Below are 48,381 nucleotides of genomic sequence, written 5' to 3'. Positions count from 1 at the left end.
ACTGAACGAGCGCGTTTACCGCATTGGCGGGAGCCGTTCCCGACACGGCATTGGCCGCACGGTTTATATTCTGGTTATCGAAATTGTGCCCGCCCCTAACTGGCGAGAGCGTAACTCGCGATATTTCGGTGCCTCCGCTATTCAGCCATATCAAGTGCAGAACCATAGATCCGGCCGAGGCGAGGAACTGAGTGTCGGCCGAAACCGTGTAGACGGTGCCAACGTCCACCGGGACCGCAGGGCTGTTGACGAAAAAGCTGGACGCGTTTGATGTGACGGTGAGGTACTTGCCGACTGTATTGGAGAAACCGAGCGAAAGGCTTCCGCCGCTAGTCCATCCGACCGTACCGTTATCAAACCCGCCGTTTGGCATAAGGTTTTGCGATCCAGACGCAACTCGAGTCGTTAGGGTCGCTAGATTGGTATTGATCGTCGTGATTGCGGTTTGTTGGGTGGATATGGTTGAGCCTTGAGTGGATACCGTAGTGCTCAAATTAGAATATTGCGTATTGAGCGTAGAAACGGCGGTCGCAGTTGTCTCGATAGAAACCCTGTCTGTTCCGCTCGAATAGCGCTGAGGCGTTGTAGCCTCGGGCACTGTCTCTATTATCTGAGGCCGAAGGAACCAAGCCCAACTATCGGTTGTGCCGGAGTTGGTGGCCAACTTCCTCATGTAAACGCGGCCTCTAGCCGTTCCTGAAGGGGCAGATCCCGTCTTGAAGCCAACCCTTCCCCATCCAGATAGCATTTCGCCGCCGTTAATCGCAGGCTGATTTACGGCTGCTCCACCGCTACCCAAGTCAGATCCGGCCGAGTTGAGGAACAAGACGTAGTATGACGTCAGGCACCTATGGGACGCGTACCAAGTTGAGAATTCGTAGAGTTTTCCAGCCTCTGCGGGGAAGTCTTGCAGGTATTCAGCATAACCTGTTGAGAGGTTGTTGGATTGATTTATTGTTGCTGCATTCGTTCCCTGAACTTGATATGTCGCGCCAGCCCCATTAATACCAAACGTAATTATACCGGCTTGGCCAACATTTGCCTGGGTCCATCCATTAAGACTACCTGCGAATTCTGTATTAGTTAAAATATTACCACCGCCCGCTGTTACGCGGGTTTTTAGTGTCGCGATGTCTCCGGCCTGCGTGCTACTTGCGGTTTGTAGGTTGGTGATCGCAGATCCTTGCGAGGACACCGTGCTGGAAAGGCTCGATACCGTTCCCTGCAGCGTCGTGATCGCTGTGGCATTCGTACTTATCAAGCCGCCCTGCGTGGAAACCGTGGTCTGCAGGGTCGAAACCTGGCCATTAGCGGTATTGATCGCGCTGAAGGATTGGGTGACGGATGCCTCTGAGGAGTATGGAGTCCAAGTCGTCCCGCGCTCGATTTTAACCTGACGAACATCCAAGACCACCGGAGAAGTTCCGACCGTCCCGGCATTTGTGGCCACCACGATCAGTCGCACGAAAACCGCCCCAGAGGGGGCTGTCCCCGTTACCGCGTTAGCCGGCCTGTTCACTGCGTTGTTGAAGCCGTGGGTTGCTCTTAGCGACCCAAGCGATGTACCTATTTCCGCATCGCTGGCGTTTCGCCAGCTAAGATAGGTACGGAAATATCCGCCTGTCGGCGTTCCGTTTCCAGCACCGGCCCCCAAATACTGACTGTCGCAAGATGCTGTATACGGCTCTCCAACTATGATCGAAATCTTATCGGAGTAGATGGCTGTATTGGCCGCGGTGCTGTTGACGCGGAGATATGGGCCGAGGGAGGTGGATTGGGCCGTTACGGTTGCCGATCCCGTCCAGCCCGCCGTTCCGTTATCGGGCAAGCCATTGGATAGCAGGTTGCCATTGCCAGCGGTGACGCGAGTTGTGAGCGTCGATACCGTTCCCTGCAGCGTCGTGATCGCTGTGGCATTCGATGAAATCAGGCCGCCTTGCGAAGAGACGGTAGTTTGCAGCGTGGCAATCGATCCGGTGTTGGAAGTGACGGCCTGCTGCAGTGTCGTGATCGCTGAACCCTGCGACGATACCGTGTTCGATACGGTCTGGATGCTAGTGGCATTCGCGATGATATCCGCCTGCGCCGCAGTGATCGCCGCGCCCTGCTGGGTGATCGTCTGGCCCTGCGCGATGATGTCTTGTTGCGCAGCTTCGACTGAGGTCTTGGCAGCGTCTGCATCTGCCTGGGCTGCCGCCGCCGCAGCTTGTGCTGCCGCGATATTGGCCTCGGCCTGCTCAATGTCCTCGTCGAGCTGGGCAAGCGCCTCGTCCTGATCCTGAAGCTGGTTCTCGATCGTCGTGATCTTGCCGAGGCCGGTGATCACCTGCTCGAAGATCGTGGTATCGCCGTCGATCGTGCCTACCCGATAGCTGATCCGCACGTCGTAGGCGGTCTGGCTTTCCAGCGGGGCGATGACGTGGCGAACCGTGTCCACTGCCGACAGGATGGCCGAGTTCGTCCAACCGGCGTCAGGCGTCTCGCCAGCGGTATGCAGCCGGTAGTCGATCACGATGGCGTCAGCGGACGGCATCTCACTATCGCCCGCCACCAGCAGCGCAGGGAAGCCCTCGCCTGAGGTGGTGCCCGACACGGTCCATTCGGTCTGGACGGGCGCGGGCGGCTTCAGGTCCGGCGCAGTGGGCGACCAGGGGGCGGGTGGCGTGGTCGTCTCGCCCAGTGCGAAGGCGTGCTTGGCGAAGGTCTCGGTTTCGACGGTGAACGTCACCTTGCCCGTCGCCGGATTGATCCCGCGCTGCTTGATCAGCACAGGCTGATTGTCCAAACCTTCCTCTGGGACGTTGAGGTTGACCACGTCGCCCGTTTGCAGGCCGATGAACTCGGGCCCGACGGTGATTGCCCAAGGACCGGCCTCGCGGCTGTTGACGATCTCGTAGGCCGCAAGCTGGCCGGGCTGCTTCGCTTCTGCGCCGGAGAACACCTGCACCAGCGGGAAGTCGATTTCCTTGGTGCGCTGGCCCTTGTCGGCGGTGACGTAATCCGGAACCGTCACGGCGGTGCCGCTGATCACCGACCAGTCGCTGTCCTCATCGACATAGCGGGGAATGACGGTGTTGAAGCGGTCGCGGCGGCTCTTGGTGGCTGCGATGGACAGGTTGTCGTGCAGGTGCCGGCTCTCGATCGTCGCGATCGCCGTGCGCGGCATGGAGACAAGGCAGCCGATCATGGCGGCGGTCTGCGTGGGCACGGCGCCACCAGCCTGAAGGATGCGCTTCAGCGTGTCCCACTTGCTGTCCGTGGTCCACTCGACGCCGCCGACCTTCCAGGCGTTGGCATCGCAGACGTTCGCACATTCGACGAACTCGGCCACGCGGATGTTCGCGACCGGTGCGCCGATGCCGCAGGTGCGCTTGCCGTTCTGCCAGCGGCCGAGTGCCCAGGTGAGAGCATGGAGGCCGGGATTGTCCGACCATACGTAAGTCGATTCCTGAAGCGCGCGGCAAGAGCCGGAACCGCCGGGATAGGTGCTGTCGAGGCGCGGGTCGTAGACCTTGACCCACTTGCCGATCCAAGCGGGCTCGGGCGCGCCGGCGCCGTACATCTCGCCCTGCTTGTTGTAGCGCAGGCACCACATGGCATGAGTGATGCCGGACAGCTTGTGCTGCGAGGTCCAGCCCGGCGCGGTACCGCCGCCCAGCGAGAGGGCGAGGGCGCTGGCCATGGGGGCGCCGCCGAGGTGGATCTTTTGGCCCTGGTAGTCGTGATAGGTGCCGATCGCGTTCCCGCTGGCATCGAAGGTCACCACCTCGTTATCGGCGGTGAACTTCTCGATGCTGTCGATCTGGCCGCCGATGCTGAGCAAGGCCCCGAACCAGAGCAGGTCGTTGAACTTGGTGTAACCGGGCCGGGTGTTGGTGTTGGCGTAGATCCGCAGGCCGGACATGCGGGTTCGGCCCATGGCGTAAGGAAGACCGCTCTGGGGGTTCGTCTGGAAGCTGGTGGCGCTCCCCTGGTTTGAGACACCAGGTGCGACGGCGGCGGTCACCGCAGACAGGACGCCAGCGGCAAGACCGCCGTAAGCTCCTATCGCTCCCAGCGTGGCCGCAGACGCCACGCCCGCAATGCCTCCGGCTGTGACACCGGCTACTGCCGGAGCGGCGGCGCCGGCGGTTGCTGCCACCAGAGCTACAGCGGCGACGACCATTCCTGCGGTGCGGAGGGCCTTCATGACAAAACGCTCCATGCGCGTAGGATAGATTTGGGGCTCGGCTTCAAGGTCACGAGGCCGGGGTGGTCTTCGTGGAAGCAGAACACGTTGCCGTTGGTAGAGTAGATGCCGATGGCTCCGATCGGGTGCTCGGCAGCAATCTCGACAAGATCCCCGATCAGCATCCGCGCTGGAGTGATCGGAAGAAGGCCGAGCCCGTCGGCCATCTCTGCGAGGGTCGAGTACCCCATGCGCTTCAGCGCGCAGGCCGCGCCGCGCAGGGTAGTATAGCGTCCAGCCTTGCTGATCGCGATCTTGTAGCCGAGTTGCTTGAGGTGGAAGGCGGCGACACGGGCGCAGTCGACCTTGCCCCATTCGAAAGGCTGGCTACGGAACTTGGCCATGGTCGCCTCGATCGCGGCGTGCCGGCGTTCGAGCAAGGTCATGCGACGGACTTCCAGATTTTGCGTGATCGGATTTTCGTGATTACCGAGCGGCAGACGCCAAACTGTCGGGCGAGCGACGGCCCGCTTTGCTGTGAAGACCGGATGCGCCTTACATCATGGATTGTGAGTTTTGCCCCGGGGTGGTCTTCGCCGCGGCGCATGGTGCCGTGCTTGTCTCTATCGGCGGTATTCTCCGCTGGGGTAGCCCACCGGAGGTTGGACTCGTCGCAGTTAGTTCGGACGCCATCGTTATGGGCCGCCTCGTGGCCCTCCGGCGCCGGGCCATGAAAAGCCTCGCAGACAAGCCGGTGCACTTCGAAGTTCTTGCGAACCCTGTCCACGCACATATTCCCCTGGAGGTAGCCGTCCTTATTCAGGCAAACGACAAGTTCACGCCCCGCCATCCGCATGGTGAAGTCGGTGCCATTGCGGCGACGTGCCTGGCGTGTCCGAGAAATGGACCTTACACGCCCGCGAGATGATACCTCGTAGTAGCCTTCGTAGCCGAGGACAGGCCGCCATTCTTCGGGTTTGCTCATGAGTTGGACGCCTTCGCAGAACTTGCGGCGACCCAAGCTGATCCGTTGGTCTTGGCGGTGGCCGCGCTCTTTACCGGCTTCACGCCCCAGTACAGGTTGACGTCGGTGCCGGTCATGAACTCAAGGCCAAGCTCGCCGGGCCAGATGGACTGGTGCCACCCGTTGGACGCCCGCTGGCCTTCTTCCACCTCGAACAGGCGCTCGAAGACGCTGACGATCGTGAACTCGACCGTTCGGGCGCCGGACTGGTCAACCTCGATCTTCGGCACGTCGATCTCGCCCAGGAACACGGTTTCCGGCTGTCCGAGCACCATTCCCGTAATAGGATCGACGGCGCCGACCATCAGCCGGGCCACGCTGCCCTGCATCGCCGGGTTGGCGAGCGCTGCGGTCGCCGGAAGGTCGGGCGGCATCAGGGTCACGCTGATCTCGGGCGCGCTGTCGCCGATCTCTTCGTTCAGGTCGGAGATTGTGGCTATCGTCCCGAATGTCTCATCCCGTCCGACGTAGGTTTCCCCGTCGATGATCAGGCTGGCGGACCCATCGAGAAGGCGGATCGTGTAGTTGGGCAGCTCGATCCGCAGGGCGCCGAAGAGGGTGACGACGGGCTGCGATAGCGCAGTCTTGAGGGCCGGATCCATTACGCGGCCTCCATCACGGAAAAAGCGAAGGCGCGGGCGTTGTCCAAGCCGATCTGCCAGGAGAGTTCATCGCCCGGCAGCACCAGACCCTCGATCATAGGCTGGGCGATCTCGACGACGTCGTTGGTCGAAAGGGGCGTGCGGAGCATCGGGAAAATCGAGGCGGTGAGGTTGCCTCCCGCGCTGGCGGTCCCGGCGGCGGTGAACATGTAGACGTAGCGTCGGCCGGAATGGATGATGCTGAAGAACTGACCCTCCTTGGCCTGGTAGCCAGCAGTCAGGCCCTTGAGCGGGATCGACGTTCCGCTTGCGACGTTAGCGCTCACCAGCGGCGCGCCGGGCGTGCCGGGGTCGAAATCAAGCAGCGGCCAAGGCAGGATGACGGTCGAGAGGCGTCCTTGAAGCAGCCGCGACAGGTAGACCATCCCGCCGTCCTCGATGTCGAGTGGAGGCATCTCTAGCTTGAGCCCGAAGCGGGTTCCGACGCGGTTGATGCGTTGCTCAGGGCCGCCCAGGAAAGGTGTCAGCACCGTCCCGAAGTCGCGCAGCAGGACCGTGTAGTCGGTGGGCATGGGGCAGGTGGGAAGGGAGATCGGCATTGCGCCTGAAAGGGTGCGCGATTGGGTGCTTTACCGTTACCGCCGTCAGCGGCCGGGGATGCGCCTGCGGGCCTGCCGCGCTACGTCCGTGCCGGCATCGGTGCGGGCCTGGACGGCGGCGGCCATGCCGATCGGCTGCGCGACCGCTGCGGCGCCTTGCTTCACGCGCGCATCGAAGTAGTCGTTGGCCTCTACCTGGACGACGACGGTCTGCTGGATTGGCCGGGCCGCGACGCCGGCCGCGGTCACGCCCGCCATCGATGCGGCTGCCCGAGCGCTCGACATCGCTGCAAGGTTATCAACACCGATCCGCTTGACCGCGTCGGCAGGGACCACGAACTCACCCTTATGGACGATCCCCGCCGGCTGATTGACGGGACCATCGCCGGTGTAGCCTCCCGAAGCAAAGCCGAAGCCGGGAATCTTCACCGACCCGGCGGCGCTGGCGATCGATCCGTAATCGACGCCGCTGAGCGAGGGAGCGCCGCCTCCGAGGCCGAAGAGGGAAAATATCCCGCCTCCGCCCTTTCCGATCAGGGTTTGCTGAACCGCAAGCTTGATAAGATCCTGGATGATGCCATTGATCACGTCTCCGGCAACGCCGCCCAGTTTCACGTAATCTGCCGTGGCTTGGCCGAGGCCATCGCTCAGCCGATCGAGCGCGCTCAGTTCAATGTTCTCTGCTGCGTCGGCCATATTTGCGGCGGTCTCACGGACCTCTCGCCGGCGCTGCTCCAACGGTGACTCATACTCGCGATTGGCTCGCTCGACCTCGAAGCCTTTAAGGCTTGCAAGCATGTTGAGCCGAGCCTGCGCGATCTGCTTCTGTGCCTCTGTGGCCGTTTGGCTGGCGAGAACACCTTCAAGTTCCGCGCGCTCCTGATCATATGCGAGATCCAGAAGCCGCAATTCTATCGCCCGGCGTTCCTGTCTGGTGTTGGTAAGCTCAGCTTGCGCTCGCAGAAGGTCAGCATCGTTCCTAGATGAAGCTTGAGCAACATCGAGGGCGTCGCGGCGCCGGTTCTCTTGCGCGATTTGCTGGACACGCTGACGCTGGAGGTCCGCAATCTGATTGACCGCAGCGGCGCGATCGGAAAGCTCCTGGGCGCTCAGGCGGCCAAGATCATGTTGGGTCTGGTACTCCGCGATCCGCTGTGCTTTCTCGCTTTCGATCTGCTGGAGATTGAATTTCAGGACGTCGTCAGTAGCAACCGAGAGCGCGGCCTTCGCGGCATTGATGTCGTCCTGAAGGGAGGATGCGTCTCGCTGCTTGGAGGCATCGTCGCGAATCGCGCGCAAGCGCTCCTGCTCGGCTTTGCGGGCCGCGGCCTCGGCCTTCCGTTGCGCCGCCTTCTGCTCCGAAGCCGATGGACCCGGCGTGTATTTTGCAGGCGGCGTGTTCCGGATGGGGTTGCCCGAGCGATCGAAATACCGGCTGATAAGATCGTTCGCGGCCCGCTCGCCCATTTCACCGCGGAGGCGCCGATCCGCGGCGGCTTGCCCTTCGCGATACCGCCCCTCGAAATTCGTCCGGCCGCTTTCCTGCCCCCACAGACGCTTATTGATCCACTGCTCGACCCTGGATTCCCCACCGGAAAGGGCTCCGGTGACATTGTCGAGGTCCCGCAGTTCTCGGCCCGGGTCAAAGCTGACGTCCCCGATCCCCTCTTTCATGTAGGCGAAGAACCGCTGCGCCGCACTCATGACGGGATTGAAGGCGTCGGCTAGGCCCTCAATGGAGGCGCGCACGGCGACGCCCATCTCAACGGCGTCGTCCTCCAGCTGTTTGAACCCGTCGCTGCCGTCGGTGATGAAGTTGGCAAGCGCTGTAGAGAACTGCCCGCCGCGATCAAACGCGCCGAAGGTGATGATCGCAGCGTTGTATACCTGCGTCATGGCGTCATCGAAAGTGACTGGTAGCTCTCGGAACTCGGCGTCAATGCCCGCGGTGAACTTGGTGTTCGTGAGAGCATTGAGCAGCTTGTCGGAGGTCAGCTTGCCTTCCTCGCCCAGCTGTTTGATCGCGCCGATCGGGACGCCCATGCTCTCTGTGAGCAGGCGGGCGAGGCGAGGCGATGCCTCCAAGATGCTGTTCAGCTCGTCACCGCGCAAGGCGCCGGCCGCTAGTGCTTGGCCGAATTGCAGCGTGGCTGAGGCTGCCTCATTCGCGCCCGCACCGCTGATCTTCAGGGTCTTCGCGAATGTCTCTGTGGCCCTCGCCGCGTCATCCTGATCGGCCCCGAGTTCCTTCGATGCGCGCGAAAAATTCCCATAGAGGGCAGCCGTTTCTTCCAAGCCCGAGCGAGTGTTCGCAGCGATCCGCCGTACGTCCTCCTGCGCCTGGGCGAATGATCCGAACCCGGTCGTCGCCAACCGAAGCTGTGCGTCCAAGGTTTTCGCCGTATCAGCGATGTCGAGAAAGGCGCGCGCCATGGCGGCTGCCGACACGCCGGCGAATGCCCCACCCAGAACGCTCAGGCTCCGCTCAAGTGCGACCGCCCCGCGGGAGACTGTCGAAAAGCTTTGGTCGGCTGCCCTGGCGTACCGGTTAAGTTCGCTGATCGCGCGATTGTTGTCGACGAACAGGCGGAGCGTGACGGGATCGATTTCAGCCATGGCGGTAACGCTAAGGCTTGCCCGAGAGGCAGATTACCGCCTACGTCTGTCGGCTTGCGAAGGAGAGATTCGTGAAGACCTGCCCTTACTGCCGGATGCGTATCAGCCCGAAGGCGGTAAAGTGCCCGTTCTGCCAGACAGAGTTCAGCTCGGAAGAGGTCTCAGACGGCAAGCGCGAAAACCGGAAGCGCACGGAGCGTTATCTTTTCCTGATCCTGATCGCAGCGGGTGTCGGGATTTGGTGGCTGAGCCAGCCCGGCAACGTCGAGAGCTTGGCCAACTACAGCGCAAACCATGACGCCGGGGCATCGGCACACTAGGCGTCCTTCCGGTGGGCCTCGACGAAACGACGGAGCCGTTCAGGATCGCCGGGCTGCTTCGCCTCTGAGCCTGGCGCCGCATGGGCTTCATTGTGGGCCTCCAGCGCTTCCAGGTACTCGCCCAGCGAGAGGTCTTTATAATCCAGGCCGATCCCGCCGCAATTGGCTATCACTTGTCCGCGTCGGAAGGGCTCTGGCTTGCCGGTTCGCTTCGGGCCTGATCCTTTTTTTTTAGATCAATTCCCTTGATGGTTGCGTTCATCACATCCCAGGCAAGGATGGCGCAGCTTTCGAAGCTGGCCTGAACTTGTTCGTTGACGAGCCGGTTCGCAAGCTTGCCATCGACCTCGAAGCTTTCGCCATCGCGCTCACCCGAGTTCCCGGCCTTCAGCGCCTGTTCGAGGATGTTGTGGAGGTCACCGGCAAAGATCCGGGAGCCCGGCAGGCGGACGAGATTGCCTTCGCCGTCGACGCCTATGCCGGCCGATAGTTCATCGTAAATCTGGAACATCGAGACAGGATATTCCCGCACCCGCAGGTGCGGAGAAAGCGGGCCTTTCTCCACTGCGAGAACGGCCGAAAGCGGCAGGTAAAAGGTGAACCTGCCGCCCGCGAAATCCCGCTCGATTGCCGTGTCCATCAGGCGGCAGCGGTCCAGGTGAGGGCGCCTTCACCTTCCAGCGTGATTTCCGCCGTGCCCGCGCTGTCCTGCGAATAGGACTGGTTGCGCGTGGTCATGAGGGCAGTGCCGCCATAGGTGCCCATGAGGTCGCCGCCGTCGGTGCCGTCGTCGCGATAGAGTTCGATCGCGTAGGTCTTGCGGACACCGAACGCGTCGGTCATCTCGGTTTCGAGGTCGATATTGTCCGAGCCGGTGCCGCTGATCGACCAGGACGAGCCAGTGACGCGCAGCTTTCGACCGCCGGGGCGGTTGGGCTTGGCGCAGTCGCGGCGATAGGTTTCGTTGGTCTGGGCGGTGCGGTTGATGGTCACGCCTTCGATGCCGCAGAGCAGGGCGAGTACGACCGGCGGGCCGGCGGCGGTCTGAATCTTGATGAGGGCGAAATCTGCGCTATTCGGCTCGGACACGGGCAATCTCCAGCATGGTTTGCTGGAGCGTAGGGCGGCTCAATCCCCCGAATTACCGCCGTCGCCCTTGCCTTGGCGCTCTATGAAGGCCGTCCGCTCGCGCATCTGCCTGCGCCTGAAATCCGCTTCGAACTCGGAGGGGCTCATGGTGCTGGCTTCGAGCGCGAGCATGGAGAAGTTGTTCGCAGCGGAGGCGCTGACCCGCCGCAGATTCTCAACCGCTACCTGGACCTCGTCGCTCGTGATGACGCCCTTGCGGATGAGGATCTTGGCGATCTCTTTCATCACGAGATAGTCGACGTCCTTCATCGGGCCGGCATATCAGCCCGCGAAGGCTCGCGCCACCACCGATGCGATGCCGTGCCATGCATCGGCCTCGGCGCCGTCCCGCATCAGCCGCGAGGATTGCACCTGAAAGCGGTACCGGCGGCCGGCCACCTCGAAGGCGTGGTTGTGGAGCGCTTCCACGACGGCGGTGTTGATCTCCCCGGCGTGGTCGCGCGCCGTCTTGGTCATGGCCCCGGCGCCGTTGTAAATCGGCTTGGCGAAGCTGTGCAGCTGAAAGGAGACCTCGGCTCGGGCAGTGCAGCCGCGCCCTTGCGGTAGAGACTGCGTTCCTTCGAGCCGCACGAACGGCCATGTGGGAGCTTCGGCGACGGGATCGATCGATGCCTTCGCAACGATCTGGGCAAGCGGTGCATCTGCCTTCAGCGATATGATGGCCGCGCGTTCCGTGGCGCGCAGCAGGTCATTCGCCATCGGCCCTGGCCTTCCTCGGCGCCGTCTTGAGCGCGCCGGCTTTCCTGGCGGCCGTGGCGACATCGTTGGTCACCTCGATCTCGCCAGGAGGGTAGACGGCCTCGCGCAGGTCATCCAGCTTGTGGCGGTACTCGCGGGCGAAAGTGACGGTCTGCATTATGCGTCTCCTGATTTGCTGGATTTGACGGCCTTGTCGACGGCGCGGCGAACGAGCTGCTCGACCTCGCGGCGCTTCGCGTCCCGAGCGGGCTGCATGTACGGGCGCGATTCCATCCGGGAGGTGCCGAACTCCAGCGCGGCGGCGTAAGGCGCGTTGCTGCTCACTTCGACCACCAGCGGCGCCACCTGGTTCGTCTCGATCGCGCCCGCCAGCGTGCCGGTGTCGTTGTTGGGTGCCTCGCCGGGAGACGACGGCTTGTGCTGCTTGCCCGATACCGCCCCGGCGGTGATCGAAATCTGAGCCTCTACCTGGATCAGCTCGCCCGCCGCGAACAGGGCCTTGCCCACCTCACGCACCATGGCTTGACCGGTTAGCTTCTTGAGCCGGCCCGCGTGCGCCTTCGCGCCGATGATGCGAGACTTAGCCATCAGGCCTTGCGCCCCGTGCCAACCCATCCGGCCGCGACCGGATCGCGCTCCAGGGAGGAGACGGACCAGATACCGGCGAACGGTCCTTCCGTGATCTCGATCCGCGCCTCGGTGCCAAGAGAGCCGGTCAGCGTGGCGGCGAGGACGATGAAGCGGACATCCGTATCGACGTAACCCTCGGCTTCCCGCATCGCTTGGGTGGCAACATCGATCTGGACGCTGCACGCGCGGTGGGTGACGCCGCCGGGCGTGATGATCGATCCGCCGTCGTCATAGACCGGATCGGTTTGCTCGATGGTCCGCGCGGGGTGGTAAGGGCCGCCCAGCACCTGCGAGAACGCGAGGCCGATATCGGCAAAGGCCTGGTCTATCATGGCGTCCCCACGAAACCGATCAGGCGCGGGCCGCCGAACAGCCGGCGCTGGATCTCTTGAAACTGCTGACCCCACGTCGTGGCGCCGTAACCGCCCTTCGCGCGCTGGGCGACCACGCTATCCGACAGGGTCGCGCTGAAAGTGCCGCTCTTGAAACTGGTCGCGCCGGTCGCCGCAAGGGTTCCGGTTCCCGCTGGCAGGCCGATGCCATTGATCGCCAACAGATGGGCCGTCAGCAATTCGGTCGCGTCCTGCTGCTCATCGCCATAGCTCTCGCCCACCCGGCGCTCTGCCTTGGTGGCCCAGGCGTCGTAGGGTTCTTCTGTGAGGGTCGAGAAGGCGGGGAACTGTGCCTTGAACTGGTCGAGGGTGAGGCGGGTATAGCCCATGGTCAGCTCCCAGGCAGCGCGAGGACGTCGAATTGAACGCCCGCCGGTGCGACGGTGAACGGGATCAGTCCGAGGCCCAGCAGGGTCTGCGTGCGGAAGCACTTTATCGTGGCGCCGGTGGTCGTGACGGTGCCGGTCACCGGGTAGCAGGTCGGCACCTGCGTCTCGGCGGCGGTGACATAGGGCGTTACCACCAGCTTCGGGACGGCGGCCATGGCGGGCCAGGTGACCGCAGCCGTGCCGGCGCTGCCCGTCGTGCCGGTGACGGTGCGGGATATGCGAGGCTGCACTGCATCCCCACGGCGATAGGTGTTCGTCGATCCTGCTGCGCCTCCGACCATCTCCATGCCCGGCACGGACGACGCAGGGACGGGGATCGCAGCCTGCGCGGCGGCGGCAGCCGCAGCAGCACTTTCGGCGGCGGCCTGCGCGGCCTGCACCTCTGATTTCGTCGCGGTGTTGGCGGTGCTGGCCGGCGGCGCGATTACGACCTGGGCGAGCGCCGGGACGGGGGCTGCCAGCAGCGCGGCGAGAATCGCAGCCCGGATCATTGCGACACCAGCGCGAACGTAGCGCCCGCCGTCGAGGACGTGACGCTGATCTGATCGGTAAGGACAAGGCCCTGGAATGAGCCGCAGTTGAAGGCACCGCCGGGCCCGACCGGGATCGACGCGGCAGCACTGGCCGAGCCAGGCGCACCGAGGAAGACGAGCAAGGTGGCGCTGGCGCTGGTGTTGAACAAGCCGCAGCCCTTGCGCGCCGGGTTGGCAGCGAGAGCGCTCTGGAAGGTGTTCGCGGTGGTCACGCTTCCGCTGGTGGGCGTGCTGGTAGACCGGATCGGGGCGATGTTCGTGACGCCTACGCCGTCCTGAAGCTGGCCAGCGGCATTGCGGAAGCTCTCGGCGACCGGCTGCCCGAGCGCGGGCGAGGCAGCGAGCAAGGCGGCAAGGGCGATGAGCAAGCGCATAGGTGTCTCCTTTCTCAGGGCAATGGCCATCATGGCACCTCGAAGGTCTGGATCTGACCGACCTTGATCGTGAGGGAATCGCCCGCGGCGAGGGCCGGGCCGAACAGCGCGCCGATGCTCACCGCGACGGTGCTGCCGCCGGTGGCGCCCAGGACATAGGAGCTGGTTTCGACCCAGAGTTCCTGAGCAATCGAGCCGTCGAACTTCGGGGTGGCGGCCCACGCGGCCCCGGGCGCGGCAATGACGGTCGTCGGATCATCACCGGTCTGCGGGATGAGAGCGAAGGCCCGCGCCTGCGATGGGTCACCCTGGCCGGTGGCGCTGCCGAGGCCGATCACGAGGCCATAGGGCACGGCGCTGGCAGGAATCAGCACCTTGCAGCGCAGGCCTACCTTCTTCCCGGCGGGGACCGCGATGTTGGCCGTCTTGGAGAACGTCAGCTGTCCACCATTGGCGCCGGTGCCGGTCGCGGCGCTGATCGTCGCAACCTGGTACGTCTCGCCGTTGATGGTTTCGGTGGAGCCCACGACCGTCGCCGAGGCGGCAGCCTGCGTCAGATCCCAGCCATCTACTACAGTTCCGGTTGCGTTGGTCTTGGTGCCGCCGGTGCCGGACAGGGCGCCGATCAGGCTTTCGGCCGGGCGGGCCGGGTAAGGGTGCGGCTTGGTGATTTTGCGGAGCGCTGCCAGCGCCGGGCCGATTCCGCCGCGCTGCGCGCCGATCGCGCTGTAGTGGGTGCCCACGCCGCGTGCGACCCAGGCGAAGGGATTGCCATCGGCGGACGCGGGATCGGTGTAGGCGGACACGTAGTCCACGACGACGATATCCTTATTGGCCGCCTCGTAGGTCTTGAGCCAGGCGTTGTAGGCGTCCAGAGCCGTGCGGCCCGCGCCGCCCACCGCCCACACGCCGCCCTGCGATGTGTCTTTCTTCCAGAGGTTCGAAAGCAGGATGTACTTCGCGCCGCCCGCGCGCAGGAGCGCGACGTCGCGCTGGGTCCAGGCGATCAGGTCCGCAGCGGTCGCGGCATTGTTCTGGACGTCGTTGCGGCCTACCTCGTACCAGGCGACCCAGTTGGGAACGCCGGACATGCGCGCGTTCAGCGCGGCGATCTGGGCGGCGTAGCTGTCCTGCGTCGCGCCGTAGATAGCTTGGTTGTCGCCGTCGTAAAACGGGGTCGTGGTCTTCGCCATGGTGCGGAAGTCTGCGCGGCGGTCGGCCATGAGTGCCCAGACCAGCGGGCCGGACGAGAGGTTGCCGGCGCGCCAAGGGGTGGCGGTGGCGCCGTAGTTGTTCTGGGCGATCGTGCTGGGGCCGATCAGGCCGATCCGGGGGAAGTCGATCGTGTCGCGGCCCACAGGTGTCGAAGTGGTCGAACCCAGGTCGTCCTCGACGAAGAGGGAATAGGTCAGCGATCCGTCGGGCTGAACGTCAGGGGCAATGCGGTAGCCCCTTAGGATACGCCCGCTGGTGACTTGGTTTTGCGCCTGGCTCGCAAGCTCCACCTTGGTCGCGCCGGTGATCTCGATGCGGCTATCGCGATAGCCTAAGCCGACGCCGGGCTCCCACTCGCGGAGGACAATGGTCGAGAGCTGATAAGGAAGCGCTTGGTTTCGAGCGATGCCGTTGATGACGCCAAATCCGGGCGAACCGCCGTCGATCACTTCGACCTTTCCGGTGGTCAGCCCGTTGATCTTGGCGCGAAAGGGGCGGCCGACGATGCCGCTGGTGACCGAGAGGGTGAGGGCGTTCAGGGCCATCGGAAGTCCTTATGAAAAGGGCCGCCGCACCGAAGTGAAGCGGCCCGAATTCTGCCAGGTGGCAATGGTCAGGCTTGCGCCTTTTCCTCGCGCGCCAGTTCGATCGCAGACTTGATGTCTTCGTTCGTGGCGTTGTCCTCGATCGTTACGCCTTCAGCTTTGGCGATATCGAGCAGCTCGGCCTTGCTCTTGCCCGCAAGTCCCGACGGCCTCTTGCCCCCGCCGACCTGGGCCTCCAGTTCAGCGATGCGGGCGCGGAGAGCAATCACCTCGTCCGCATCCTTTTCGGCCTGATCAGACGGCTTGCCGAAGTCGGGAAGCTTGCCTTTGACTTCGAGGCCGCTGATGTCGAGCGTCTGGCCCGGTTCCACCCAGACGGTTGAGCCATCCTTGAGGTTGATACCGCGAGCACCTGCGGTGTGGTTGGTCACTTCCTTCGTCATGTCGCGGTTCCTCAGAGGTTGTCGCGGTAGCTCATCGTCTTGGGACGATAGAGCTCGAACTGGCCGACGTTCATCACGCCATCTACGCGCCAGGTCATCGACGACGTGGCGAACAGCGGCAGGAACTCGAACATGCCGGGGAGGAAGAACTCCATGTTGTCGGGGCTCTTCTCGTAGGCGATCATGCGCGCAGTGCTGCTGGCACCGGCGGTTTCGAGTTCGCGGCTCGGCGCGATGTTGAGCGGGCGCTTCGAAATGGCCGTGAAGCTGTTGTTCTGCGCGAGGTAGCTCAGCACCGACGTCTGCGTGTTGGTGATGCGAGCGTTGTTGATGAACAGGAACTTCGAGGTCGGAAGCAGCAGCGAGTCGGCAAGGGCAGTTTCCTTGCTGTTCACGTAGACGTCCTGAAGCGCCGCGTTCACGTCGGCCAGCATCTGATCCGGGGTGGCCGTGGCCCAACCGCCGGTCGGGGCATTCGCCGTCGGTACCGCCGCCTGGTTGATCATGCCGGTGAAGTTCTTCTCGGACGAACCACGGATCACGCGATCGTAGACGAACTTGTCGGCGATCATGCGCGCAGCCGACGCCTTGCGCTCTGCCAGGTTGGAGCCGCCCTCGGTGATACCAGGGTTGGCTGCAACCATGCGGGCAAAGCGCTCCACTTCACGCTGCGACAGCTCGTAGCCGACGCCTGCGAGGTGGAAGGGCGTGATGCCCTGCGAGAAGTTGATCGACGCGTTGGGGATGTCGAACGCCTTGCCGCCGAGGTATTCAGCCTTACCGGCGACGTCGCCCGAATAGACCAGCGTGCCGACGTCCCACATGTCGCCGTCGGTGTTGACGGGAACGATGCCGGCATAGTCGAAGCTGGGATACTTCTGGGGAAGCATCCGATGGGTGCGATAAAGGGCCGGCTGAGCGAAACCGACAACCTGCTGGGCGTCAGCGAGATTGACCGCCGCAGGAAGACCCATGGTCCGCGCCGCGTCGCCCAGGTGAATGATGTTCTGTGCGTACATTGAGGTTGCCCCTTACTGCTCGAAGACGCGCAGGCGAGCGATGCCGCCGCTGGCTGCGGTGGTATCGAAGCGTGCCGGAATCGAGGTGTTGCTGGTTGCGACGTTGGTGAAGGCGCCGGCGCTGGTGACGTAGGCCTGATCGCCCTGAGCCACTGCCGCTCCGACAGTGATCAGGATTACCCCCGTCTTCAGGAGACTGGCGGTGGCATACTGCGGGAACACGTCCGGGGTGCCGGTGAGACCGGGGACCACGCCGATATCGGCGATGGTAACACCCATGAACTTGTTGGCAGCCGGGGTCGCAGTGACACCATGGTCACCTGCGCCACGGAAGGCCGCCTTGCCGAACGCGATGCCAGCGGCGTCTTCGATGGTGCGGCTGATGCGGTTCTGAGTTTCACCATTCGCCAGCATGCCAGGGAAGCCCTGCGCATAATCGGTCAGATAGGTGTCTTGCACGGTGATCGCCATGATCAGTCTCCTTACGCGGCGGTGTCAGCGGGCTGGCGCCACGCATCGGAAAGGGCAGCGCGCCGCTTGGCGCGGTCGGCCTGGTATTCGGAGGCAGCGTCACCGAGGACGACCGGCGATCCGATCGGCTGAACAACCTGCTGCGCCGGCTTCGCGTCCTTGGTGAAGGCGACAAATGCGCCCTCGATCGCAGCATCGGCCATGTCCTTGGCGGCGTCGCCGAGCTTGGCGGTCACGGCTTCCTTGCGGATCTCCGCGTCGGTCTTGCCGTCGGTGACGATGTTCGGAGCGATGGCCTTGGCCTTGCCGATCACGTCGGCGCGGGCATCGGCCAGCGCCTGGAGCTTGGCGGGGGTGACCTCCGCGTCTGCGAGCTTGGCATTCAGGGCAGCGATCTCGCCGTCCTTGGCCTGGATGGAGGTGGTGGCGTTGGCGAGGTCGGCGGTCAGGGTGCCGATCTTCGCGTCCTTTGCCGAGAGTGCGGCATCGACTGCAACCTTCACGGCCTCGCCGTTGGTCGCATCGACTTCGGCGTCGCCGATCTTGATCTTCATCGTTTTCTTCTCCGGTGGTGAAGGTCGTTCGTCGCTGATCTTGAGTTCCGGGCCGCCTCTTGCGGCAGGCACGGCAGCGATGTGATTGATGCGGATATCCCGCTGCACAGCGTCGTAGGCTTCACCGCTCGGCGTCACGCCGGGGGTCCAATCGAGCGTGCAGGTGTAACCCATGGAGAGCTGCTTGTGGGTCGTGCGGACGGTCTCAACAGCGGCCGCATCGCGCACAATGACAGGGACGCGCACGAACTCGCCGTCGCGGACGATGTCGCCGTTGACTTCGCCTACGCCGTGCTGCTTCCAATTGGCGGCATCGACCATTTCGGCGGGGTGATTGATGGTGAAGACTGCCGCCGCGAAAGACGCCATGCTATCGCGGCTGAAAACTTCGTCTTCAGGCCGGTAGGCGCGAACGACCGAGCCCTTGAAGTTTTCAGGGGCTCCGGCTTCATCAGGAAGATAGGTCTGGATGCCGACGCGAGCGCCCCGGACTTCGGCAACAAGGCTGCCGTCCGCGCAAATGCGGGCGGTCGTTGCGGCGTCAAGGGTATCGCAGAGTTGCACCATGCCTCGCACGGTATTCGCGCGCGAGGCGTAGCTTTACCGCCATCGCCGGTTTACATAGCTACCAGTTAAACAGGAGGGAAAATGTCATATATTTCCACAAATACGATTCAGGTCGTCGACGTTAAGGAAGTATCCAAGCCCTCTTTCGTCAAGCTTCTCCCACGCAGTGGAGACAGCGGCCTTATCACTGGAGGTGACGACCCATTTCTGATTTGCCTGGATGGGCCGAATATGGGAACGGCTTTCTCTGTAGGGAAACTGCGGTCTGAAACTGCTCTCGCCGTTGGCGACCTTGATTTCGAAGTGGATCTTACCTCAGGCGTGAATCGCTCACAAAAGGAAGTTCGAGTAGGTTGTCTAAGGCTCACGCGGGACGGCGTGTCCATAGGATCTATTGTGAAAACCAGCTACGGTTTCGAAGAGCTTCATTACGTCAGAATCGATGACTCCGCGGCGAGTGAGGACCTGGGCCAAAAGAATGATCTCGATTTCACTCGCTGGAAGATAATATCGACGGCCGGTGGCGAGAGGTTAGAGCTTTGGAGCTATGAAGCTTTCGAATACGCACGCGACTAATCGAAGGTGACCACCGCCTGCGACCGGCACCCGCAGTAGGGCAACCTACCCGGCAAGTCCTGCGGTGCCGTCTCATCGGTGTATTCGTTCCCATCCCGCGCCTGGTGATTGAGGCGCGGGTGGGCCTTCCGGCTGTGCCGCCATATCCAGGTATCGATGCCCGCCTCCCGGCGCCGTTCCTCCGCAAGCGCGCTGGTCAATTTGTTGAGCTGGTCTGAGGCGATCCGGGTCGCCCGCTTCCGGCTCATGCCCACGCTGTTGCGGATGGTGCTGGCCACCTCGCGGGCCGGGGTCCGGTTGCGAAGCCCATCAAACACGGCGTTGCTGATCTTCTGGCGCGTCACGTCGGACACGTCCTTGACCAGGGCAACGTTCCATTCGATCGACGTCTCCAGGCTGGCACGCACGTCACCGGCGCCGATCATCGTCTCCAGGTCCACGCCGGTCGCCGATAGGACCGCGCCGCGCCACTTGCCGCGGAACAATTGCTCTGTACGCAAGGCCCAGTCTCGCACCTCTGGCGTCAGCAGCAGCACAAGCCGGTTGATCTGCTCGGCAGCGCCGTCGATCTCGGCGCGCACGTCAGCCGGGGCGTCCGTGGTGAGTTCTGAGAGGGTCGAGGTGTAGGCAGCAATGATGCGCTCGGCTGCTGCGGCCCATGCCAGCACGACCGGCAGGTATGACGAGCGGTAGAGGTTCGTTGCAAGCGTTCCCGGAGGATCGATATCGCGCAGGACGATGGCCTTGCGCCGGGTACCGGGGCGGACTCGCTTCGCCATCGCCGCTAGATCGAAGCGGGCCACTACTCGGCCTCCGCGGGCTTCCCGTCGTTGGCGGCCCGGCGAGGCGGCGCGCTTCCACTCGCGCCGCCTACGCCTTCGAGATCAGGATCACCTCCTTCGGCCTGTATGGCAGACGGGTCTGTCCCGTCGTCGTCCGGGTTCAACCCGAACCTCTCGTTTTCGGGGATGTCGGCCAAGGCCTGGTCGAGGCCGGGCACATACTCGCGCTCGGACATCAGGTTCTGCACGCCCTTCGCGAATGCCTCGTCCGGAATGGCACCGGTGGCTTGGAGCTTCGTCACCGCGTCCATGGTGGTGTTGAACGTCTCGGCCTCTTCCTTCTCGGAGGGCACGGAGAGCGGGGCGAACTTCCACGTCACCTTCGCCGGATCGGCGCCGGCCGAGCGCAGCAGGAACGGGTCCAGCAATTCGAGGCAGGGGCGCAGCTCAAGCTTCTGCCCGGCGACCACCATCTTGTTCCAGTTGTCGTCGTCGGACTTGCCGGTGGCGTTCATGCCAGCAGGTGACCGCCCGGTCAGGCGGGTGAACGGGATGTCGGACACGGCGGCAACGCGCTGGTCGAAAGCATCCATCATCGCGGGGATGCCGTTCCAGGTTATTTGGTAGTCACTCACCGTCTCGCCCGGATCATCGGAGCCACTCGACGAGCGATAGAGGGTGGCGTTGAGGCTACTTTCCCCGAGGGCGATTACCTCGACACGCTTGGCAAGGGATTCCTGGTCTCGGCTATCGAGGTCCGGAATGCCGAAGCGCAGGAGCTTGGCCTTGCGGACCAGAGCGGCGAACCATGCCTGCGTCTCGTCGGAGCGCTGGACCTCGGTGCAGACGCGCAGCAGGCGGCTATCACCCCAGAACAGTTCTTCGTCGGCGACGGCGGACCCGGCGGGGAGGCGCGCGCCACGGAAGCAGATGACCCGGCTTGGGTGGATGCGGACCTGCGAGCCCCTGTCGCCCTGCATCTCCCACATGGTGGGCTCGCCGTAGCGGGGGGAGGCGAGATCCTTGATCCAGTCCTTGCCGGTGATCTGCCAGCGCGAGACGACGTTGATCGCCACGATACCGCCCTTGCGGATTTGGTCGGGCTTCAGTTCGGTGGAGTGATCGCCTGCGGTGATGATCACCAAGGCGCCGCCTCCGATGCCTCGCAGGTTCTCCGCTTCCTGGACCTTGCCGATCAGGCCGAGACGCTTTTCCTCGGCCTCGATGTCGTCGATGGTCTTGGCTTCAGCCTGCCAGTCCCGCCACTCGCGCACGCGATCCTCGGCGGGGATGCTGATCACCTTCCGCATCATGCCGGACGACATGTAGGCGGCGATCGCAAGCTGGTGGGTGAAGATGCCGGGGAGGGCGGTAACGCCACCTCCCATGCGGCTGAACGGGTTCAGGCGGCCGACTGCCTCGAACGCGCCTCGGAGGTTGTCGGTGATCCAGGCCATGCGGGGGAGGGTATGTTCCTGGCGTAATGGATTTTACCGCCGTTGGAACAAATTGACTTTCGCCTCCTGTCGCGTTATAGAGGGTGCATTGTCCCCGTATAGCTCAGCTGGATAGAGCGCCCTTCTCATAAAGGGGTTGTCGGAGGTTCGAATCCTCCTACGGTTTCGGTGGAAACACCCGAACGGGCCTGCTGTCGTGAGGCGCAGGCCCGTTTGTATATCTACAGCAGGTTGTCCATCGAGTACCCTGCCTTACCCATCATCAGCTCAGTCATGACCCAGACCAGCGCGTCAGCCCGGTCAGGTGAACCCTCGCCAACGTAGCCGGCGGCAGTGAAATTGCACATCTGGTCTTCCAGGTCTGGGAAGCTGCCGACGTGGCTCACCTTGCCCTGCTCATAGAGCGCGGCGATCGGCTCGGCGCGGATCACCTTTCCGCGCGTGGCGGTCACTTCCTTGAACCGGGTCTTGATGCCCGCCGCGCGCAGGACTGCCCCGACCATGGCGCCGCCGAAGTTCCGCTCTGCGACGATGCAGTCCGCTCCCCAGCGCTCGGCCACCTCGGCGACACGGCGGCCCCAACCTTCCGGCGATAGGTTGCAGGTAGCATCCTCCAGCACATAGGCACGGCCATCCACGCCCTTGCCGGAAGCGATGATGCCGATGTCGTCTCCGTTGCCGTCGCCCTTGGTACCCGAGGGGTCGACCGAGACCACGATGCGCTGCATGTCGGGCAGGGCGCCCTTGTCGATGCGGTGCCGATCGATGCCCGGTATTTCGCCGCCCTCGGTCTGCCGATCCTCCAGGCTCCACAGAGCGCCGTTGACGTCGCTGGCCCATTCCCCCGCCTCGAAGCGCAGGCGCTGCGCAGCGCTCATGGAGGCAAGCACGTCGAAGTATTCCGCCGGCAGGTTGTCCGCGTTGTCCGACGGGTTCACCTTCATCTCGGCATAGTCGTCGGGGTTCGGCAGGGCTTCTTTGGTGCCCGGCTTCAGCTTGGCGCGGAACAGCTGATAGGACCAGTGGAGCTTGCTCGGCGGGTTGCAGTCGAAGTAGGCCTTGAGCGCGAGGTGCGTCTTGCCGGTGGCGGCGGCGATCTCCGGGGCCAGCTCACACTTCTGCGCCAGGCGGGACATCGCCATCTCGACCGAGCCCCACGGGATTTGCGAGGACTCGTTGAAGTAGAGCGTCACATACTCGGCGCCTAGGATCTTCTCGACGCGCTCCTTGTCGTCGAGGCCGGCGATCCAGATCTGGGAGCCGTTCGGAAGCTCGATGTAGAAGTCCGTGCGGTCGTACCGGACGCGGAGCGCCGGGAAGCACAGCTTCAGCACCTTCGGCAGGGTGTCGGCCCATACCGAGGTCTTCGCGTGGTTGAAGCGGAAGCGGAAGATCGCGTGCCGGGAGCCTGGCGCATTGAGGGCGCGCTGGATGATCGCCCGGCAGAGAATGAACGTCTTGCCAGAGCGCGAGCCGCCGCGGAGCATGATGTTGCGGGCGGCGCTGGCTAGCAGCTGGTTCGCCACTCGTTGCTTCGGGGTGAGCTTGGCAATCGGCGGGCCGCCGTTGTGACCGACACCGGGGGAGATCGAGGTGATGGCGTTCACCCCTCTCCCCCGACAGCGCTGCGGATGGCGTCTATCACAGCCTCGGAATACTGAGCGGGCGACACACTCCGCCCGTTGCCAGTGTCACCCAGTGCAAGATCGAAGATGGCTCCGTGCGCCGCTATGATCGCTTCCTCCAAAGCAGCCTTGCGGGCTTCGTGGCGATGGCGGGCGAAGGCTTTTGCAAAATCTACGCCACATTCACCAAGCCGGACATCATCCAGATACTCGGGCGTCGAGTAGAGTTCTTTCCGGCTTTCGATCAGCCGTGCCGCCGCCTCGCGATCCTCCTGCGTAACCGTGATCTCGGTCATGGGCATTCTCCGGTTTCGATAAGATATTCGCGGAGCCTCAAGCCGATCGTCGTCAGGCGAAAATGCCAGCAGGCCGACACACGCGCCGTAAGCATGGTATCGACGTCGCCCGAGAACGTGACCGGCGTATCATCTGCGAACTGGCGATCGACGATACTGTGATTGCGCAGCGCATAGAGATGGTCGAGCACTTCGCACGGAAGCCTCGGGCCGGCGTGCCACTCGCCATCCAGCAGCATCACGGCTTGCTTCTGATCGGCGCCAAGCTGCGCCGCTAAAGTCTCCACCCCGCTCATGCGCTCGGCTCCTCGGGAAGGGCGGCCTGCACGATGTTCTCGATCAGGACGAGTTCTCGGCGCCAGTCGTTGCCGGGGATGCGGGCCTGCGTGATGCTATGGCGAATTTCCCCCAACGCCTTCGCCAGTCGCGCCGCCTTCTCACGGGCGTCCCACTTGGCCTGCGTGTCGGGATGGAAGACGATCCGAACTTTCTTCGCGCCTCCATCGGGTAGGGCGGCGAGGGCTTGGCGGGCGATGTCCGCATAGGAATCATAGCTAGGCGGATCATCGCTGTGGGGCTGGAACGTTCCGGCCTTCACGATCTTCTCCAGCGCCTTTCTCATCGCGGCCACGTCGGCGGCAGGGGGAATTTGCACTGCGCCGCCGTTCATGATGGCCTTTGCCTCGTCGATGCAGCGGTCTACCTCGGATCGGAACTCAGCCTTTGCTAGGCACCGTGCTAGGTTTAGCGCTCTGACACCGATGCCCGGAACCGGCTCCCCCGCCCCGCTCGCAGCTTCGGCGGGCTTGGGGTTCATGGCTGCGATGTAGGAGGCGATAGCCAGGATGTTGCGGGACCACTTTTCGGTGACGTGGAAGGCCTTCACATTCTCAAGGCTCCAATACGTTGGAGCGCAGATTTCAAGAACCTTTTGGATCGCCCAATCCGGTGCGACAGGATCGCCGTTCGGCAAAACCACCCTCTCGACTTCCTCCCCGCTCACTTCCTCACGTGCAGGGCGGCGCAGTGCAGCCAAGATGGCCCAGACGTTCTCCATGACGTGCAGGCCGATCTCTTCGGGCGTGTGGTCGAAGATCGCACCCTGATCGGTTGGCACTGCTGCATCGAGCATGGCTATCAGTTCGGCCACGGGTTCGTTGTCACTCATCATCATTCCCCCTTGGTGTGGTGGGTGGATTGGGTCACAGCTCGGCGTCCTCAGCACTCACGGTGAGGTGAATGGCGCCGGTGTGCTGGGTCTTGTCGACAATCAGGCCGAGTACCTTGGCCTTGCCCATGGAGGCGGCGACCATCGCGCCAGCGGCCTGCACGGACTTTGCGAACTCGCGGTCCTCATCGAGTTGGCGGGCGATGTCGGCGGCGGTCAGAACGGCCACGTCAGCGGCCTTCTCCTGCAATGAGGCAATTCGGAGGGCGACCCCCTCATTTTTCTTCAGACGCGCCGCGTTCTTCTCGTTCGGCTTGTATCCGGCGGAGACGTAGGCTTGTGCCAGCGTCTCGCCTCGGACCAGCGCCTGGCAGAACCGTTCGTGCTTCTCGTTTTTGAGGGGCGCACTCATCGCGCAGCTTCCTCCTTCAGGTACCGCTTACGGATCTCGGCCATGCGCTTGGCCCCGATGGCCTTGCGCCAGGCGAGCACGGTGGACTTGCCCCAGATCTGTTCCACGCGGCGCCAGCCATGGCGCTTGAACTTCTCCATGAACTCGGGCGGGATCGGCTTCGGTGCCGAGGTGGGCAGGAGCTTAGTCTTCGACATCGGCGGCCTCGTCTTCGTCTACGATTGCGAACCCGTCGGCGGCTGCGAGCTTGAAGTGCTCGAATGCGCTCTCTCGGGCTTCGGGGGTGGCGCGGTTCCATGCTCGGACGATCAGGGTGCAAAGCGTGCTGTCCGTGTCGTCGTCGTGATAGTTCTGGCCTGTCTCGTAACGACGCTGGGTCACATGCTCCCGGAGCGCGTTGACCGGCAGGTGGTCGGTGCTGGCGCGCTTCAGGAGCGGTAGGGCTTCGTCCTGGGGGAGTGAGGCGACCGCGGCGTAGTGGTCCACCGATAGGGTTCGGTCGCGCAGCGCCGGGGGGAACGTCGTCGCTGCCTTGAGCGCGTCCTTCAGGCGCTTCGGGGCGAGGCCCAGGTTCTCGGACAGGAAGTCGAAGCCGGACTGGCTCAGGTATCCGGCTTCCTTGCCTTCAGCCATCCAGTCCGCCAGCTGCCAGTCTACGTCGCGGCGCTGGTCGGCGAGGGTGCGGCCGCGATCGATCCACTCTTCCTGGGTGGTGGCAGGGGCGCCGGCGGGGATGATGGTGGCTACGGCGTTCATGCGGGCGCATCCTTCGAAATGGTGGAGATGCCCTTGCATTGCTTGAGCCCGGCCGGATCGACACCAGCCTTCGCTGCCTCGATGCATAGCTGCGCGTCGGCGGTGTCGGCCAGGCGATCCAGCTTCGTGGTGATCGAACATTGCGAGTTGGCCATCATCAGCAGCAGGACGAACGACACGAAGCCGAGCTGGAGGTTGCGGTTTTCGCTCATGCGGACCTCGTTTCGAAAGGAGCGGTGCGCCGGCGGTCCATGGCGGCCTGCCAGTATCCCTTGGGAAGGACGGTCACGACGCGGTCGCAGTCGAGGACGATCCGCTGGCCAGTGGGGAGTCGGACGTACCGGGCTCCGAAGGCAGCGGCGCGCTCGATCGTCGGCGTGGACAGGGCCGCAACCGCTTCGTCGTAGCTCACCGGGGCGACGCGCTCACGGTAGCGAGATACCGCATGGCTGGAGACGTGGATCATGCCGCCTGCTCCGTCTCATCAATGGTCGGCGGCGGCGGGCGCAGGCGCAGCGAGTAGCCGCCGCCCGCCTCCCGTCGCAGCAGCGAGCGTGTCTCAGCGATCTCCTGCCAGCGCGGCGGCATGGCATCGATCTCGCCCTGGCTTACGTCACCGGCATCGAGTCGGGCCATCAGCTCGTCAAAGCGGGCCTCCTTCTCCCGGCGCACCGCGACTTCCGCCTGGCGCTTGGTGCGCAGGGCGTCGTCGTTGCGCTCCCAGCGGCTCAGGATCTCGTTGCACTCCGAGGTGCTGGGGAAGAACTTGCAGTTGCGCAGGGCTTCCGTGACCAGGAACTCGATCGCTTCCTTGGGGCGCTGGCCGATCGCGATCTCGTAGGCCCGGACGCGAAGCTCGCCGCCGAGCGTGTCCGTCTTCTGGCGCGGCAAGGCATCGAGCATCCGGAGGCACTTGGCGAAGAACTGGCCGTCGGCTTTCACCAGGGCGGGCAGCGGCGCGGCAGCGACAACCTCGGCGGCGGCCAGTTGGCTATCCGTGAGCCGAACCGCGAGCGATCCGCTCGTCGAGGGCGCGGGTGAAACCGTCTCGATGGTCTGGTTCAGAACGGCCGGGAGAACCGCGCCAAGCGTCCGGGCTTCCGTGGGGTCGTGTCGCATTTCGGGGTTCCTTTGGCGGGTAGAGGCCGGTCCAGTTGTGTTCGGTTGCTTCGTCGAGGATGGCGCCGGGGTCGTGGCCCTCGGCCCGCCAGCGTTCGAGCTTGCCGATCATCAGTTCGATGGCGCGGTCGGTCGGTGCCTTGCCGATGCGCTTGCGCATTTCGAGGTACCCGTTCCAGGGATCGGCAGGGATCCAGTCCGGGATGACGAGCTTGGCCTTCGAGGGTTTCTCGATTTCAGGCTCAGCAGCGGGCTCCGCGCGGAGAGGATGCGAAGCATCCGATAGGTTCAAGGATGGTTCTAGGGTGGTTTGGGTCAAATTCTCTGACCGGTGGGGTAAGGGAGATTGACCGGTGGGGTCTGCCCTCTTGACCGGTGAAATACCTTGACCGGTCAAATTCTCTGACTGGTCATCGGCATGGGATTTCACGAGGGGAAGAGAACGGAGAACCCGGACATTGATCGCATATTCGACGGTGTACCCGTTGGCGCAGCGACGCTGCCCATGCTCCCGAAGGAGGCCGTCTTCGATGAGCGCCTTGATGGTCGCGATGACGGTCTGCTTCGACGCACCGATCTCGTCTGCCATGCGCTGCTTCGAGGCCCAGATACCGGAGCCATCATCGCTGGCCTTGTCGGCCATAAGCACCATGACGGCCTTGCGGGCGATGTTGCCGATCTGGCGCTTGTAGACTTCGGAGGTGAGGTGATTGCTCACACGGTCCTCCAGTCGATCGACGGCCACATGGCGCGCGCGAATGCCAGGCGCAGGGTCGAGGCTTCCGTGTTGGTGGCGCTGCCACCCTTCACGTCCTCGCAGACCTTCTGGCCCTTCTCGACGTAGGAGAAGTCGGGGGTGTAGATGGCGCGGCGTCCATTGAGGTGCGTGACCGGCTTGCCCTCAACGGCGAAGGTGAAGACGGGCTCGACTTCCAGGCCGACGATCACCCCGGCGAGCTGAAGCAGATGCAGGTCATTGCACCGGCGCGCTTCCTTGGCGCTGGCGTGGGTGTGGCCGTGCTGGCAGGGCGACTTGCGGGCGCCAAACTTGTTGGGGCGCTTCACGGACGCACCACCCTTCGGCCGGAGCGCTCGGCAGCATCGAACACATAGGGGTGCTGGCGGTACAGGGCGATCAGGAGGCGGCGGCTTCCCGCTTCCATGCCTTCGAAGCCACTCAGCCCGAGATGTGGATTATGGAAACGGCCGCTGTATTCCGTCTCGTTTCGGTGTCGCGGCCCAGGTCGTGTGACCGCAGCCTTGCCCCGGCGCGCTTCGGCGTCGCGCGCGCAAGTGGCGCAGCGAGGGTTGAGGATGCTGCGGAGGTTCGAAAGGTCATGCGAATGACCGCAGGGGAAGACGATCGTCGGGTTCATAGGGCGCTCCAGTCGATGGCCGGCTTGTCGATCCCACGGGCGCGCATGTCGGCGCGCATCTGATCGGCGCGGTCGCGGATGATCTTGCGGGCAGCGGCCCGGCGCTTCTCGGCGCCGTGGCTGGCGAGTTTCGATGCCGCGACCGGGGTAGTGGGCGGAACGGGCGCAGCATGGCGCCGGAAGAGCCGGGACAGCATCAGTCAATGCCCAGCGCGTTCTTGTAGGTGTCGAGGATCATCTCGGCTTCGCGGCGATCGTCGGGCTTCTGCTTCCGGATGCGGACGATCTGGCGCATAGCCTTCACGTCGTATCCGACAGCCTTTGCCTCGTTGTAGACGTCCCGGATGTCGTCCGAGATACCCTTCTTCTCGTCTTCCAGGCGCTCCACGCGCTCAATCAACAGGCGAAGGCGATCGTCGGCGGCGCGGTTCTCTTTGCGCTCGGTGCCGGGGATGGAGATTTGTGCGGTGTCGGGCATGTTGGTTCTCCGTGTGGGGCGGCTCAGGCCGCGCCCTTGATCTGGTCGGCTTCGAGGCAGATGGCCGTAAGGGCGGTCATCAGCGGACGGATGGTATCGGCAAGCTGGCAGGTCTCGCGGTGGTCCCGGTGACCGTCGGCAAGAGCCTCGGCGAACTGGCCCGCGAGGTTCGACAGGCGCCCGATCGTCGCGAGGTCGTTGGCTGGCTCTGCCTTGAGCGGCTTCACGCGCAGGCCATAGAGGGCGAAAACTTCGTCCAGGGCGGTGATGTCGACGGCGAGGCTGTTGAGCGCGGTGTGCAGCTCGGGAACGCTCTCGCCAGTCAGCGCGCGATCGATCGTCTTCGTGCCAATGTCGATGGAATCGGCGAACGTTCCCTTGCCAACAGTGCGAAGGATTCGTGCCCAACCTGCTGAAATCGCTTTGGACACATCCGACTTGTCGTTCGAACGGACGAGACGGACATGATTGCTGCGCTGCGACATAAGGTCACCCATGAACAGTGCGTTGAAAGGAAAGGCCCGTCCGGTCGCGGAGGGGGGTGTGGGGTTCGAACGACCGGACGGGCAGGGTCACGCCTTCACGGGCAGGGGCCTGCGGGGCGTGGGGTGTGATGGCGGGCATGGATCAATCCTCGCCAGTCGGGAGAAGCTGCATGCGCGCAGCGACGGACGGGAACTTATCGATCAGCCATTCCACGTCCTCGGGCTCTTCGGTGATTTCGCCGACGCAGTCCCATTCGCCCCCGAGGGTTTGACGGAGGTCGTTCAGCGCGACTTCGGCGTCCCGGCAATCGGTGTGGTAGTGGCAGGACGAGAAGCTACCCTCGAACTTCCCGGAGAAGTAGAACGCGGGCGATCCGCTCGGGATAGTGCAGCCGCAGCCAGCGCAGTTGTGCTCGGAACGGGTGGACTTGACGTCCCGATGGTTGGCGAAGTCCACCATAGCTCAGGCTCCCACGACTTCTGGATTGGTCTGGACGGACCCGGCGCGGCGGCGTTCCAGTTCAGCGATGAGGTCGGCAGTGGGCACGCTGTGGAGCGGTCCAACGTCTACGATCTCGATCGCGCGCGCTCGCTCAGGGATGCGGCGGATATGTCCGCGCTCTTCGAGGCGAGCGAGAAGGCTGTGGACGCTGCCGACGCTCTTGCTTCCGATGCCAGCCACCATCTCGCGGACGGTCGGGGCTACTCCGCCAGAGCTATCGAGATAGCTGCGAAGGTAAGTGAGCAGGCGGCTCTGCTGTGCGGTGAGGCCGATCATGCGGCTGCTCGCCGAACTGCAGCCTTTTCGAGATCGCGAAGCGTTGAGACTGCGCGGTGATAGGTCGTCATGGTGAGCGACCCGCCAGCCTTGATCTCGTCGAACCGCTTGCCGTTACCGAACAGCTTACGGGACAGCGTGGAGGTGCTCGCTCCGGTGCGATGCGCCAGCGCGTCAACGCGCGCGATCAGCTTCTGAGTGTCATCCATGCAGCATGAATGTCTTTTTATACACGATTGGTCAAGTACAATTAGACATTCACGGTGGCCAGTTTCGGTATGTCAAAATGTACATGTGATAGACCACGACGAAATTCGTAATCGCTTGAAGGCGCGCATGGCCGAACTGGGCTTGCCCCTCACGGGGACGTGGCTCAAGGACCATGGTGTCGGGCAGACAACCGTTCGCAACTTCCTTGCGGGTATGAGCCAGTCTCTGACGGTGGAGACTGTGGCTAAATTGGCCGAGCCGCTCAAAACCACCGAGCGCTGGATAATCTTTGGCGGCGACGCACCTGTTAGTGAGGGGATGCTCCTGGAAATGGCTGAGACAGCCGCAGAGGAGATCCAAGCTGGTATGCGGATCGCGGAGATTCGGAATGCCGTCGCAGCAGGGATTCGTGAGCAGCTAAGGATACATCTAGCTGTCGGCGCAGCTCAGGACAGTTCGGCCGCAGCGAGCGCTCGCGGCAAATCCGCTCAACCTGGCGCTCCCACCAAAGGAGCCGCTCGGGAAGAATTGCGCAACGCATAAAGCACGTAGGGCAGCCAACTTCACATTGCGGTTCAGACAGCACCAGTGCCAACGATTCGCCTCCCGTGTTCACGCTCTGTTCTCATAGCATGGAACAGTGAAACGACTATAGGATTTTTCCTACACGAACCGATTTGGTTCATGATCGCAGCCTGAGGCGTGCGCCATGAGGATCGCTAAATCATGATAATCGCTCAGCTTTTCGTTCACGGCGGCGGAGGTCGGAAGGTTAATTGGGGACCGCACAAGTTCGTTGATCTTCCCTCGCCTGGCGATCTTGTCCAAGCGCCGGGCCTAGATGGAAAAATCCATTACGCGACCGTCAGGCATACCGAGTTCGAAGCGATACCTGGGGGCGCTGCGGGAGAGCCGCAGGCGATCGTCGTGACGGATTGGAAGTCGTCTTATGAACGGTGATGCAGTTTTAGCTCACACCGGCGCTGAGGGGTGAGGCGTTAACTTCATTTGACATACCTTCGCATGCACGAAAGAGGATGACCCGACTTGGAGGGCAATATGAATTCGAATCAACCTGGGCAAACCGCCGAGCAATTCGACACAAACAATGCGATCATGTCTCGCGGTATGCATTTTGTAATGGGGATGGATGTGCCTCGCCAATGGGCGACCGGCGCCCAAGCATTCGTTACTCCCGAAAATACAATCTTGGTGTTCCGAGAGCAAAATATGGCCGTCGGTGAAAATGGGTTAGGCGAAGTCACTTTAAAAAACGTAGCGAGCCTCGTTCTCCCAACGAGCATTGCGAGAGAGTTCCACAGAATATTGGGCGAGCAATTGGCGATGATCGATGGCAATTCCGCCGAGTAAGGGGACTTCGGGGTGGGCCATTCCGGCCGCAGCTATCTCCGCTAGTATTCCGCTAGCACCGGCTTATGTTAGCCAAGCGATGGCAAATCCTCCACAACCCATTCCGGTTTCGGCCCCGGCGACTGCCCAGCTAGACGAGAGGCTGGTGGACGCAAAGCTGGCTGCATCCGAAGCAAGGGCTGAAACGAAATTTGTTCAACTCCTTGGGAAACTGGATCTCGTCGTTGAGCGCCTCGGAGAAATCCGCAAGGATGTGAGCGATTTGGATACAAAGATCGGTGCCGTTGACGACAACACCAAAAGCGCAAAGACGCTAGTGATCACGACTATCATAGGGACAGCCATCGGAGTCGCCGGTCTTGCATACGCCGCTGTAGCCATCTTCCAAGGCGGAATGGGTCTTTCGGCAACCGCTTATCAAAGCGGGATGAGTGCCGCAGAGGCCAAAAAGAAATAGCGAGCATCCCGATCCGTCTCGCATCACACAGCCCCGCTTCGGCGGGGTTTTTTGTGCCTGAACGAAATTGGTAATTCGCGATTCGCTGACATTGAGCGGCTGAACGACATTCTTCCGAGCATGTACAAAAATACATTAGCGCTTGACGTGTAGAAAAAGACACGTCAAAACTACCTCCATCAGCCCAGCAGTGAGCCGCAAGCGCAGACCTGCCGGGATCCCCGATGGAGATCGCTATGCGCATCTTTACCCGTTTCATTGCAGAGGACCGCTTCCACGACGCGCACATTGCGTCGCTTGAAGCAGCCTGCGAAGTTCCCGGCGGCTACACCCGCCCGTTCCTGAACAGCCTTGTTGCAATCGCCCGTGGCCGCATCGAAGCCAACACCGGCGATAGCCACCTCATCAGCATCTATAAGGGCATCGTCCGCGAGGCCGAGATCCTGCTTGAGGGCGTGCCCTGCGAGTTCGACGAGGCCGCGAACGAGCTGGCGCTTTGGCTGGCCGAAGACCCCACCAACATTGAGGTTTCGGCCTACTATGCGGGGAGGAAGGCGGCATGAGCGCCGAACGCAACCACGTGCTCGGCTACATCAACGTGTGGCAGGGAACCAGCGGTCACCAGTGGACCGATAGCCAAGATGGCCTGCCTGCCGTTCTTGATCGTCGCCTTGCTGATCAGGTGGCACGCGATGTCGAAGGCGCATCCTTTGGCATCCGCCGCGTCGGCGTCCTCCACTTTCGCATGAAGGTGGCAGCATGAGCCGCGCCGACACCACCCGCTGCCAGCGCGCGATCGCAAACACGCCGGAAGCCCCGGCCTGCTTGCCGACCTTCAACCTGGACCGCTCGATCAACGCCGCCCGCGCCGACATGGGCGAGGCTCGCTGGGCACAGCTTAACCGGGAGTGGGAGGATAGTCCTTTCGCCTACGGCCTGCTGGCTGGCATGGACGAGGGGTGCGCCTGATGGTCCGGATCATCCTCGCCACGGTCGCAGTCGGCGCCGCCCTGCTGCTTGCCCTCGATGCTGGCAGCCGCATGCTGACCGACAACAACGCTGCCGCGCGCGCCTTCATCCTGTCGGATGCGTTCTGGCCCGCCGTCATCGGCTTCATCGTCGTGCTGCTGGTCGTGATGCTCGGCATCCACTCGGCTTACCGTTTCCACCCCGGCCGCCTGTCGGGTCGCAGTGGCGGGGAGGGCTGAATGTCCACCCGCCACACCCTCCGCAAGCACGGGCTCTACGCCCTGGTTCTCGTCGCTGCCGCTCTGACCGGCAGGCTGCTCGCCACCGCTGAACTCTCGTTCGGCGGATGGGTCGGGCTTTGACCGGCAACCCCACAAGGACACGCACATGAACGCGATTTCCAAGATCGAGCCGTCGCCGTTGGCAAAGCTCCGCGAACCGTTCTCGGCCGACCACATTTCGAAGCTGCCCAAGGAAACGCGGGCGCAGATCGACGCGCGCAAGGCCGACCGGAAGTTGATGGTCTGGAACTGCAAGGACTGCGGCGGCCACCACCACAAGGACGCGGTTCACCTGGATTACGTCGGTCACGCCGCGCTGACGCACCGGCTGCTCGACACCGATCCGGAATGGTTCTGGGAGCCGGTCGCATTCGGCCAGGACGGCCTTCCGGCGCTGGATCGCAATGGCGGCCTTTGGATCCGGCTTACGGTCCTTGGCGTGACCCGCCTTGGCTACGGTGACGCGGACGGAAAGACCGGCGGCAATGCCATCAAGGAGGCCATCGGTGACGCGCTCCGCAATGCGGCGATGCGCTTCGGCGCCGCGCTCGACCTCTGGCACAAGGGCGACCTGCACGGCGACGACGGCGATGATGCGGAGCCTAAGCGGGAACCTGCATCCGATCGCCCGGCCAAGCAGCGCACCACCATGAGCGACGCCAGCTTCGCCAAGATCACGCAGCTTATGGATGCGACCCGCACCCTGCCGTCCGTCGTGCTGGAGCACTTCGGGGTCAGCAGCCTTCGCGACCTGAGCAGGACGCAATTCGACGAGGCCGTGGCCAAGCTCGAAGACGACCTGGCCCGCATGGCCAAGGCCGAAACCAACCGTGCTGGCCAGACCGGCAATGGCTTCAACCTAGACGACGAGATCGGATTCTGATGACCACCGCCGGACACAACAACCCGCCCGCCGAGGAAGCTTTCGGCCTCCACATCGACGAGCTGTTCTCGCTGCTCTCTGACACCCTCGCCGGTGGGCCGGTCGAGACGGACGAGCAGGAAGCCGCGATCGACGCACTGTCGAAGGACTTCCTCAAGGCCAAGCAGGATGCCGACAAGGCCCGCGCCGCCGAGAAGAAGCCGCACGACGATGCCGCGAAGGCAGTCCAGACCAAGTGGAAGCCGATCGTCGATAAGGCCTCGCGTGGCCAGGGCGCCTGCAACGATGCCCTGACGCCCTACCGGGTCGCCAAGCAGCGCGCCAAGGAAGAGGCGGCCCGCAAGGCACGCGAGGAAGCTGAGGAACGCCAGCGCAAGGCCCAGGAAGCGCTCCGCCAGTCCGAGGACCTGGAGCAGCGCTTCGAGGCTGAGCAGGATCTGGAAGCGGCCAAGAAGCTGAACGCCGTTGCCAACAAGATCGATCGCGGCGCCACCGGCCTGCGGACCCTCTGGACGGCCGAGATCACCAACCGGGACGATGCTTTGCGGCATTACCTCCGCCAGCAGCCGGAAGCATTCATCGCGCTCATTCGGGAGCTTGCTGACCGCGACGCGCGCGGCGCGCGCCCGCAGGTGCCGGGCGTAACCTACCACGAACAGAAGAAGGCGGCCTGACCATGGCGAGCGTCAACAAAGTCATCCTGTTGGGCAATATGTGCGCCGACGCGGAAGTTAAGAGCTTCCAGAACGGAGGCCGCATCGCGAACCTGCGCATCGCCACGAACGAGAGCTGGCGGGACAAACAGAGCGGCGAACGCAAGGAGCGCGTCGAGTACCATAGCGTAGTCGTGAGCGGTGACGGCCTGATCGGCGTGATCGAGCAGTACACCCGCAAGGGTTCGAAGCTGTACCTCGAAGGCCAGTTGAGAACCAGAAAATGGACCGACCAATCTGGGAATGACCGCTACTCGACCGAGATCGCTGTCGGCGGGATCGGTGGCAAGGTCGTCCTGCTGGACAGCCAGCGCGGCGAAGATGGTCAGGGCGGCGGTCGCCAGCAGCGCGGCAACGGCCAGCGCGAGGGCAACGACCGTGGCGGTCAGCGCACCGGCGGCGACTGGGGCCGGGAGCATGGCGGGCGCGAAGTCTACAACTCCAACACTGGATGGAACGACGGCGGCTTTGACGACGACCTCGGCTCCGATTCCATTCCGTTCTGAGGTAGCGCGCCATGGCACTCCCACCCCGCAAATTCAAAGAGCCCGCGCCGAAGAAGGAAAAGCGCGAGAGCCGCTGGAAATGCCCGGCGCACCTCACGTTCGTCCGGTCCTTCCACTGCGCGTGGCCCGGTTGCCAGCGCGCGCCGATCGAGGCGGCCCACGTCCGCAACGGTAGCGGGGCTGGCATGTCCCAGAAGCCGGACGACTGGCGCGCCGTTCCGCTTTGCGGTCGCGATCTCGACTTCATCGGCCACCACCAGCAGCAGCACCAGATCGGAGAGCAATCGTTCTGGCGAGCCTACCAGAAGGCTTCAGGCCAGACGGTGGACCAGCTCATCGAAAGCCTGTGCGACGCTTCACCGCGCCGGCAGCAGATCAGGGAGCACCGCAATGGCTAAGCAAGGCGGTCAGACGATCACGCTCGCCAACCCTTCGGTGCGCGCGCTGGCTCACCGGCTGATCGACGCGGCGCCCGCCGGTGCCGTGGTCAACATCAAGGAAGCGGCGCGGACCAGCGACCAGAACGCAAAGCTCTGGGCTATGCTCTCCGACATTGCTCGCGCCAAGCCGCAGGGCCGCGTCCTGACGACTGAAGTCTGGAAGGCGCTTTTCATGAACGCCGCCGGGTTCACCTGCGCCTTCGAGCCGACGCTGGACGGGCAGGGCGTAATCCCTCTCGGTTTCAAGTCGAGCCGTCTCAACAAGGCCGAGTTCAGCGATCTCTTGGAAGCGATCCACTGCTTCGCCGCCGAGCACGGCATCCAATTCACCGATCCCATCGAACGAAAGGCCGCCTGATGACGACCGCAACCCACATCGAAGTCGAAGCCCGCGTCCGCTATTGGGAAGACGCATCGGTCAACGGTACGCCCGAGGACAACGACGCGCCGACGATCCCGCTGCGCAATGGCGACAACTGGTGCCCGCGCATCCGGCTCTCTGATGGCCTGGTCGAGGGCTGGCCCGCAGGTGTCACCGCCGACGTGCATTTCAAGGTCTGCGATGAGGGCCTGTATTGGCTCACTGGCGCATCCGGCGAGCGCCTGATGAAGTGGAGCGGGTACTATGTGCCCAACGACTTCCTGTGCCCGGCTGACGAGGGCTTCGGCGACTACATCATCATGCAGATCGGCGAAGGCGGGAAGATCGCAGACTGGTCGGTCCCTGAAATCGACGCTGATGAGTGGGAGTCTATCGCATGACCACCCCCGACATCACCACCCGCCTCCGGGAAGCCCTCAAGCCATTCGCGGATCTCGCAGACTACATCGATGCCGAGCGCCCAGCCTATGCGAAGCGCGGCATGGAAGTGCAGATCGAGGGCTGGCCTTACACGCTCTCGGTGGCCTGGCTCTACGAAGCTCGTGAAGCGATGACCTCGCCCGCATGGCAGCCCATCGAGACGGCGCCGAAGGATGGCTGGAAAATTCTAGCGACAGACCGCTTTCATCGGGAACGGACTTGGGTCGTTTGGTGGAAAGGTAGCGAATGGGTCTGCGACCATCATAACAGCAGAGTTGTTGGCCTCACCGACTGGATGCCTCTCCCCGCCACCCCCTCGCAGATCGAGGAGGGCAAGGATCATGGCTGAGCAGCTTCCGCCGTATTGGGCTTACGTAAGGTCCTGCGAGCTGTCTGGCGGCGCAGGCATAGAGGAACGCCTCTATGATCATGACTGCGCTTTCACCAAGCAGACCCTCGCCTTCGCCCGCTACATCGCCGCGCACGAGGATGAGCCGGTTGATCCCTGCGTTGAGGCTGGCCGGAGGCTGGTTGCAGAAACCCAGCACAACTTCCCGGACAGTCCTTGGCACATCACTGAAGCAGCCGAGACGATTGCCGGAAACCGTGACTGCACGCTGATCGTGATGGCTGCAATCGAGGGTGTCCGCCGCGGCATCGAAATCGGAAAGGCACAGGCATGAGCGATACCCGCACTGAGCATACGCCGGGGCCGTGGGGCTGGTTCGGTAACGCCAACAGCAATAGCCTCTATCTCGCGACCAAGCACAGCGGTCGCCGCTACGTCATGGGCTTCAAGCGTTGGGGCTTCTCGGGCGGGCAGCCCGAGTTTCAGCCTGCCGGTCGCGGCATGGTCGACGCCAGCGAGCTTCTGCAGTTCGAGGTGGGCGACCGCGATGTCGTGGGCGTCAAGGTCGCGCGTGAAAACACGAGCGTCTATCGCATGGACATTCGCGGGATCGATTGTGCGGATGCGCGCCTGATCGCCGCCGCGCCCGATTTCATTGAGGCTGCTCCCGACGCCGCCGATCTGCTGGAGCAGTACGCCGCATTCATCCTCACGGTGAAGCCGGACGATCTGGAGCTTCACCCTTATCAGCCCGCAGTCGAACAGGCCGCAAGCGCTCTCCGCGCGGCCATCGCCAAAGCCCGAGGAGAGAGCCTGTGACCGAGCATATGCCGGGGAATGACACCCGCCTGTGGTGCCTGCATCACATCGGCCCCGATGATGTCCACGCCGCTCCTGACTTTGCCACCGCGCAGACCTGGGCGAACCAAGCGAACGAGTTCTCTCAGGAGTACGCAGGCATCAGCCGGTTTGTCGTGGCCGTGTGGCCTTGGACGGCTGACGACCATGCTGAGAACCTGCCGCGCTCGATCGCCGAATGGACGGTCCCTGCCGCCTCTCTGCCCGCCGCGAGCGAGGGGGAGCCTGCTGCATGGCTGGTGGTCAGTTCATCGTCATATCCGACGAACTATTACTACACCGCTGGCGACCCGCGTGGGCCATTCCCGGAAGATTGGACGGAAATTCCTCTCTACAAGCACCCCGCCCCCTCCGATCAATCGAAGATGCTGATCAGCGAACTTGCTGATGCGCTGGACGACGCGCGCAACAACGGCTTCGGGGAAGAATTCTTCCGAGTTCATGTGGCTGAACTCATCACCCGCGCCCGCCAGATCGGGGGTGAGGGGTGAGCCAGAACACCAGCACCGCAGTAATGCAGCGCCGGGTCGAGGCGCATGATTCCCTCGACGACTTCCCGACCCCGCCATGGGCGACGCGCGCGCTGTGCGAGTGGCTTAGCGAAAATAGCTTGATCCGACCCGGCATGACCTGCCGTGAACCAGCGGCCAATCGCGGTCACATGGTTGCGCCACTCTGGGAGTGGTTCGATGAGATATATGCCAGTGATGTCCACGATTATGGGGCCGGTTTCCCGATCGAGGATTACCTGTTCGGCCCGCTGCCTGATCGGGTCAACTGGACGATCACAAACCCACCGTTCCGTCTGGCCGAACAGTTCATCGAGCGGGCGCTGGCGTCGAGCGATTGCGTGGCGGTGATCGTCCGCGCCGCGTTCCTGGAAGGGCAGGGCCGGTTCGAGCGCCTGTTCGCCAAGACCCCGCCGAGCCATGTGCTCCAGTTCACCGAAAGGGTCGTGATGCATAAGGGCAAGCTTTCGCCCGACGGATCGACCGCGACGGCCTACGCCTGGCTCGTCTGGGCAGACCGGGCGGCAGACACGAAACTGCGCTGGATCGCGCCCTGCCGGAAAAGGCTGGAGAAGCCGGAGGACTACCTATGACCCCCCATAGCATCGCCCGCTGGCCTGCAAGGAAAGGAGAGGGGCTGTGAACGCGCCCGCACGTCTTCCCGCGATCCTGGAAGAGGGCCGGTCCCCTTCCGATTGGGTCTCAACCCTGGCCGAGCGCGGCCTTGACGTCTCGGAGCGCACGCTCCGGGAGAAGGCCAACCGCCTCGGCGCCTGCCACAAACTGGGCAGGGCCATGATCATCACCCCCGACCAGCTCGACACCATCCTGAGGGACAAGAACGAATGCCGCTCCAGCCTTACCTCCGAGGAACCCAATGGTGGGTCAAAGGCAGGGTTGAATACCTCCAAACGCCAATCACCGACTACTACCGCCGCAGCACTGGAGCATCTTCGGAAGCGGGCGCGCGGGAGTGGTGCCGAAACGAAGAAGCGCTCCGGATCCGTCGTCACCTTCTCGGCGAGGAAAAGCCCAAGCTAACCTTCGCCGATGCCGTGGTGCTGTACGAGGCTGACATGAAGACCGCCGAGTATCTGGAACCGATCACGATCAAGCTGGCCGAGATGTTCATCGACGACATCACGCCGAAGTTCGTCCGCGACCTGGGCGCCGAGATGATGCCCACGGCAGCCGCCGACACGTGGGTGCGCCAGATCATCACGCCGATTCGCGCGGTGATCAACAACGCCCACGACCTCGGCAAATGCCCGCCGATCCGGGTGAAAGGTTTCGACAAGGCCGAACGCGTCGAACAGGACAGGAAGCGTGGGAAGCGCAGCCGCGTGAAGAAGCAGCCGGGTTCGTGGGAATGGCTACTTCGGTTTCGCGAGCATGCGCCCCAACGCCACGCCGCACTCGCGCTGTTCATGTTCTCGACCGGCGCGCGGATCAGTCAGGCGATCGAGATGCACCCCGGCAAGCACCTGCGCCTCCAGCAGGGCAAGGCATGCATCCCGGCTGCCAAGGGCCATGACGATCGCTGGGTGGACATCCCGCCCGAGCTGGTCGCGGAACTGGCGAACCTGCCCGAGCTGTTCCCGCGAGGCTGGGACCGCAAGAAGAAGGAGAACATGCGCGTGTTCGGCTTCGCGGATCGCTCAAGCCCGCGCAAGGGCTGGGACGCGGCATGCGCAGCGGCAGGCATCGATCGCATTCCGTTCCACGCAGCGGGCCGTCACGGGTTCGGGCAGGAGATGAACGTGCGTCAGCCCGTCGATGAGAAGGCGGCCGGGGAGTTCGGCGGATGGTCGGACACGGGCCTGATGCGCCGCGTCTACACCCATGCTGAGGACACGAAGGACAAGATCCACAACGCCTGGCGCGCCGGGCTTGAGCAGGCCGAATCGGAAACGGGCCTGCGACTCGCGAAGGGAGGAAAATAATGCTGTACGGGATTTGTACGGGCGCCCGGAGGGAATCACGGTATGTTCCTGCACGGAACTGCAACTCAAATCTGGGAGATTTCCGATCGATCCATAAAAACCTCAATAATCAGAGGCAGTTATGGTGGGCGCGGCAGGGATTGAACCTGCGACCCCACCCGTGTGAAGGGTGTGCTCTACCACTGAGCTACGCGCCCGCATCTCGCTGCGGAAGCGCGCCTCTAGATGAGTCGGATCGAATTGACAAGCGGCCATCTGGAATTAAATCGCGAGGCATGACCGAAGAGACCAACACCGGCGCGGACGTGCCGCCCGACCACCTTGCCATCAACCCGAAGAGCCCGTTCTTCGATGAGGAAAAGCTGCAGCGCGGCGTCGGCATCCGCTTCAAGGGCACCGTGCGCAACAACGTCGAGGAATATTGCATTTCCGAAGGCTGGGTGCGCGTTCAGGCCGGCAAGACGCTGGATCGCAAGGGCAATCCGCTGACCGTCAAGCTCGCCGGGCCGGTCGAGGCCTGGTATGAGGATCTTGGCGAAGACGCGCCCGTCGCGAAGGCCTGATATCCTGAGCGTCGTTGCCCTGTTCCATGGGCGATGACGCGAGATCTGCATTCAACCACATCGTCACCCTGAACTTGTTTCAGGGTCCATCTATGAACCTCAACCGTAGGTCTGAGCGGCGAGATGGACCCTGAAACAAGTTCAGGGTGACGAAGTTTTTGGCGGATCGCTCAGTATTCTCCGGCGATGATATCGCCGATAGGGTCGCTTCGGCGGCCCTTTTTTCTGGCTTTCGGGGTTTCGGATTTGGCTATGCCGCCATCCTTGCTGTTGTAGATGAAGCCCGAAACCGGCCAGTGCGTATTGCCGAGGTTGTGGATCGGTGCGTACCAGACGCGCACTTCGCTCCAGTCATTGGCGGGCGAGACGTCGAGCACGGTGACGTTCTTTTCGATCCGCCCGCGCTGGCCCTCGATCGGGGACCAGTTGGCATGGCTCACCAGGATCGTGCGCGAATCCACGACTTTGCTGACGGTGGCGACGTGCCCGAGTTGCGATCCCGCATAAGCGTCCATCGCCATGACCGCGCCCACCTTCGGGGCATGCCCGGTGGCGTAGCGCCCCTTGGCCTGGCCCCACCAGGTATGGGCATCGCCGTAGATCTGGATGCCGGAAAGCTGGCGTGCGTAGGGCACGCATTCAAGGTAGTCGGGGCCTCGTGCAGCGGCGGGACGATCGTCGTCCATGCCGGCGAGCGCGTCGTCGATGGCCGAACGGGCGTTGGCGTAATGGGAGGCGGCGGGCGAGATCGTCGCTCCGGCCAGTCCCAGCATGATTGCGATCCGGTAACCTTTCATGCCCCTCAATTCGGCCCTGTTTGCTTGTGAGAATCCTTCGGGGGATGGTTAATCGCGAAGTAGGATTTTGTTCCCGTAACGATCCTGCCGTCGCGCAAAAACTGCGCGAAAAATGCGGACATTCCCATTTGCGCCAAATTCGTTTAGGGGCCGGAATCCTTTATCGAGTTACATCATGTTACCCCAGGTCATCATCATCGGCCGACCGAACGTCGGCAAGTCTACGCTATTCAACCGGCTCGTCGGCAAGAAGCTCGCGCTCGTCGACGATCAGCCGGGGGTCACGCGTGACCGCCGCTTCGGAGACGCCGAACTGCTCGGCCTGAAATTCCAGATCGTCGACACGGCGGGCTGGGAAGACGACGAGGACGAAACGCTGCCCGGCCGCATGCGCAAGCAGACCGAAGCGGCGCTGGAAACCGCCGATGTGGCGCTCTTCGTGGTCGACGCGCGTGCCGGTCTCACCCCGTTGGACGAGGAAATCGGCCAGTGGCTGCGCGCGTCGCAAGTGCCGGTGGTGGTGCTGGCCAACAAGGCCGAGGGCCGCGCCGGAGAGAGCGGCGTGCTCGAAGCCTATTCGCTGGGACTGGGCGAGCCGATCACTTTCTCGGCCGAGCATGGCGTGGGCGTTGCGGATCTGTTCGAATCGCTCTTGCCGCATCTCGAACCGCTTCAGCCCGAAGAGCCGGAGTTCCCGGAGGAAGAGGACGAGGAAGCGCTGCTGCGCCGTCCGCTCAAGCTGGCGATCGTGGGCCGCCCGAACGCGGGCAAGTCTACCCTCATCAACCGCATCCTCGGTGAAGACCGCCTGCTCACGGGGCCGGAAGCGGGCATTACCCGCGATTCGATCACCGTGGATTGGGAATGGACCGACCCCAAGACGCAGGAAGTTCGCCAGGTCAGCCTGATCGACACAGCGGGCATGCGCAAGCGCGCCAACGTGACCGAGAAGCTGGAACGCATGGCGGTGGCCGATGCGCGCCACGCGATCGACTTCGCGGAAGTGGTGGTTCTGCTGCTGGACGCCACGCGCGGGCTGGAACACCAGGATCTCACCATCGCTTCCAAGGTGCTGGAAGAAGGCCGCGCGCTGATCATCGCGATCAACAAGTGGGACGTCGCTGAGGGTGCTTCCGCGCTGTTCAACGGCATTCGCGGCGCGCTGGACGATGGCTTGGCGCAAGTTCGCGGCGTGCCGCTGCTGGCCGTCTCTGCGCGGACCGGCAAGGGCCTCGACGAATTGATCGCCGCCGGGTTCTCGATTCGCGAAGCCTGGAGCAAGCGCGTGCCCACCGCCGCGCTCAACCGCTGGTTCGACGATGCGCTGGCCGCCAATCCGCCGCCGGCACCGGGCGGCAAGCGGATCAAGCTGCGCTACATCACCCAGGCCAAGACCCGCCCGCCGGGCTTCGTCCTGTTCGGCACCCGCCTCGACATGCTGCCCGAAAGCTACCGTCGCTATCTGATCAACGGCATTCGCCGGGAACTCGGGTTCGATGCGGTACCCATCCGGCTCAATTTGCGGATGCCGAAGAACCCCTTCGCGAAGTGACGAAAAGGGCCGCTGGAGATCGTCTCCAGCGGCCCTTTTCAGGTTCAGGACGGATGTGCCGCCGTTTCCGCATCCGATAGCGGCGGTGCGGCGCGTTGTTCCTCGACTTCGATGGCATCGGGCTCAAGCATGCCGTCGCTGTTCTTGATCTCGCGCATCAGCGTCCATACCGCGATGAACAGCGCGGCGATCACCGGGCCGACGATGAAGCCGTTGAGCCCGAAGATCTGCAGCCCCGCCAGCGTTGCGATCAGCACCACGAAGTCCGGCATCCGGGTGTCGCGGCCCACCAGGATCGGGCGCAGGATGTTGTCGATCATGCCGATGATGAACAGGCCGCAGAAGGCAAGCACGGCGCCCTGCCAGACCTGCCCGGTCCCGATCAGGTAGGCCGCCATCGGCACCCAGACGAGGCCGGTGCCGACCGCGGGCAGCAGCGAGAAGAACCCCATCATCACGCCCCAGAGCAGCGAGCCCTGGATGCCGAGCAGCGAGAAGATGATCCCGCCGACCAGCCCTTGCGCCACGGCCACGACCACCGTGCCCTTCATCGTCGCGCGCACGACGATCACGAAATTGTTCACCAGGCGGTCGCGGAGGTGCGGGCGCAGCGGCATGGCGTCGCGGATCAGTCCGCCATAACGCTGGCCGTCCCGCAGCAGGAAAAACGTGAGGTAGAGCATCACGCCCAGCGCCGCGAGAAAGCTCAAGGCGCCCTGGCCGACGGAGAGCAGGCGCGCGACCAGGCCCTGGAGGCCGTTGGCGATGCCGGCGACCAGCTGGCGGCGCAGGCTTTCGAAATCGGCAAGACCGTAGCGATCGATCATCCGCTCCACCGATTCCGGCAGCGAGGCGCGCAATTGTTCGAACATGCGGGGAAGGTCGATTTGCCCGATCCGGACTTTCTCGTAAATGTTCGAGACTTCCTGGACCAGGCTGATGCCCAGCAGGATGGTCGGGATGATGAACAGCGCCAGCAGCAAGAGCAGCATGATGCCTGCGGCCAGGCTCTTGCGGCCGCCCAGGGCGTGGGCCAGCCTGGCGGTCAGCGGTTGGAACAGGATCGCCGCGACCACGCCCCACAGCACCGCGCCGAAATAGGGCAGCAGCAGCCAGACGAAGGCTGCGGTGACGAGAATGACGAGGACGCCGAAGCCATAGTCCTCGATCGTGTAGGGGGGGCGCTCGGGTTGCTCCATGACGCCTCCTTAGCATGATTTCGCAAGGGGCAAGCCAGAGGCCTGGGGTGACTGGATTTTTCATCAGGTATCGGCAAGACAGGGGCATCCTCCATTCGAGCAGGAGCCTTCCGTCTTGCCTCATACCCGTCCGGGCGCCTTTGCCCTTCGCGCCGCCGCTCTCGCGCTGTCTTGCGCCGCCGTTTCGATCTCCCCCGCTTTCGCCGCCGATGCGCCTGCAACCGGCGCCGGTGCGAACAGTGCTGCCTCCGAGCGCGGCTTTACACCCGATGACCTGTTCAAGCTCTCGGGCGTCACCGACCCGCAGATCTCGCCCGACGGCAGCCGCATCGCCTATGTGCGGTCCGCCGCCGATGTGATGACCGACAAGGTCGTGCCGTCGATCTGGCTGGTCGACGCGGCGAGCGGTGCGCAGCGGCCGCTTGTGACCGGGGCAGGGGCGCACTTTTCGCCGCGCTGGTCGCCGGATGGCAAACGCCTGGCTTACGTTTCGAGTGACGGCAACGGGGCACCGCAGCTCTATGTGATGTGGCTCGATGGCAGCGCCAAGGTGAAGGTGACAGGACTTCCCGATAGTCCGGGCAGCCTTGCGTGGTCTCCCGACGGTCGTCAGATCGCCTATACCATGCGCGTCCCGGGAGAGGGGCTCAAGATGGGCTCGCAGCCCTCCGGCCGTCCCGAAGGGGCGCAATGGGCGGAGCCGCTTCAGGTGATCGACCGCGTCAGCTACCGCGCGGACGGGGGCGGCTATGCAAGGCCGGGCTACGATCACATCTTCGTCGTTTCCGCAGACGGGGGCGCGCCGCGTCAGCTACCGCGCGGACGGGGGCGGCTATGCAAGGCCGGGCTACGATCACATCTTCGTCGTTTCCGCAGACGGGGGCGCGCCGCGCCAGCTCACCTTCGGCGATTTCGACGACGGCGGTCCGTTGTCTTGGACGCCGGACGGCCGCCGTATCGTTTTCAGCGCCAACCGCCACGAGAACTGGCAGCATGACATCGATAATTCGGAAGTCTACGCGCTGGATATCGCCAGCGGCGCGGTGACGGCGCTGACGTCGCGCAACGGCCCGGACGCGGGTGCGAAAGTCTCGCCGGACGGCCGTCACATCGCCTACCTCGGCTATGATGACGTCAATCGCTCGTATGAGAATTCCGACCTCTACATCATGAACAGCGACGGATCGGGCTCACGCCTGCTGACGAAGGGCTTCGACCATTCGATCGACGCGCTCGACTGGTCGGGCAATTCCGCGATCATGGTGCAGTATGACGACCACGCGAAGACCTATGTGGCGCGGGTCGGCCTCGATGGCGGGCTGAAGAACGTGGTCGAGGGGCTGAGCCCCGGCGACCATTTCGACCGGCCCTATACCGGCGGCGCCTTCAGCGTCTCGAAGAACGGGCGGGTGGCCTATACCTCAGGCACGGCGCAGCGGCCGGCCGACTTGTGGCTGAGCGGCGGCGGAGCGGGGCGGAAGCTGACCGACCTCAACGGCACCTGGCTAGACGCCAAGGCGCTGGCGCCGGTTCGCAAGCTGGCGGTCACTGCGCCGGACGGCCGCGCGATCGACGCCTGGCTGGTGACCCCGCCGGGCCTTGCGCCGGGGCAGAAGGCGCCGCTGATCCTGGAAATCCACGGCGGACCGAACACGGCCTATGCACCCGGCTTCGCCACCGACTACCAGCTCTATGCGGCGCACGGCTATGCGGTGCTCTATACCAACCCGCGCGGCAGCACGTCCTATGGCGAAGAGTTCGCCAACCTCATCGACCGCGCCTATCCCGGCACCGACTATGACGATCTGATCGCCTCGGTCGACGCCGCGATCGCGGACGGGGTGGCCGATCCGGACAACCTCTTCGTCACCGGCGGCTCGGGCGGCGGCGTGCTGACGGCATGGATCGTCGGCAAGACCGATCGCTTCAAGGCGGCGGTGACGCAGAAGCCGGTGATCAACTGGATCAGCGAGGCCCTGACGATGGACGCCACGCCGTTCACCTCGCGCTACTGGTTCGACAAGAAGCCCTGGGAAGATCCCATGGAATACTGGCGCCGCTCGCCGCTGAGCCTCGTGGGCAACGTCAAGACGCCGACGATGGTGGTGGTCGGTTCGGAAGACTTCCGCACCCCGGTCAGCGAGGCGGAGCAATATTACGCGGCGTTGCAGATTCGCGGTGTGCCGACGGCGCTGGTCAAGGTCCCGGGAGCAAGCCATGGCGGCATTGCGGCGCGGCCGTCCCAGTCCGCAGCCAAGGCGTCAGCTATCTTGGCCTGGTTCGACAAGTACCGCACCGGCCAGTACCAGACCGACAGGGCCGCTCCGGCGGCTAAGTAAGCGATAGTTCGGCGGCGAGCAGGGCGACCAGCTCCGCCGCCGGCATCGTGCGAGACAACGGCGCGCCCTGTCCCGCCCATTGCGCACCGAACAGGGGCTCGCCCTGTGCCTTGGCAGCTGCGTTCAGGGCCTTTCCGGCGTGGTAGGTGCGCGGATAAGCGGGGACGGGCGGCATGTCTTCCCGCTCGCCCAGTTCGGTGAAGCGGTTGGCGAGGCAGCGGGCAGGACGCCCCGAAATCGCCCGCGTCATCACGGTGTGCCGCGCCGCGTCGGATGCGAGCAGGCTGCGATAGCCCGCATCGGCATTGCTTTCCGGACAGGCGACGAAGGCGGTGCCAAGCTGCGCCGCGACGGCGCCCAGGTCGAGCGCGGCCCGGATGCCCGCTCCGTCCATGATCCCGCCCGCCGCGATCACCGGCAGCTTGCCCCAGTCGGCCAGTATGCGGACGAGCGAAAAAGTGCCGAGCCGGTCGTCGCGCGCTTCGGGATCGAACATCCCGCGATGGCCACCCGCTTCCCAGCCTTGCGCCACCAGCACGTCCATGCCGGCGGCAAGGGAAAGCTCAGCCTCTTCCACGCTGGTGACGCTGCCGAGCAGCAGGCATCCCGCCTGTTTGAGCGCGCGGATCGTTGCGTCGTCGGGCAGGCCGAAATGGAAGCTGACAACGGCAGGCTTTGCCTCCAGCACGACGTCCAGCATGGCCGCGTTGCCGAGAAAACTCTCGTAGATCGTTTCCAGGTGGGTCGGCGGTTCCGCGCCGAAGGCAGCGAAACGGGGGGCGAGGGCTTCAAGCCACGCCGCTTCGATCGCCGCGTCCACGATCGGCGCCGGATGAACGAAGAGGTTGAGATTGTAGGAGCGGTCGGTGCGAGCGCGTAGCTCTGCAATCTGCCGTCGCGTCTCATCCGGGCCGATAGCGCCTAGGGCGAGCGAGCCGAGAGCCCCGGCATTGCAGACTTCGGCGGCGAGAGCGGGCGTGGAAGTGCCCGCCATCGGCGCCTGTATCAGAGGAAGGGAGAGACCGAGGCGCGCGAGAAAATCCATGTCTGCCCGCGCGCCGTCCGGGCTTACCCTTCTTCGCCTGCCGGCTTGCTCTGAAGCTGGCAGTAGTTCTGGATGCCCATGCGGGCGATCATGTCGAACTGCTTTTCAAGGAAGTCCACATGCTCTTCCTCGCTTTCGAGGATGCGGGCGAAGATTTCGCGGCTGACGAAATCGCGCACGGTTTCGCAGTGGGCGATAGCTTCCTTGAGCATCGGAATCGCATCGTATTCGAGCGCGAGATCCGCCTTCAGGATTTCCTCGACGCTTTCGCCGACGCGCAGCTTGCCAAGCGCCTGGAAGTTCGGAAGGCCGTCGAGATAGAGAATTCGATCGGCCAGCACGTCGGCGTGCTTCATCTCGTCGATCGATTCGTGACGTTCGTATTCGGCGAGCTTCTTGATGCCCCAGTTGTCTAGCATGCGGTAATGCAGCCAGTACTGGTTGATCGCGGTCAACTCGTTGAAGAGCGCCTTGTTGAGAAAATCGATGACCTGCTGGTCGCCCTTCATGGGGATGCTCCTGAATTTGTTCGGGCGGGTTTATGACCTGTTCAGGAGCACAAGGCAAGCGGGCACGCGAAAACACCCGGCCGAAGCCAGGTGTAACCCGCCTTGTTGCAGGGGTTAGGCTGCCGCGCTCAGGGGCGCGTCGGCGCTTGCCGATTCCTCGGCGATAATATCTTCGGCTTCGTCCAGGCACTGTCCGCACTGCGGTGCATGACCGAGAGCGCCGTAAAGCGCCGTGGCATCGCCGCGACAGCAGCGGGCGACGGTGCGCAGATCGGTCTCACGGATGGCATTGCAGATGCAAACGTACATGGTGCGAATCCTCTTGGGACCATCATATGCAAATGCAAATGGATCGCAATAGCGTTCTTTATTCCGCCATCAAGCGGTTGGGATGAGGCCGTTTTTCAGCCGTTTTCGCAGGCTCAGCGACCGCCAGAGCAGCTCAAGAGGGCCTCTTCGGTAGCGAATC

General features: G+C 63.6%; 74 protein-coding genes and 1 tRNA gene (2 of these 75 running past the window's edge). 26 read left to right on the top strand and 49 right to left on the bottom strand.

The window, feature by feature from the left end; translation table 11 throughout:
- The 6 genes in view from ACI3K3_RS06595 to ACI3K3_RS06570 are tightly spaced (at most 45 nt apart) and all read right to left on the bottom strand, a layout consistent with a single transcriptional unit that may run on beyond the window.
- A protein-coding gene (locus tag ACI3K3_RS06595; protein ID WP_404912815.1) for a hypothetical protein crosses the window boundary here: on the bottom strand, positions 1-4,204 show its 5' portion. It extends 467 nt beyond the left edge of the window; 4,204 of the gene's 4,671 nt are visible here — the first part of the coding sequence; it begins with the start codon at positions 4,202-4,204; the stop codon falls past the left edge of the window.
- Complete coding sequence (locus ACI3K3_RS06590; RefSeq protein ID WP_404912814.1) at positions 4,186-4,614, bottom strand: DUF6950 family protein; 429 nt, start codon at positions 4,612-4,614, stop codon at positions 4,186-4,188. The genes ACI3K3_RS06595 and ACI3K3_RS06590 overlap by 19 nt, the downstream gene beginning before the upstream one ends.
- On the bottom strand, positions 4,611-5,153 hold the full coding sequence (locus ACI3K3_RS06585) for an NUMOD4 domain-containing protein (RefSeq protein WP_404912813.1): 543 nt from the start codon (positions 5,151-5,153) through the stop codon (positions 4,611-4,613). The genes ACI3K3_RS06590 and ACI3K3_RS06585 overlap by 4 nt, the downstream gene beginning before the upstream one ends.
- Positions 5,150-5,794 carry a hypothetical protein gene (locus ACI3K3_RS06580; protein ID WP_404912812.1) on the bottom strand — a complete coding sequence of 215 codons (645 nt, stop codon included), beginning with the start codon at positions 5,792-5,794 and terminating at the stop codon, positions 5,150-5,152. Before ACI3K3_RS06580 ends, ACI3K3_RS06585 begins: the two co-directional genes overlap by 4 nt.
- The gene (locus ACI3K3_RS06575) at positions 5,794-6,393 is read right to left on the bottom strand and encodes a hypothetical protein (protein ID WP_404912811.1); all 600 of its coding nucleotides are present in this window, start codon (positions 6,391-6,393) and stop codon (positions 5,794-5,796) included. The genes ACI3K3_RS06580 and ACI3K3_RS06575 overlap by 1 nt, the downstream gene beginning before the upstream one ends.
- A gap of 45 nt (positions 6,394-6,438) precedes the next feature.
- Positions 6,439-9,009, bottom strand: a complete 2,571-nt coding sequence (locus ACI3K3_RS06570; protein ID WP_404912810.1) for a tape measure protein — start codon at positions 9,007-9,009, stop codon at positions 6,439-6,441.
- Positions 9,010-9,080: 71 nt separating this feature from the next.
- Here ACI3K3_RS06570 and ACI3K3_RS06565 point away from each other — a divergent pair, with 71 nt between their 5' ends.
- A complete protein-coding gene (locus ACI3K3_RS06565; RefSeq protein ID WP_404912809.1) occupies positions 9,081-9,329 on the top strand; it encodes a hypothetical protein in 249 nt (82 codons plus the stop codon).
- 169 nt (positions 9,330-9,498) lie between these two features.
- On the opposite strand, the gene ACI3K3_RS06560 is transcribed toward ACI3K3_RS06565, so the two are convergent.
- The 15 genes from ACI3K3_RS06560 to ACI3K3_RS06490 all read right to left on the bottom strand — a co-directional run bounded on the left by ACI3K3_RS06560 (position 9,499) and on the right by ACI3K3_RS06490 (position 18,309).
- Entirely contained in the window at positions 9,499-9,969 is a 471-nt protein-coding gene (locus ACI3K3_RS06560; RefSeq protein WP_404912808.1) for a hypothetical protein, read from the bottom strand.
- On the bottom strand, positions 9,969-10,418 hold the full coding sequence (locus tag ACI3K3_RS06555; protein ID WP_404912807.1) for a phage tail tube protein: 450 nt from the start codon (positions 10,416-10,418) through the stop codon (positions 9,969-9,971). Before ACI3K3_RS06555 ends, ACI3K3_RS06560 begins: the two co-directional genes overlap by 1 nt.
- Positions 10,419-10,457: 39 nt before the next feature.
- Complete coding sequence (locus ACI3K3_RS06550) at positions 10,458-10,727, bottom strand: hypothetical protein (protein ID WP_404912806.1); 270 nt, start codon at positions 10,725-10,727, stop codon at positions 10,458-10,460.
- A gap of 12 nt (positions 10,728-10,739) precedes the next feature.
- Positions 10,740-11,177 (bottom strand): DUF3168 domain-containing protein, encoded by a 438-nt coding sequence (locus tag ACI3K3_RS06545; protein ID WP_404912805.1) that lies wholly within the window; start codon positions 11,175-11,177, stop codon positions 10,740-10,742.
- On the bottom strand, positions 11,167-11,334 hold the full coding sequence (locus ACI3K3_RS06540; protein ID WP_404912804.1) for a hypothetical protein: 168 nt from the start codon (positions 11,332-11,334) through the stop codon (positions 11,167-11,169). Before ACI3K3_RS06540 ends, ACI3K3_RS06545 begins: the two co-directional genes overlap by 11 nt.
- Entirely contained in the window at positions 11,334-11,765 is a 432-nt protein-coding gene (locus ACI3K3_RS06535) for an HK97-gp10 family putative phage morphogenesis protein (RefSeq protein ID WP_404912803.1), read from the bottom strand. Before ACI3K3_RS06535 ends, ACI3K3_RS06540 begins: the two co-directional genes overlap by 1 nt.
- Positions 11,765-12,139, bottom strand: coding sequence for a hypothetical protein (locus tag ACI3K3_RS06530; protein ID WP_404912802.1), 375 nt, complete (start codon positions 12,137-12,139; stop codon positions 11,765-11,767). Before ACI3K3_RS06530 ends, ACI3K3_RS06535 begins: the two co-directional genes overlap by 1 nt.
- Complete coding sequence (locus ACI3K3_RS06525) at positions 12,136-12,528, bottom strand: DUF4054 domain-containing protein (protein WP_404912801.1); 393 nt, start codon at positions 12,526-12,528, stop codon at positions 12,136-12,138. The genes ACI3K3_RS06530 and ACI3K3_RS06525 overlap by 4 nt, the downstream gene beginning before the upstream one ends.
- 2 nt (positions 12,529-12,530) lie before the next feature.
- Complete coding sequence (locus tag ACI3K3_RS06520; RefSeq protein WP_404912800.1) at positions 12,531-13,079, bottom strand: hypothetical protein; 549 nt, start codon at positions 13,077-13,079, stop codon at positions 12,531-12,533.
- The gene (locus ACI3K3_RS06515; protein WP_404912799.1) at positions 13,076-13,495 is read right to left on the bottom strand and encodes a hypothetical protein; all 420 of its coding nucleotides are present in this window, start codon (positions 13,493-13,495) and stop codon (positions 13,076-13,078) included. Before ACI3K3_RS06515 ends, ACI3K3_RS06520 begins: the two co-directional genes overlap by 4 nt.
- A 29-nt stretch (positions 13,496-13,524) precedes the next feature.
- Positions 13,525-15,255 carry a hypothetical protein gene (locus ACI3K3_RS06510; RefSeq protein ID WP_404912798.1) on the bottom strand — a complete coding sequence of 577 codons (1,731 nt, stop codon included), beginning with the start codon at positions 15,253-15,255 and terminating at the stop codon, positions 13,525-13,527.
- A 68-nt stretch (positions 15,256-15,323) separates the two neighbouring features.
- Positions 15,324-15,698, bottom strand: coding sequence for a hypothetical protein (locus ACI3K3_RS06505; RefSeq protein WP_404912797.1), 375 nt, complete (start codon positions 15,696-15,698; stop codon positions 15,324-15,326).
- Between the two features lie 11 nt (positions 15,699-15,709).
- Positions 15,710-16,717, bottom strand: coding sequence for a DUF2184 domain-containing protein (locus ACI3K3_RS06500; protein ID WP_404912796.1), 1,008 nt, complete (start codon positions 16,715-16,717; stop codon positions 15,710-15,712).
- Positions 16,718-16,729: 12 nt separating this feature from the next.
- Entirely contained in the window at positions 16,730-17,188 is a 459-nt protein-coding gene (locus ACI3K3_RS06495) for a hypothetical protein (protein WP_404912795.1), read from the bottom strand.
- Positions 17,189-17,199: 11 nt separating this feature from the next.
- The gene (locus ACI3K3_RS06490; protein WP_404912794.1) at positions 17,200-18,309 is read right to left on the bottom strand and encodes a DUF2213 domain-containing protein; all 1,110 of its coding nucleotides are present in this window, start codon (positions 18,307-18,309) and stop codon (positions 17,200-17,202) included.
- 81 nt (positions 18,310-18,390) lie between these two features.
- Between ACI3K3_RS06490 and ACI3K3_RS06485 the strand changes: the two genes are divergently transcribed.
- Positions 18,391-18,885, top strand: coding sequence for a hypothetical protein (locus ACI3K3_RS06485; RefSeq protein ID WP_404912793.1), 495 nt, complete (start codon positions 18,391-18,393; stop codon positions 18,883-18,885).
- On the opposite strand, the gene ACI3K3_RS06480 is transcribed toward ACI3K3_RS06485, so the two are convergent.
- From ACI3K3_RS06480 to ACI3K3_RS06380, 21 genes are all read right to left on the bottom strand, one after another.
- Complete coding sequence (locus ACI3K3_RS06480; protein WP_404912792.1) at positions 18,882-19,688, bottom strand: phage minor head protein; 807 nt, start codon at positions 19,686-19,688, stop codon at positions 18,882-18,884. The genes ACI3K3_RS06485 and ACI3K3_RS06480 overlap by 4 nt on opposite strands.
- Entirely contained in the window at positions 19,688-21,124 is a 1,437-nt protein-coding gene (locus ACI3K3_RS06475) for a DUF1073 domain-containing protein (RefSeq protein ID WP_404912791.1), read from the bottom strand. Before ACI3K3_RS06475 ends, ACI3K3_RS06480 begins: the two co-directional genes overlap by 1 nt.
- A 221-nt stretch (positions 21,125-21,345) precedes the next feature.
- On the bottom strand, positions 21,346-22,731 hold the full coding sequence (locus ACI3K3_RS06470) for a phage terminase large subunit (protein ID WP_404912790.1): 1,386 nt from the start codon (positions 22,729-22,731) through the stop codon (positions 21,346-21,348).
- Entirely contained in the window at positions 22,728-23,045 is a 318-nt protein-coding gene (locus tag ACI3K3_RS06465) for a hypothetical protein (protein ID WP_404912789.1), read from the bottom strand. The genes ACI3K3_RS06470 and ACI3K3_RS06465 overlap by 4 nt, the downstream gene beginning before the upstream one ends.
- Positions 23,042-23,341 (bottom strand): hypothetical protein, encoded by a 300-nt coding sequence (locus tag ACI3K3_RS06460; protein ID WP_404912788.1) that lies wholly within the window; start codon positions 23,339-23,341, stop codon positions 23,042-23,044. Before ACI3K3_RS06460 ends, ACI3K3_RS06465 begins: the two co-directional genes overlap by 4 nt.
- On the bottom strand, positions 23,338-24,213 hold the full coding sequence (locus ACI3K3_RS06455) for a hypothetical protein (RefSeq protein ID WP_404912787.1): 876 nt from the start codon (positions 24,211-24,213) through the stop codon (positions 23,338-23,340). Before ACI3K3_RS06455 ends, ACI3K3_RS06460 begins: the two co-directional genes overlap by 4 nt.
- A gap of 34 nt (positions 24,214-24,247) precedes the next feature.
- The gene (locus tag ACI3K3_RS06450; protein WP_404912786.1) at positions 24,248-24,625 is read right to left on the bottom strand and encodes a hypothetical protein; all 378 of its coding nucleotides are present in this window, start codon (positions 24,623-24,625) and stop codon (positions 24,248-24,250) included.
- Positions 24,622-24,822, bottom strand: coding sequence for a hypothetical protein (locus ACI3K3_RS06445; protein ID WP_404912785.1), 201 nt, complete (start codon positions 24,820-24,822; stop codon positions 24,622-24,624). The genes ACI3K3_RS06450 and ACI3K3_RS06445 overlap by 4 nt, the downstream gene beginning before the upstream one ends.
- Positions 24,809-25,381 (bottom strand): hypothetical protein, encoded by a 573-nt coding sequence (locus ACI3K3_RS06440; protein WP_404912784.1) that lies wholly within the window; start codon positions 25,379-25,381, stop codon positions 24,809-24,811. The genes ACI3K3_RS06445 and ACI3K3_RS06440 overlap by 14 nt, the downstream gene beginning before the upstream one ends.
- Complete coding sequence (locus tag ACI3K3_RS06435) at positions 25,378-25,593, bottom strand: hypothetical protein (protein ID WP_404912783.1); 216 nt, start codon at positions 25,591-25,593, stop codon at positions 25,378-25,380. The genes ACI3K3_RS06440 and ACI3K3_RS06435 overlap by 4 nt, the downstream gene beginning before the upstream one ends.
- Positions 25,590-25,847, bottom strand: coding sequence for a hypothetical protein (locus ACI3K3_RS06430; protein WP_404912782.1), 258 nt, complete (start codon positions 25,845-25,847; stop codon positions 25,590-25,592). The genes ACI3K3_RS06435 and ACI3K3_RS06430 overlap by 4 nt, the downstream gene beginning before the upstream one ends.
- Positions 25,844-26,323: a hypothetical protein gene (locus ACI3K3_RS06425; protein WP_404912781.1), complete on the bottom strand. Its 480-nt coding sequence runs from the start codon at positions 26,321-26,323 to the stop codon at positions 25,844-25,846. The genes ACI3K3_RS06430 and ACI3K3_RS06425 overlap by 4 nt, the downstream gene beginning before the upstream one ends.
- 49 nt (positions 26,324-26,372) lie before the next feature.
- On the bottom strand, positions 26,373-27,218 hold the full coding sequence (locus ACI3K3_RS06420) for a helix-turn-helix domain-containing protein (RefSeq protein ID WP_404912780.1): 846 nt from the start codon (positions 27,216-27,218) through the stop codon (positions 26,373-26,375).
- A complete protein-coding gene (locus ACI3K3_RS06415; protein ID WP_404912779.1) occupies positions 27,215-27,565 on the bottom strand; it encodes a DUF1064 domain-containing protein in 351 nt (116 codons plus the stop codon). Before ACI3K3_RS06415 ends, ACI3K3_RS06420 begins: the two co-directional genes overlap by 4 nt.
- On the bottom strand, positions 27,562-27,876 hold the full coding sequence (locus tag ACI3K3_RS06410) for a hypothetical protein (protein WP_404912778.1): 315 nt from the start codon (positions 27,874-27,876) through the stop codon (positions 27,562-27,564). The genes ACI3K3_RS06415 and ACI3K3_RS06410 overlap by 4 nt, the downstream gene beginning before the upstream one ends.
- Complete coding sequence (locus ACI3K3_RS06405) at positions 27,873-28,073, bottom strand: hypothetical protein (RefSeq protein ID WP_404912777.1); 201 nt, start codon at positions 28,071-28,073, stop codon at positions 27,873-27,875. Before ACI3K3_RS06405 ends, ACI3K3_RS06410 begins: the two co-directional genes overlap by 4 nt.
- Positions 28,073-28,354, bottom strand: coding sequence for a DUF2312 domain-containing protein (locus tag ACI3K3_RS06400; protein ID WP_404912776.1), 282 nt, complete (start codon positions 28,352-28,354; stop codon positions 28,073-28,075). The genes ACI3K3_RS06405 and ACI3K3_RS06400 overlap by 1 nt, the downstream gene beginning before the upstream one ends.
- Before the next feature lie 23 nt (positions 28,355-28,377).
- Positions 28,378-28,851 carry a hypothetical protein gene (locus ACI3K3_RS06395; RefSeq protein ID WP_404912775.1) on the bottom strand — a complete coding sequence of 158 codons (474 nt, stop codon included), beginning with the start codon at positions 28,849-28,851 and terminating at the stop codon, positions 28,378-28,380.
- Positions 28,852-28,981: 130 nt separating this feature from the next.
- On the bottom strand, positions 28,982-29,299 hold the full coding sequence (locus tag ACI3K3_RS06390) for a hypothetical protein (protein WP_404912774.1): 318 nt from the start codon (positions 29,297-29,299) through the stop codon (positions 28,982-28,984).
- 3 nt (positions 29,300-29,302) lie between these two features.
- The gene (locus ACI3K3_RS06385) at positions 29,303-29,617 is read right to left on the bottom strand and encodes a hypothetical protein (RefSeq protein WP_404912773.1); all 315 of its coding nucleotides are present in this window, start codon (positions 29,615-29,617) and stop codon (positions 29,303-29,305) included.
- Complete coding sequence (locus ACI3K3_RS06380; protein ID WP_404912772.1) at positions 29,614-29,826, bottom strand: hypothetical protein; 213 nt, start codon at positions 29,824-29,826, stop codon at positions 29,614-29,616. The genes ACI3K3_RS06385 and ACI3K3_RS06380 overlap by 4 nt, the downstream gene beginning before the upstream one ends.
- Before the next feature lie 85 nt (positions 29,827-29,911).
- On the opposite strand from ACI3K3_RS06380, the gene ACI3K3_RS06375 reads away from it, so the two are divergent.
- From ACI3K3_RS06375 to ACI3K3_RS06275, 21 genes are all read left to right on the top strand, one after another.
- Complete coding sequence (locus tag ACI3K3_RS06375; protein ID WP_404912771.1) at positions 29,912-30,370, top strand: hypothetical protein; 459 nt, start codon at positions 29,912-29,914, stop codon at positions 30,368-30,370.
- 516 nt (positions 30,371-30,886) lie between these two features.
- On the top strand, positions 30,887-31,198 hold the full coding sequence (locus ACI3K3_RS06370) for a hypothetical protein (RefSeq protein ID WP_404912770.1): 312 nt from the start codon (positions 30,887-30,889) through the stop codon (positions 31,196-31,198).
- Between the two features lie 145 nt (positions 31,199-31,343).
- Entirely contained in the window at positions 31,344-31,655 is a 312-nt protein-coding gene (locus ACI3K3_RS06365; RefSeq protein ID WP_404912769.1) for a hypothetical protein, read from the top strand.
- A gap of 236 nt (positions 31,656-31,891) precedes the next feature.
- On the top strand, positions 31,892-32,218 hold the full coding sequence (locus ACI3K3_RS06360) for a hypothetical protein (protein WP_404912768.1): 327 nt from the start codon (positions 31,892-31,894) through the stop codon (positions 32,216-32,218).
- Positions 32,215-32,418, top strand: coding sequence for a hypothetical protein (locus tag ACI3K3_RS06355; protein WP_404912767.1), 204 nt, complete (start codon positions 32,215-32,217; stop codon positions 32,416-32,418). Before ACI3K3_RS06360 ends, ACI3K3_RS06355 begins: the two co-directional genes overlap by 4 nt.
- Entirely contained in the window at positions 32,415-32,624 is a 210-nt protein-coding gene (locus ACI3K3_RS06350; RefSeq protein WP_404912766.1) for a hypothetical protein, read from the top strand. The genes ACI3K3_RS06355 and ACI3K3_RS06350 overlap by 4 nt, the downstream gene beginning before the upstream one ends.
- A complete protein-coding gene (locus tag ACI3K3_RS06345) occupies positions 32,624-32,863 on the top strand; it encodes a hypothetical protein (protein ID WP_404912765.1) in 240 nt (79 codons plus the stop codon). Before ACI3K3_RS06350 ends, ACI3K3_RS06345 begins: the two co-directional genes overlap by 1 nt.
- The gene (locus ACI3K3_RS06340; protein ID WP_404912764.1) at positions 32,864-32,986 is read left to right on the top strand and encodes a hypothetical protein; all 123 of its coding nucleotides are present in this window, start codon (positions 32,864-32,866) and stop codon (positions 32,984-32,986) included.
- A 25-nt stretch (positions 32,987-33,011) separates the two neighbouring features.
- Complete coding sequence (locus ACI3K3_RS06335) at positions 33,012-33,788, top strand: hypothetical protein (RefSeq protein WP_404912763.1); 777 nt, start codon at positions 33,012-33,014, stop codon at positions 33,786-33,788.
- Positions 33,788-34,462, top strand: a complete 675-nt coding sequence (locus ACI3K3_RS06330; RefSeq protein WP_404912762.1) for a hypothetical protein — start codon at positions 33,788-33,790, stop codon at positions 34,460-34,462. The genes ACI3K3_RS06335 and ACI3K3_RS06330 overlap by 1 nt, the downstream gene beginning before the upstream one ends.
- A 2-nt stretch (positions 34,463-34,464) precedes the next feature.
- Positions 34,465-35,007: a single-stranded DNA-binding protein gene (ssb, locus tag ACI3K3_RS06325; RefSeq protein WP_404912761.1), complete on the top strand. Its 543-nt coding sequence runs from the start codon at positions 34,465-34,467 to the stop codon at positions 35,005-35,007.
- Between the two features lie 11 nt (positions 35,008-35,018).
- Positions 35,019-35,405: a hypothetical protein gene (locus ACI3K3_RS06320; RefSeq protein WP_404912760.1), complete on the top strand. Its 387-nt coding sequence runs from the start codon at positions 35,019-35,021 to the stop codon at positions 35,403-35,405.
- Positions 35,398-35,805 (top strand): recombination protein NinB, encoded by a 408-nt coding sequence (locus ACI3K3_RS06315; RefSeq protein ID WP_404912759.1) that lies wholly within the window; start codon positions 35,398-35,400, stop codon positions 35,803-35,805. Before ACI3K3_RS06320 ends, ACI3K3_RS06315 begins: the two co-directional genes overlap by 8 nt.
- Positions 35,805-36,209, top strand: coding sequence for a hypothetical protein (locus tag ACI3K3_RS06310; protein ID WP_404912758.1), 405 nt, complete (start codon positions 35,805-35,807; stop codon positions 36,207-36,209). Before ACI3K3_RS06315 ends, ACI3K3_RS06310 begins: the two co-directional genes overlap by 1 nt.
- Positions 36,206-36,598: a hypothetical protein gene (locus ACI3K3_RS06305; protein WP_404912757.1), complete on the top strand. Its 393-nt coding sequence runs from the start codon at positions 36,206-36,208 to the stop codon at positions 36,596-36,598. The genes ACI3K3_RS06310 and ACI3K3_RS06305 overlap by 4 nt, the downstream gene beginning before the upstream one ends.
- The gene (locus ACI3K3_RS06300; RefSeq protein WP_404912756.1) at positions 36,591-36,932 is read left to right on the top strand and encodes a hypothetical protein; all 342 of its coding nucleotides are present in this window, start codon (positions 36,591-36,593) and stop codon (positions 36,930-36,932) included. Before ACI3K3_RS06305 ends, ACI3K3_RS06300 begins: the two co-directional genes overlap by 8 nt.
- Positions 36,929-37,417, top strand: coding sequence for a hypothetical protein (locus ACI3K3_RS06295; RefSeq protein WP_404912755.1), 489 nt, complete (start codon positions 36,929-36,931; stop codon positions 37,415-37,417). The genes ACI3K3_RS06300 and ACI3K3_RS06295 overlap by 4 nt, the downstream gene beginning before the upstream one ends.
- Positions 37,414-37,947 carry a hypothetical protein gene (locus tag ACI3K3_RS06290; RefSeq protein ID WP_404912754.1) on the top strand — a complete coding sequence of 178 codons (534 nt, stop codon included), beginning with the start codon at positions 37,414-37,416 and terminating at the stop codon, positions 37,945-37,947. Before ACI3K3_RS06295 ends, ACI3K3_RS06290 begins: the two co-directional genes overlap by 4 nt.
- Positions 37,948-38,117: 170 nt before the next feature.
- A complete protein-coding gene (locus ACI3K3_RS06285) occupies positions 38,118-38,558 on the top strand; it encodes a hypothetical protein (RefSeq protein WP_404912753.1) in 441 nt (146 codons plus the stop codon).
- A gap of 46 nt (positions 38,559-38,604) precedes the next feature.
- Positions 38,605-39,006, top strand: a complete 402-nt coding sequence (locus ACI3K3_RS06280) for a hypothetical protein (RefSeq protein ID WP_404912752.1) — start codon at positions 38,605-38,607, stop codon at positions 39,004-39,006.
- 35 nt (positions 39,007-39,041) lie between these two features.
- Positions 39,042-39,908: a tyrosine-type recombinase/integrase gene (locus ACI3K3_RS06275; RefSeq protein ID WP_404912751.1), complete on the top strand. Its 867-nt coding sequence runs from the start codon at positions 39,042-39,044 to the stop codon at positions 39,906-39,908.
- A gap of 122 nt (positions 39,909-40,030) precedes the next feature.
- Here the strand turns inward: ACI3K3_RS06275 and ACI3K3_RS06270 are convergent.
- Positions 40,031-40,105 (bottom strand) — tRNA-Val (locus ACI3K3_RS06270).
- Positions 40,106-40,183: 78 nt separating this feature from the next.
- On the opposite strand from ACI3K3_RS06270, the gene ACI3K3_RS06265 reads away from it, so the two are divergent.
- On the top strand, positions 40,184-40,471 hold the full coding sequence (locus ACI3K3_RS06265) for a DUF3297 family protein (RefSeq protein ID WP_404912750.1): 288 nt from the start codon (positions 40,184-40,186) through the stop codon (positions 40,469-40,471).
- A 170-nt stretch (positions 40,472-40,641) separates the two neighbouring features.
- Here the strand turns inward: ACI3K3_RS06265 and ACI3K3_RS06260 are convergent, their stop codons facing one another.
- Positions 40,642-41,268: a CHAP domain-containing protein gene (locus ACI3K3_RS06260; protein WP_404912749.1), complete on the bottom strand. Its 627-nt coding sequence runs from the start codon at positions 41,266-41,268 to the stop codon at positions 40,642-40,644.
- 175 nt (positions 41,269-41,443) lie between these two features.
- Here ACI3K3_RS06260 and der point away from each other — a divergent pair, with 175 nt between their 5' ends.
- On the top strand, positions 41,444-42,820 hold the full coding sequence (der, locus tag ACI3K3_RS06255; protein ID WP_313435872.1) for a ribosome biogenesis GTPase Der: 1,377 nt from the start codon (positions 41,444-41,446) through the stop codon (positions 42,818-42,820).
- A 44-nt stretch (positions 42,821-42,864) separates the two neighbouring features.
- Here the strand turns inward: der and ACI3K3_RS06250 are convergent, their stop codons facing one another.
- A complete protein-coding gene (locus tag ACI3K3_RS06250) occupies positions 42,865-44,019 on the bottom strand; it encodes an AI-2E family transporter (RefSeq protein ID WP_404912748.1) in 1,155 nt (384 codons plus the stop codon).
- 749 nt (positions 44,020-44,768) lie between these two features.
- Here ACI3K3_RS06250 and ACI3K3_RS06245 point away from each other — a divergent pair.
- Positions 44,769-46,358: a S9 family peptidase gene (locus ACI3K3_RS06245; protein ID WP_404912747.1), complete on the top strand. Its 1,590-nt coding sequence runs from the start codon at positions 44,769-44,771 to the stop codon at positions 46,356-46,358.
- Here the strand turns inward: ACI3K3_RS06245 and ACI3K3_RS06240 are convergent.
- The 4 genes from ACI3K3_RS06240 to ACI3K3_RS06225 form a co-directional block, all read right to left on the bottom strand.
- Positions 46,351-47,403, bottom strand: a complete 1,053-nt coding sequence (locus ACI3K3_RS06240) for an NAD(P)H-dependent flavin oxidoreductase (RefSeq protein WP_404912746.1) — start codon at positions 47,401-47,403, stop codon at positions 46,351-46,353. The two genes, ACI3K3_RS06245 and ACI3K3_RS06240, sit on opposite strands and share 8 nt — an antisense overlap.
- Positions 47,404-47,426: 23 nt before the next feature.
- Entirely contained in the window at positions 47,427-47,912 is a 486-nt protein-coding gene (bfr, locus tag ACI3K3_RS06235) for a bacterioferritin (RefSeq protein ID WP_404912745.1), read from the bottom strand.
- Between the two features lie 114 nt (positions 47,913-48,026).
- Positions 48,027-48,221, bottom strand: a complete 195-nt coding sequence (locus tag ACI3K3_RS06230; RefSeq protein ID WP_132264026.1) for a bacterioferritin-associated ferredoxin — start codon at positions 48,219-48,221, stop codon at positions 48,027-48,029.
- Between the two features lie 69 nt (positions 48,222-48,290).
- Positions 48,291-48,381 carry the 3' portion of a DUF418 domain-containing protein gene (locus tag ACI3K3_RS06225; protein ID WP_404912744.1) on the bottom strand. Its footprint extends 1,211 nt past the window's final position, so the window shows 91 of its 1,302 coding nt (coding positions 1,212-1,302); its start codon lies beyond the right edge, outside the window; its stop codon occupies positions 48,291-48,293.

This window comes from Novosphingobium sp. ZW T3_23, assembly GCF_044987305.1.
Taxonomy (GTDB): domain Bacteria; phylum Pseudomonadota; class Alphaproteobacteria; order Sphingomonadales; family Sphingomonadaceae; genus Novosphingobium.
Note: the sequence above shows the minus strand (reverse complement) of the source record. Positions and strands in the feature narration are given on the sequence as shown.

Excerpts from the sequence above, each read along its gene's own strand:
- ACI3K3_RS06315 (WP_404912759.1), top strand. The coding sequence starts at position 35,398 with ATGGCTAAGCAAGGCGGTCAGACGATCACGCTCGCCAACCCTTCGGTG.
- ACI3K3_RS06395 (WP_404912775.1), bottom strand. The coding sequence starts at position 28,851 with ATGGGTGACCTTATGTCGCAGCGCAGCAATCATGTCCGTCTCGTCCGT.
- ACI3K3_RS06550 (WP_404912806.1), bottom strand. The coding sequence starts at position 10,727 with ATGAAGGACGTCGACTATCTCGTGATGAAAGAGATCGCCAAGATCCTC.
- ACI3K3_RS06400 (WP_404912776.1), bottom strand. The coding sequence starts at position 28,354 with ATGCCCGACACCGCACAAATCTCCATCCCCGGCACCGAGCGCAAAGAG.
- ACI3K3_RS06275 (WP_404912751.1), top strand. The coding sequence starts at position 39,042 with ATGAAGACCGCCGAGTATCTGGAACCGATCACGATCAAGCTGGCCGAG.
- ACI3K3_RS06585 (WP_404912813.1), bottom strand. The coding sequence starts at position 5,153 with ATGAGCAAACCCGAAGAATGGCGGCCTGTCCTCGGCTACGAAGGCTAC.
- ACI3K3_RS06435 (WP_404912783.1), bottom strand. The coding sequence starts at position 25,593 with ATGAGCGAAAACCGCAACCTCCAGCTCGGCTTCGTGTCGTTCGTCCTG.
- ACI3K3_RS06330 (WP_404912762.1), top strand. The coding sequence starts at position 33,788 with ATGACCACCGCCGGACACAACAACCCGCCCGCCGAGGAAGCTTTCGGC.
- ACI3K3_RS06230 (WP_132264026.1), bottom strand. The coding sequence starts at position 48,221 with ATGTACGTTTGCATCTGCAATGCCATCCGTGAGACCGATCTGCGCACC.
- ACI3K3_RS06525 (WP_404912801.1), bottom strand. The coding sequence starts at position 12,528 with ATGGGCTATACCCGCCTCACCCTCGACCAGTTCAAGGCACAGTTCCCC.
- ACI3K3_RS06335 (WP_404912763.1), top strand. The coding sequence starts at position 33,012 with ATGAACGCGATTTCCAAGATCGAGCCGTCGCCGTTGGCAAAGCTCCGC.
- bfr (WP_404912745.1), bottom strand. The coding sequence starts at position 47,912 with ATGAAGGGCGACCAGCAGGTCATCGATTTTCTCAACAAGGCGCTCTTC.
- ACI3K3_RS06490 (WP_404912794.1), bottom strand. The coding sequence starts at position 18,309 with ATGGTGCAACTCTGCGATACCCTTGACGCCGCAACGACCGCCCGCATT.
- ACI3K3_RS06540 (WP_404912804.1), bottom strand. The coding sequence starts at position 11,334 with ATGCAGACCGTCACTTTCGCCCGCGAGTACCGCCACAAGCTGGATGAC.
- ACI3K3_RS06535 (WP_404912803.1), bottom strand. The coding sequence starts at position 11,765 with ATGGCTAAGTCTCGCATCATCGGCGCGAAGGCGCACGCGGGCCGGCTC.
- der (WP_313435872.1), top strand. The coding sequence starts at position 41,444 with ATGTTACCCCAGGTCATCATCATCGGCCGACCGAACGTCGGCAAGTCT.
- ACI3K3_RS06505 (WP_404912797.1), bottom strand. The coding sequence starts at position 15,698 with ATGACGAAGGAAGTGACCAACCACACCGCAGGTGCTCGCGGTATCAAC.
- ACI3K3_RS06360 (WP_404912768.1), top strand. The coding sequence starts at position 31,892 with ATGCGCATCTTTACCCGTTTCATTGCAGAGGACCGCTTCCACGACGCG.
- ACI3K3_RS06310 (WP_404912758.1), top strand. The coding sequence starts at position 35,805 with ATGACGACCGCAACCCACATCGAAGTCGAAGCCCGCGTCCGCTATTGG.
- ACI3K3_RS06580 (WP_404912812.1), bottom strand. The coding sequence starts at position 5,794 with ATGGATCCGGCCCTCAAGACTGCGCTATCGCAGCCCGTCGTCACCCTC.
- ACI3K3_RS06475 (WP_404912791.1), bottom strand. The coding sequence starts at position 21,124 with ATGGCCTGGATCACCGACAACCTCCGAGGCGCGTTCGAGGCAGTCGGC.
- ACI3K3_RS06440 (WP_404912784.1), bottom strand. The coding sequence starts at position 25,381 with ATGAACGCCGTAGCCACCATCATCCCCGCCGGCGCCCCTGCCACCACC.
- ACI3K3_RS06560 (WP_404912808.1), bottom strand. The coding sequence starts at position 9,969 with ATGGACACGGCAATCGAGCGGGATTTCGCGGGCGGCAGGTTCACCTTT.
- ACI3K3_RS06265 (WP_404912750.1), top strand. The coding sequence starts at position 40,184 with ATGACCGAAGAGACCAACACCGGCGCGGACGTGCCGCCCGACCACCTT.
- ACI3K3_RS06520 (WP_404912800.1), bottom strand. The coding sequence starts at position 13,079 with ATGATCCGGGCTGCGATTCTCGCCGCGCTGCTGGCAGCCCCCGTCCCG.
- ssb (WP_404912761.1), top strand. The coding sequence starts at position 34,465 with ATGGCGAGCGTCAACAAAGTCATCCTGTTGGGCAATATGTGCGCCGAC.
- ACI3K3_RS06350 (WP_404912766.1), top strand. The coding sequence starts at position 32,415 with ATGAGCCGCGCCGACACCACCCGCTGCCAGCGCGCGATCGCAAACACG.
- ACI3K3_RS06515 (WP_404912799.1), bottom strand. The coding sequence starts at position 13,495 with ATGCGCTTGCTCATCGCCCTTGCCGCCTTGCTCGCTGCCTCGCCCGCG.
- ACI3K3_RS06570 (WP_404912810.1), bottom strand. The coding sequence starts at position 9,009 with ATGGCTGAAATCGATCCCGTCACGCTCCGCCTGTTCGTCGACAACAAT.
- ACI3K3_RS06590 (WP_404912814.1), bottom strand. The coding sequence starts at position 4,614 with ATGACCTTGCTCGAACGCCGGCACGCCGCGATCGAGGCGACCATGGCC.
- ACI3K3_RS06500 (WP_404912796.1), bottom strand. The coding sequence starts at position 16,717 with ATGTACGCACAGAACATCATTCACCTGGGCGACGCGGCGCGGACCATG.
- ACI3K3_RS06240 (WP_404912746.1), bottom strand. The coding sequence starts at position 47,403 with ATGGATTTTCTCGCGCGCCTCGGTCTCTCCCTTCCTCTGATACAGGCG.
- ACI3K3_RS06510 (WP_404912798.1), bottom strand. The coding sequence starts at position 15,255 with ATGGCCCTGAACGCCCTCACCCTCTCGGTCACCAGCGGCATCGTCGGC.
- ACI3K3_RS06260 (WP_404912749.1), bottom strand. The coding sequence starts at position 41,268 with ATGAAAGGTTACCGGATCGCAATCATGCTGGGACTGGCCGGAGCGACG.
- ACI3K3_RS06295 (WP_404912755.1), top strand. The coding sequence starts at position 36,929 with ATGAGCGATACCCGCACTGAGCATACGCCGGGGCCGTGGGGCTGGTTC.
- ACI3K3_RS06390 (WP_404912774.1), bottom strand. The coding sequence starts at position 29,299 with ATGGTGGACTTCGCCAACCATCGGGACGTCAAGTCCACCCGTTCCGAG.
- ACI3K3_RS06530 (WP_404912802.1), bottom strand. The coding sequence starts at position 12,139 with ATGATAGACCAGGCCTTTGCCGATATCGGCCTCGCGTTCTCGCAGGTG.
- ACI3K3_RS06465 (WP_404912789.1), bottom strand. The coding sequence starts at position 23,045 with ATGACCGAGATCACGGTTACGCAGGAGGATCGCGAGGCGGCGGCACGG.
- ACI3K3_RS06285 (WP_404912753.1), top strand. The coding sequence starts at position 38,118 with ATGGTTGCGCCACTCTGGGAGTGGTTCGATGAGATATATGCCAGTGAT.
- ACI3K3_RS06250 (WP_404912748.1), bottom strand. The coding sequence starts at position 44,019 with ATGGAGCAACCCGAGCGCCCCCCCTACACGATCGAGGACTATGGCTTC.
- ACI3K3_RS06300 (WP_404912756.1), top strand. The coding sequence starts at position 36,591 with ATGGCTGAGCAGCTTCCGCCGTATTGGGCTTACGTAAGGTCCTGCGAG.
- ACI3K3_RS06450 (WP_404912786.1), bottom strand. The coding sequence starts at position 24,625 with ATGAGTGCGCCCCTCAAAAACGAGAAGCACGAACGGTTCTGCCAGGCG.
- ACI3K3_RS06460 (WP_404912788.1), bottom strand. The coding sequence starts at position 23,341 with ATGAGCGGGGTGGAGACTTTAGCGGCGCAGCTTGGCGCCGATCAGAAG.
- ACI3K3_RS06445 (WP_404912785.1), bottom strand. The coding sequence starts at position 24,822 with ATGTCGAAGACTAAGCTCCTGCCCACCTCGGCACCGAAGCCGATCCCG.
- ACI3K3_RS06575 (WP_404912811.1), bottom strand. The coding sequence starts at position 6,393 with ATGCCGATCTCCCTTCCCACCTGCCCCATGCCCACCGACTACACGGTC.
- ACI3K3_RS06485 (WP_404912793.1), top strand. The coding sequence starts at position 18,391 with ATGTCATATATTTCCACAAATACGATTCAGGTCGTCGACGTTAAGGAA.
- ACI3K3_RS06345 (WP_404912765.1), top strand. The coding sequence starts at position 32,624 with ATGGTCCGGATCATCCTCGCCACGGTCGCAGTCGGCGCCGCCCTGCTG.
- ACI3K3_RS06410 (WP_404912778.1), bottom strand. The coding sequence starts at position 27,876 with ATGAACCCGACGATCGTCTTCCCCTGCGGTCATTCGCATGACCTTTCG.
- ACI3K3_RS06340 (WP_404912764.1), top strand. The coding sequence starts at position 32,864 with ATGTCCACCCGCCACACCCTCCGCAAGCACGGGCTCTACGCCCTGGTT.
- ACI3K3_RS06495 (WP_404912795.1), bottom strand. The coding sequence starts at position 17,188 with ATGGCGATCACCGTGCAAGACACCTATCTGACCGATTATGCGCAGGGC.
- ACI3K3_RS06545 (WP_404912805.1), bottom strand. The coding sequence starts at position 11,177 with ATGGCGAATGACCTGCTGCGCGCCACGGAACGCGCGGCCATCATATCG.
- ACI3K3_RS06245 (WP_404912747.1), top strand. The coding sequence starts at position 44,769 with ATGCAAGGCCGGGCTACGATCACATCTTCGTCGTTTCCGCAGACGGGG.
- ACI3K3_RS06380 (WP_404912772.1), bottom strand. The coding sequence starts at position 29,826 with ATGGATGACACTCAGAAGCTGATCGCGCGCGTTGACGCGCTGGCGCAT.
- ACI3K3_RS06385 (WP_404912773.1), bottom strand. The coding sequence starts at position 29,617 with ATGATCGGCCTCACCGCACAGCAGAGCCGCCTGCTCACTTACCTTCGC.
- ACI3K3_RS06370 (WP_404912770.1), top strand. The coding sequence starts at position 30,887 with ATGAATTCGAATCAACCTGGGCAAACCGCCGAGCAATTCGACACAAAC.
- ACI3K3_RS06405 (WP_404912777.1), bottom strand. The coding sequence starts at position 28,073 with ATGCTGTCCCGGCTCTTCCGGCGCCATGCTGCGCCCGTTCCGCCCACT.
- ACI3K3_RS06305 (WP_404912757.1), top strand. The coding sequence starts at position 36,206 with ATGACCACCCCCGACATCACCACCCGCCTCCGGGAAGCCCTCAAGCCA.
- ACI3K3_RS06455 (WP_404912787.1), bottom strand. The coding sequence starts at position 24,213 with ATGAGTGACAACGAACCCGTGGCCGAACTGATAGCCATGCTCGATGCA.
- ACI3K3_RS06355 (WP_404912767.1), top strand. The coding sequence starts at position 32,215 with ATGAGCGCCGAACGCAACCACGTGCTCGGCTACATCAACGTGTGGCAG.
- ACI3K3_RS06430 (WP_404912782.1), bottom strand. The coding sequence starts at position 25,847 with ATGATCCACGTCTCCAGCCATGCGGTATCTCGCTACCGTGAGCGCGTC.
- ACI3K3_RS06320 (WP_404912760.1), top strand. The coding sequence starts at position 35,019 with ATGGCACTCCCACCCCGCAAATTCAAAGAGCCCGCGCCGAAGAAGGAA.